General features: G+C 68.8%; 54 protein-coding genes and 1 tRNA gene (2 of these 55 running past the window's edge). 26 read left to right on the forward strand and 29 right to left on the reverse strand.

The features are described 5' to 3' along the window. Positions 1–125: the 5' portion of a cold-shock protein gene (locus tag DVR07_RS10965; protein ID WP_115797292.1), read on the reverse strand. It extends 70 nt beyond the left edge of the window; the window shows 125 of its 195 coding nt (coding positions 1–125); its start codon is at positions 123–125; its stop codon lies off the left edge, out of view. A 135-nt stretch (positions 126–260) separates the two neighbouring features. On the opposite strand from DVR07_RS10965, the gene uppS reads away from it, so the two are divergent. Then, positions 261–1,211: a polyprenyl diphosphate synthase gene (gene uppS / locus DVR07_RS10970; protein ID WP_115797294.1), complete on the forward strand. Its 951-nt coding sequence runs from the start codon at positions 261–263 to the stop codon at positions 1,209–1,211. A 94-nt stretch (positions 1,212–1,305) separates the two neighbouring features. On the opposite strand, the gene DVR07_RS10975 is transcribed toward uppS, so the two are convergent. Beyond that, a complete protein-coding gene (locus DVR07_RS10975; RefSeq protein WP_115797297.1) occupies positions 1,306–1,914 on the reverse strand; it encodes an undecaprenyl diphosphate synthase family protein in 609 nt (202 codons plus the stop codon). 251 nt (positions 1,915–2,165) lie between these two features. On the opposite strand from DVR07_RS10975, the gene DVR07_RS10980 reads away from it, so the two are divergent. After that, positions 2,166–3,470 carry a DUF92 domain-containing protein gene (locus DVR07_RS10980; protein ID WP_115797299.1) on the forward strand — a complete coding sequence of 435 codons (1,305 nt, stop codon included), beginning with the start codon at positions 2,166–2,168 and terminating at the stop codon, positions 3,468–3,470. Further along, positions 3,467–3,889: a GNAT family N-acetyltransferase gene (locus DVR07_RS10985; protein ID WP_115797302.1), complete on the forward strand. Its 423-nt coding sequence runs from the start codon at positions 3,467–3,469 to the stop codon at positions 3,887–3,889. The genes DVR07_RS10980 and DVR07_RS10985 overlap by 4 nt, the downstream gene beginning before the upstream one ends. Positions 3,890–4,004: 115 nt before the next feature. On the opposite strand, the gene dnaG is transcribed toward DVR07_RS10985, so the two are convergent. Then, positions 4,005–5,498 (reverse strand): DNA primase DnaG, encoded by a 1,494-nt coding sequence (dnaG, locus tag DVR07_RS10990; RefSeq protein WP_115797304.1) that lies wholly within the window; start codon positions 5,496–5,498, stop codon positions 4,005–4,007. Positions 5,499–5,716: 218 nt separating this feature from the next. On the opposite strand from dnaG, the gene DVR07_RS10995 reads away from it, so the two are divergent. Then, complete coding sequence (locus DVR07_RS10995) at positions 5,717–7,138, forward strand: glycosyltransferase (RefSeq protein WP_115797306.1); 1,422 nt, start codon at positions 5,717–5,719, stop codon at positions 7,136–7,138. A 6-nt stretch (positions 7,139–7,144) separates the two neighbouring features. Here DVR07_RS10995 and solA read toward each other — a convergent pair whose 3' ends face one another. Both solA and DVR07_RS11005 read right to left on the reverse strand, forming a co-directional pair. Continuing rightward, complete coding sequence (solA, locus tag DVR07_RS11000; protein ID WP_115797308.1) at positions 7,145–8,287, reverse strand: N-methyl-L-tryptophan oxidase; 1,143 nt, start codon at positions 8,285–8,287, stop codon at positions 7,145–7,147. Positions 8,288–8,354: 67 nt separating this feature from the next. Then, the gene (locus tag DVR07_RS11005; protein WP_115797310.1) at positions 8,355–9,077 is read right to left on the reverse strand and encodes a sugar phosphate isomerase/epimerase family protein; all 723 of its coding nucleotides are present in this window, start codon (positions 9,075–9,077) and stop codon (positions 8,355–8,357) included. 119 nt (positions 9,078–9,196) lie between these two features. Here DVR07_RS11005 and DVR07_RS11010 point away from each other — a divergent pair, with 119 nt between their 5' ends. Both DVR07_RS11010 and DVR07_RS11015 read left to right on the forward strand, forming a co-directional pair. Continuing rightward, positions 9,197–10,153 carry a D-2-hydroxyacid dehydrogenase gene (locus tag DVR07_RS11010; RefSeq protein WP_115797313.1) on the forward strand — a complete coding sequence of 319 codons (957 nt, stop codon included), beginning with the start codon at positions 9,197–9,199 and terminating at the stop codon, positions 10,151–10,153. Between the two features lie 126 nt (positions 10,154–10,279). After that, positions 10,280–11,704: a glycosyltransferase family 1 protein gene (locus DVR07_RS11015; protein ID WP_115797315.1), complete on the forward strand. Its 1,425-nt coding sequence runs from the start codon at positions 10,280–10,282 to the stop codon at positions 11,702–11,704. Positions 11,705–11,710: 6 nt separating this feature from the next. Here the strand turns inward: DVR07_RS11015 and DVR07_RS11020 are convergent, their stop codons facing one another. The 3 genes from DVR07_RS11020 to DVR07_RS11030 all read right to left on the reverse strand — a co-directional run bounded on the left by DVR07_RS11020 (position 11,711) and on the right by DVR07_RS11030 (position 15,188). Further along, entirely contained in the window at positions 11,711–13,024 is a 1,314-nt protein-coding gene (locus DVR07_RS11020) for an AI-2E family transporter (RefSeq protein WP_115797316.1), read from the reverse strand. Between the two features lie 58 nt (positions 13,025–13,082). Next, complete coding sequence (locus DVR07_RS11025) at positions 13,083–13,655, reverse strand: hypothetical protein (RefSeq protein WP_115797319.1); 573 nt, start codon at positions 13,653–13,655, stop codon at positions 13,083–13,085. Between the two features lie 96 nt (positions 13,656–13,751). Further along, the gene (locus tag DVR07_RS11030; RefSeq protein ID WP_115797321.1) at positions 13,752–15,188 is read right to left on the reverse strand and encodes an MFS transporter; all 1,437 of its coding nucleotides are present in this window, start codon (positions 15,186–15,188) and stop codon (positions 13,752–13,754) included. A 251-nt stretch (positions 15,189–15,439) separates the two neighbouring features. Here DVR07_RS11030 and DVR07_RS11035 point away from each other — a divergent pair, with 251 nt between their 5' ends. Then, complete coding sequence (locus tag DVR07_RS11035; protein ID WP_115797323.1) at positions 15,440–15,817, forward strand: 30S ribosomal protein S8e; 378 nt, start codon at positions 15,440–15,442, stop codon at positions 15,815–15,817. Positions 15,818–15,860: 43 nt separating this feature from the next. On the opposite strand, the gene radB is transcribed toward DVR07_RS11035, so the two are convergent. Continuing rightward, positions 15,861–16,577, reverse strand: a complete 717-nt coding sequence (radB, locus tag DVR07_RS11040; protein WP_115797325.1) for a DNA repair and recombination protein RadB — start codon at positions 16,575–16,577, stop codon at positions 15,861–15,863. A 240-nt stretch (positions 16,578–16,817) separates the two neighbouring features. Between radB and DVR07_RS11045 the strand changes: the two genes are divergently transcribed. The 3 genes from DVR07_RS11045 to DVR07_RS11050 all read left to right on the forward strand — a co-directional run bounded on the left by DVR07_RS11045 (position 16,818) and on the right by DVR07_RS11050 (position 19,467). Further along, positions 16,818–18,086 (forward strand): ABC transporter substrate-binding protein, encoded by a 1,269-nt coding sequence (locus DVR07_RS11045; RefSeq protein ID WP_240147526.1) that lies wholly within the window; start codon positions 16,818–16,820, stop codon positions 18,084–18,086. A gap of 277 nt (positions 18,087–18,363) precedes the next feature. Continuing rightward, a complete protein-coding gene (locus tag DVR07_RS21560) occupies positions 18,364–18,510 on the forward strand; it encodes a hypothetical protein (RefSeq protein ID WP_162829524.1) in 147 nt (48 codons plus the stop codon). Between the two features lie 162 nt (positions 18,511–18,672). Then, the gene (locus tag DVR07_RS11050; RefSeq protein WP_115797329.1) at positions 18,673–19,467 is read left to right on the forward strand and encodes a hypothetical protein; all 795 of its coding nucleotides are present in this window, start codon (positions 18,673–18,675) and stop codon (positions 19,465–19,467) included. A gap of 50 nt (positions 19,468–19,517) precedes the next feature. On the opposite strand, the gene larC is transcribed toward DVR07_RS11050, so the two are convergent. Beyond that, positions 19,518–20,936 (reverse strand): nickel pincer cofactor biosynthesis protein LarC, encoded by a 1,419-nt coding sequence (gene larC, locus DVR07_RS11055; RefSeq protein WP_115797331.1) that lies wholly within the window; start codon positions 20,934–20,936, stop codon positions 19,518–19,520. A gap of 346 nt (positions 20,937–21,282) precedes the next feature. Between larC and DVR07_RS11060 the strand changes: the two genes are divergently transcribed. Next, positions 21,283–23,508: a CDC48 family AAA ATPase gene (locus tag DVR07_RS11060; protein ID WP_115797332.1), complete on the forward strand. Its 2,226-nt coding sequence runs from the start codon at positions 21,283–21,285 to the stop codon at positions 23,506–23,508. A 268-nt stretch (positions 23,509–23,776) separates the two neighbouring features. Continuing rightward, positions 23,777–24,607 carry a DUF4097 family beta strand repeat-containing protein gene (locus DVR07_RS11065; RefSeq protein WP_115797335.1) on the forward strand — a complete coding sequence of 277 codons (831 nt, stop codon included), beginning with the start codon at positions 23,777–23,779 and terminating at the stop codon, positions 24,605–24,607. Between the two features lie 14 nt (positions 24,608–24,621). Here the strand turns inward: DVR07_RS11065 and DVR07_RS11070 are convergent, their stop codons facing one another. The 4 genes from DVR07_RS11070 to DVR07_RS11085 form a co-directional block, all read right to left on the reverse strand. Continuing rightward, positions 24,622–25,308: a sensor domain-containing protein gene (locus DVR07_RS11070; RefSeq protein WP_205254527.1), complete on the reverse strand. Its 687-nt coding sequence runs from the start codon at positions 25,306–25,308 to the stop codon at positions 24,622–24,624. An 89-nt stretch (positions 25,309–25,397) separates the two neighbouring features. Next, entirely contained in the window at positions 25,398–25,670 is a 273-nt protein-coding gene (locus tag DVR07_RS11075; protein ID WP_115797338.1) for a DUF7521 family protein, read from the reverse strand. After that, a complete protein-coding gene (locus DVR07_RS11080) occupies positions 25,660–26,031 on the reverse strand; it encodes a hypothetical protein (RefSeq protein WP_240147527.1) in 372 nt (123 codons plus the stop codon). The genes DVR07_RS11075 and DVR07_RS11080 overlap by 11 nt, the downstream gene beginning before the upstream one ends. Then, the gene (locus DVR07_RS11085) at positions 26,028–26,369 is read right to left on the reverse strand and encodes an ArsR/SmtB family transcription factor (protein ID WP_394338816.1); all 342 of its coding nucleotides are present in this window, start codon (positions 26,367–26,369) and stop codon (positions 26,028–26,030) included. Before DVR07_RS11085 ends, DVR07_RS11080 begins: the two co-directional genes overlap by 4 nt. Positions 26,370–26,600: 231 nt before the next feature. Here DVR07_RS11085 and DVR07_RS11090 point away from each other — a divergent pair, with 231 nt between their 5' ends. Beyond that, positions 26,601–27,380 (forward strand): sensor domain-containing protein, encoded by a 780-nt coding sequence (locus DVR07_RS11090; protein ID WP_115797340.1) that lies wholly within the window; start codon positions 26,601–26,603, stop codon positions 27,378–27,380. 140 nt (positions 27,381–27,520) lie between these two features. Continuing rightward, the gene (locus DVR07_RS11095; protein WP_115797342.1) at positions 27,521–29,938 is read left to right on the forward strand and encodes a methyl-accepting chemotaxis protein; all 2,418 of its coding nucleotides are present in this window, start codon (positions 27,521–27,523) and stop codon (positions 29,936–29,938) included. A 52-nt stretch (positions 29,939–29,990) separates the two neighbouring features. Here the strand turns inward: DVR07_RS11095 and phoU (DVR07_RS11100) are convergent, their stop codons facing one another. From phoU (DVR07_RS11100) to DVR07_RS11125, 6 genes are all read right to left on the reverse strand, one after another. Next, a complete protein-coding gene (gene phoU / locus DVR07_RS11100) occupies positions 29,991–30,668 on the reverse strand; it encodes a phosphate signaling complex protein PhoU (RefSeq protein ID WP_115797344.1) in 678 nt (225 codons plus the stop codon). 102 nt (positions 30,669–30,770) lie between these two features. Continuing rightward, entirely contained in the window at positions 30,771–31,451 is a 681-nt protein-coding gene (gene phoU, locus DVR07_RS11105) for a phosphate signaling complex protein PhoU (protein ID WP_115797346.1), read from the reverse strand. A 298-nt stretch (positions 31,452–31,749) separates the two neighbouring features. Beyond that, positions 31,750–32,673 carry a phosphate ABC transporter ATP-binding protein PstB gene (gene pstB / locus DVR07_RS11110; RefSeq protein WP_115797348.1) on the reverse strand — a complete coding sequence of 308 codons (924 nt, stop codon included), beginning with the start codon at positions 32,671–32,673 and terminating at the stop codon, positions 31,750–31,752. Continuing rightward, the gene (gene pstA / locus DVR07_RS11115; protein ID WP_115797350.1) at positions 32,670–34,292 is read right to left on the reverse strand and encodes a phosphate ABC transporter permease PstA; all 1,623 of its coding nucleotides are present in this window, start codon (positions 34,290–34,292) and stop codon (positions 32,670–32,672) included. The genes pstB and pstA overlap by 4 nt, the downstream gene beginning before the upstream one ends. Next, positions 34,289–35,362 carry a phosphate ABC transporter permease subunit PstC gene (gene pstC / locus DVR07_RS11120; RefSeq protein ID WP_115797352.1) on the reverse strand — a complete coding sequence of 358 codons (1,074 nt, stop codon included), beginning with the start codon at positions 35,360–35,362 and terminating at the stop codon, positions 34,289–34,291. Before pstC ends, pstA begins: the two co-directional genes overlap by 4 nt. Then, on the reverse strand, positions 35,359–36,450 hold the full coding sequence (locus DVR07_RS11125; RefSeq protein ID WP_115797354.1) for a PstS family phosphate ABC transporter substrate-binding protein: 1,092 nt from the start codon (positions 36,448–36,450) through the stop codon (positions 35,359–35,361). The genes pstC and DVR07_RS11125 overlap by 4 nt, the downstream gene beginning before the upstream one ends. A gap of 269 nt (positions 36,451–36,719) precedes the next feature. Between DVR07_RS11125 and DVR07_RS11130 the strand changes: the two genes are divergently transcribed. Beyond that, the gene (locus tag DVR07_RS11130) at positions 36,720–37,721 is read left to right on the forward strand and encodes a phosphate uptake regulator PhoU (RefSeq protein ID WP_115797356.1); all 1,002 of its coding nucleotides are present in this window, start codon (positions 36,720–36,722) and stop codon (positions 37,719–37,721) included. Positions 37,722–37,760: 39 nt separating this feature from the next. Here the strand turns inward: DVR07_RS11130 and DVR07_RS11135 are convergent, their stop codons facing one another. After that, positions 37,761–38,903 carry a CBS domain-containing protein gene (locus DVR07_RS11135; protein WP_115797358.1) on the reverse strand — a complete coding sequence of 381 codons (1,143 nt, stop codon included), beginning with the start codon at positions 38,901–38,903 and terminating at the stop codon, positions 37,761–37,763. Between the two features lie 140 nt (positions 38,904–39,043). Between DVR07_RS11135 and DVR07_RS11140 the strand changes: the two genes are divergently transcribed. From DVR07_RS11140 to DVR07_RS11155, 4 genes are all read left to right on the forward strand, one after another. Further along, positions 39,044–39,388: a lycopene cyclase domain-containing protein gene (locus DVR07_RS11140; RefSeq protein ID WP_115797360.1), complete on the forward strand. Its 345-nt coding sequence runs from the start codon at positions 39,044–39,046 to the stop codon at positions 39,386–39,388. A gap of 150 nt (positions 39,389–39,538) precedes the next feature. Then, positions 39,539–40,204: a DUF7344 domain-containing protein gene (locus DVR07_RS11145; protein WP_115797363.1), complete on the forward strand. Its 666-nt coding sequence runs from the start codon at positions 39,539–39,541 to the stop codon at positions 40,202–40,204. Positions 40,205–40,206: 2 nt separating this feature from the next. Next, a complete protein-coding gene (locus DVR07_RS11150; protein ID WP_115797365.1) occupies positions 40,207–40,758 on the forward strand; it encodes a DUF7504 family protein in 552 nt (183 codons plus the stop codon). Positions 40,759–41,056: 298 nt separating this feature from the next. Then, complete coding sequence (locus DVR07_RS11155; protein ID WP_115797367.1) at positions 41,057–41,911, forward strand: ubiquinol-cytochrome c reductase iron-sulfur subunit; 855 nt, start codon at positions 41,057–41,059, stop codon at positions 41,909–41,911. On the opposite strand, the gene DVR07_RS21565 is transcribed toward DVR07_RS11155, so the two are convergent. The 4 genes from DVR07_RS21565 to DVR07_RS11175 all read right to left on the reverse strand — a co-directional run bounded on the left by DVR07_RS21565 (position 41,839) and on the right by DVR07_RS11175 (position 43,949). Continuing rightward, the gene (locus DVR07_RS21565; RefSeq protein ID WP_162829525.1) at positions 41,839–42,048 is read right to left on the reverse strand and encodes a hypothetical protein; all 210 of its coding nucleotides are present in this window, start codon (positions 42,046–42,048) and stop codon (positions 41,839–41,841) included. The genes DVR07_RS11155 and DVR07_RS21565 overlap by 73 nt on opposite strands. A 455-nt stretch (positions 42,049–42,503) precedes the next feature. Further along, positions 42,504–42,788, reverse strand: coding sequence for a translation initiation factor eIF-1A (eif1A, locus tag DVR07_RS11160; RefSeq protein WP_115797369.1), 285 nt, complete (start codon positions 42,786–42,788; stop codon positions 42,504–42,506). Beyond that, positions 42,781–43,140 (reverse strand): hypothetical protein, encoded by a 360-nt coding sequence (locus tag DVR07_RS11165; protein WP_115797370.1) that lies wholly within the window; start codon positions 43,138–43,140, stop codon positions 42,781–42,783. Before DVR07_RS11165 ends, eif1A begins: the two co-directional genes overlap by 8 nt. A gap of 735 nt (positions 43,141–43,875) precedes the next feature. Next, a tRNA-Val gene (locus DVR07_RS11175) sits at positions 43,876–43,949 on the reverse strand. A gap of 280 nt (positions 43,950–44,229) precedes the next feature. On the opposite strand from DVR07_RS11175, the gene trpD reads away from it, so the two are divergent. The 4 genes from trpD to trpG are packed head-to-tail and all read left to right on the forward strand — an operon-like array spanning position 44,230 to position 48,144. Continuing rightward, positions 44,230–45,234 carry an anthranilate phosphoribosyltransferase gene (gene trpD, locus DVR07_RS11180; RefSeq protein WP_115797373.1) on the forward strand — a complete coding sequence of 335 codons (1,005 nt, stop codon included), beginning with the start codon at positions 44,230–44,232 and terminating at the stop codon, positions 45,232–45,234. Then, positions 45,231–45,896, forward strand: coding sequence for a phosphoribosylanthranilate isomerase (locus DVR07_RS11185; RefSeq protein WP_115797374.1), 666 nt, complete (start codon positions 45,231–45,233; stop codon positions 45,894–45,896). The genes trpD and DVR07_RS11185 overlap by 4 nt, the downstream gene beginning before the upstream one ends. Continuing rightward, positions 45,893–47,527: an anthranilate synthase component I gene (gene trpE / locus DVR07_RS11190; RefSeq protein ID WP_115797375.1), complete on the forward strand. Its 1,635-nt coding sequence runs from the start codon at positions 45,893–45,895 to the stop codon at positions 47,525–47,527. Before DVR07_RS11185 ends, trpE begins: the two co-directional genes overlap by 4 nt. Beyond that, positions 47,524–48,144, forward strand: coding sequence for an anthranilate synthase component II (trpG, locus tag DVR07_RS11195; RefSeq protein ID WP_115797376.1), 621 nt, complete (start codon positions 47,524–47,526; stop codon positions 48,142–48,144). Before trpE ends, trpG begins: the two co-directional genes overlap by 4 nt. Before the next feature lie 153 nt (positions 48,145–48,297). On the opposite strand, the gene DVR07_RS22110 is transcribed toward trpG, so the two are convergent. After that, positions 48,298–48,474, reverse strand: a complete 177-nt coding sequence (locus DVR07_RS22110) for a hypothetical protein (RefSeq protein ID WP_165881752.1) — start codon at positions 48,472–48,474, stop codon at positions 48,298–48,300. A gap of 390 nt (positions 48,475–48,864) precedes the next feature. Between DVR07_RS22110 and DVR07_RS11200 the strand changes: the two genes are divergently transcribed. The 3 genes from DVR07_RS11200 (at position 48,865) to DVR07_RS22700 (ending at position 53,695) form a co-directional block, all read left to right on the forward strand. Next, positions 48,865–52,077: an adenosylcobalamin-dependent ribonucleoside-diphosphate reductase gene (locus DVR07_RS11200; protein ID WP_115797377.1), complete on the forward strand. Its 3,213-nt coding sequence runs from the start codon at positions 48,865–48,867 to the stop codon at positions 52,075–52,077. A 179-nt stretch (positions 52,078–52,256) separates the two neighbouring features. Next, positions 52,257–53,513: a hypothetical protein gene (locus DVR07_RS11205; RefSeq protein ID WP_115797378.1), complete on the forward strand. Its 1,257-nt coding sequence runs from the start codon at positions 52,257–52,259 to the stop codon at positions 53,511–53,513. Positions 53,514–53,605: 92 nt separating this feature from the next. Then, positions 53,606–53,695 carry an HVO_2523 family zinc finger protein gene (locus DVR07_RS22700; RefSeq protein ID WP_303646390.1) on the forward strand — a complete coding sequence of 30 codons (90 nt, stop codon included), beginning with the start codon at positions 53,606–53,608 and terminating at the stop codon, positions 53,693–53,695. Here the strand turns inward: DVR07_RS22700 and DVR07_RS11215 are convergent, their stop codons facing one another. The 3 genes in view from DVR07_RS11215 to DVR07_RS11225 are tightly spaced (at most 37 nt apart) and all read right to left on the reverse strand, a layout consistent with a single transcriptional unit that may run on beyond the window. Next, the gene (locus tag DVR07_RS11215; protein WP_115797380.1) at positions 53,696–53,983 is read right to left on the reverse strand and encodes a hypothetical protein; all 288 of its coding nucleotides are present in this window, start codon (positions 53,981–53,983) and stop codon (positions 53,696–53,698) included. Between the two features lie 12 nt (positions 53,984–53,995). Further along, entirely contained in the window at positions 53,996–54,271 is a 276-nt protein-coding gene (locus DVR07_RS11220) for an ArsR/SmtB family transcription factor (protein ID WP_115797381.1), read from the reverse strand. A gap of 37 nt (positions 54,272–54,308) precedes the next feature. Further along, positions 54,309–55,376, reverse strand: the 3' portion of a protein-coding gene (locus DVR07_RS11225; protein WP_240318875.1) for a molybdopterin-dependent oxidoreductase. The gene runs 513 nt beyond the window's last position; only the last 1,068 of its 1,581 coding nucleotides appear in the window; its start codon lies beyond the right edge, outside the window; it ends in the stop codon at positions 54,309–54,311.

Raw genomic sequence — 55,376 nt, forward strand, 5'->3', positions numbered from 1 at the left:
CCTTCTTCGAGGTCCGGACCGCCGATGTCCTCCATGTGGAAGAACACGTCTTCCTCGGAATCCTCTGTGTCGATGAAACCGTAACCGCCGGTGTCGTTGAAGAAATCAACCGTACCTTTCGCCATTGCATTCGTGTTGAGTCGCTCCACGCTTAAAAAGGTATGCAACTAGCTGAACGTGTTCCGGCGACAGGTCGCCCGGCGGGGACGTTCCGGGGTCAAAAGGCTAATTGCGCTCGGCGGTGTTCGTGCCGGTAACGGATGTTCACGTGGGTACAGCGGCGCGCCCGGGCCGCATACGAACGACTCCTCAGACGGGAGATCTCCGGAGCGCCGACGCACGTCGCCGTCATCCAGGACGGGAACCGACGCTACGCCAGCAAGCAGGGCGGCGACGCCCCGGACGGACACCGCGCGGGCGCACAGACGACCGAGCAGGTACTGAACTGGTGTCAGGACATGGGCGTCGAAGAGCTGACGCTGTACACCTTCTCGACCGAGAACTTCGACCGGCCGGACCACGAGAATCAGGCGCTCTTCGACCTGTTAGAGGAGAAGCTCTACGAGTTCGGCGACGACGACCGCGTCCACGACGGCGAGGTGTGCATCCGGGTCATCGGCGACCGGGAGCAGCTCCCCGAGCGCGTTCAGGAGGCAACCGAGTACGCCGAGCGCCGGACCGCAGACTACGACTCGTTCACCCTCAACGTCGCGCTGGCCTACGGCGGCCGGAACGAACTCCTCGGGGCCACCCGCGAGGTCGCCCGCGCGGTCGAGGCCGGCGAGCTCGACCCCGATGACATCGACGTCTCGGAGATCGAAGACCGGCTGTACGACAGCCCGGTCCGCGACGTCGACCTCATCATCCGGACCGGCGGCGACGAGCGCACCTCGAACTTCCTCCCGTGGCACGCCAACGGCAACGAGGCGGCGGTATTCTTCTGCACACCCTACTGGCCCGAGTTCTCGAAGGTGGACTTCCTCCGGGGCATCCGGACCTACGAGTCCCGCGAGGAGTCGTGGCGCCGTGCGCGGGCCAAGCGCGCGCTGGCGCTGGTGAAGGCGGTCGGCGGCGTGGAACTGGCGGAGGCCCGCAGTATCGTCGACCGGTTCCGCGGGAACTCCCCCGAGGAGTCCAGCGTCGAGGAACTGGGCATCGACGACCTGCGGATCGAGGAGATAGAGGTCGAGAGCGAGACGTCGATGGACTAACCGACCAGCTCGCGCTGCTTTGCCCACGTACCTGGCGACAGTGTACCGACCGAATCGCCGAGAGACGAGGGAACCGAGTCTCTCGGGGTTCGGTCTACCGACCGAATCGCCGCTGGCGGTTCTTGTAGTCCAGCAGCGCGCGGAGGTAGTCGCGCTTCCGGAAGTCCCGCCAGTTCACGTCGGTGAAGTACAGCTCCGAGTACACCGACTGCCAAATCATGAAGTCCGAGAGCCGCTCGGCGCCGGTCTTGAGCACGAGGTCGGGGTTCTCCGGGAACACCAGGTGGTTCTCGACGTCGGTCTCGTCGACCTGCTCGGCGGTCAGCTCGCCGTCGCGGACGTTCTCGGCGATCTTCCGGACCGCGCCCGCGAACTCGTGCTTGCCGCCCAGGCCGATGGAGACCTGGATGGGCGCGTCGGCCCGCTGGGTGTCCTCGGGGCCGCGGACAGCCAGCTCGCGGGGCGCCGACACCTGCTCGAGCTCGCGCCGGAGCGTCGGGGCCGCGTCGGGGTCGAGGACGCTGACGTAGACGGTGATGCGCTCGACGTCGTACTCGAACGCCCACTCGAAGAACGCCTCCAGGGTCGCGTACGCCCCCTGCTCCAGGAGGTCGCGCTCGGTGATGTTGACCGCGACGTGACCCGGCGGGTCGGCCTCGTGTCTCCGGAGGCGGGCGGCGAGATACCGGTCGTACAGTCCCACGAGGGGTGATTCTGCGTCCACCGCCCTAAACGTCACGGACCGCTGTCGGCCCAAGCACGCCGGCACCTCCGCGGACGCGCGGGGTCGGCGGCGCCCGCTGGCCCGAGCGGAGCGGAACCACAGGGGTCGCACCGAGCGTCGGGAGAGCGCTCGCGTCGGCCCTTCGTCCGACGTTCGTCGGACGATTCGGCCGCGACGGTCCCCCTCGCTTCGGGAAGATTAAGTGGGCGTCGGCGGAACCCACGTCTAACGTGACGACCAGAGTTCGGCGCGCGGCGGCGTACGCCGCCGTCTCGACGCTGGCGCTCGCGGCTCCGGCGATGGAGTGGGCGGCAGCGGTGGCGTTCGGCGCGCTCGCGATGGTCGGCCTGTCGGTCACCGACGGGCCGGTGTTCGAGTGGTTCGCCCGGCCCGCGGACCGGCAGGAGGGCCGGCTCCACGGGCTGGCCGGGTTCGCCTTCGCGGCGTCCGGGCTGGCGCTGTTGACGTCGTTCGCCGGCCTGCCCGACCACGTCTTCGTCGCCAGCGTCCTGGTCGTCGGCTACGGCAACCTCGCCCAGCAGGTCGCCTGGGAGTACGACGCCGAGTCGATACTCCGGACCGGCGCGTTCGTCACCGCCGCGCTGCTGGCGGCGGTGGCCGGACAGGTGCTCGCGCTCCGCCTCCAGGGCCGCCCGGTCGCGCTCCCGGAAATCGTCTTCCTGGCTGCCAGCGGGGCGCTGCTGGCCGGGCTGCTCCGCTCGGTCCTGTTCGCCCGCGACGACCCGCTGGTGATGCTGTCGGTCGCGTTCCTGCTGTGGCTGTTCGCCGACCTCACCGTGGTGGTGACCGTCGACGGCATCGCGGTCGCGCTCGCGGTGACCGCGCTGTTCGGCTACATCTCGTGGGCGCTCGACGCCGCGTCGATTCCGGGGATGATGACCGGCGCGCTCCTGGCGATGCTCACCATCGTCCTCGGCGGCTACGGCTGGTTCGCGGTGCTCATCGCGTTCTTCGGCATCGGGAGCCTCTCGACCAAGTTCCGCTACGAGGAGAAGGCCGCCCGCGGCGTCGCCGAGGACAACGAGGGCGCGCGCGGGAGCGGCAACGTCCTCGGGAACGCCGCGGTGGCGCTGGTGGCCGTCCTCGCCTACGCGGCCCGCGATCCGCTCACGGTCCCCGGCGACGTCTTCCTGTTCGCGTTCGCCGGCTCCATCGCCACCGCGATGAGCGACACCCTCTCCTCGGAGATCGGCGGCATCTTCGACGACCCGCGGCTCATCACCACGCTGGAGCGGGTCGAACCCGGCACCGACGGCGGGGTGACCTGGCAGGGCGAACTCGCTGGCGTCGGCGGCGCGGCGGTCGTGGCGGGGATCGCGGCCCTGCTGTTCGAGAGCGTCGGAGCCCCCGGCGCGGCCGTCATCACGCTCGCGGGCGCGGGCGGGATGACGATGGACAGCCTCCTCGGCGCGACCCTCGAGGGCGACCGTCTCGGCAATCAGGCCGTCAACTTCCTCGCCACCCTGACGGGCGCGCTGGTCGGCGCGGGCCTGGCGGTGGTCGCTCTGGCGTGATTCGACCCGCCCGCTCGGCAGACCGCGAGCGCCTCCGTGAGGTTCAGACGTCCCTCCGCGAGCCGAATCCCGCGCTGCTGACCTACGCCCTCGACGGCCCGCCGGTCGCACTGGTGTCGACGACGCCCGGCGACCGGCCGGTCGGCTACCTCGTCGCGTTCCACGACGAGGTGGTCGGGTACGTCGCCGAGATCGCCGTCGAGCCGACGCACCGCCGCGAGGGCCGCGCGCGGTGCCTCCTCGCGGGCGCCTTCGAGCGTCTGCGGGACGCGGGCTGTTCCCGGGTCCGCCTGACGGTCCACCCGGCGAACGGCGCCGCCAGGAGCCTCTACGAGTCGGTCGACTTCGAGGAGATCGGTCGGGAAACCGACTACTACGCCGACGGGAGCCCGGGGATAACGATGGAGCGACCGCTCTGAGTCGGGCGGTAGTGCCGAAAATCGCGGAGTTCTGACCGCGACCGGCGACCGGTCGCTGGTCGTCGTGACGACTACAGCACCGCAGAGTTCTGGCGCGGCGACCGGAGTCGCCGCGTCAGAACTGGTCGGCGGTCCGGACCCGCACGTCCGCGGGCTGCTTGACGAACTCGTCCACGCCGGCGCCGACGACCTGCCCCACTCCGCGCTGGGCCGACACGTCAAGGAGCCGCTGGTCGACCGTGGCGTCGACGACCACGGCGTACGGCGGCTCGTCGGCGCGCTCGACCGCGTCGAAGGCGTTCTCGGCCGCCACCTCGGCGACAGTCTCGAACGCGTCGTTCAGCAGGCGGGCGGTGCCCGTCTCGGCGTCGACGACCGCCGCGACGTGCTCGCGGAGGGTCGCGGGTTGGGCGTCGTCGGCCTCGGCGTCGGGCGTCGCGGTCGACTCGTCCGCGGTACCGGCGGGCTCGTCGGGGGTCGACGAATCGTCGGTGCTCGCGTCGGGGGCGGTCGACTCCGGCTCGGCGTCCGTCGCGACGGTCTCGCTTGCCGGGCCGTCGCCGACCGATCCGGCGTCTGCCCCGCCGGCGTCTGCGGTGTCGGGCGACTCGGCGTCGGCAACCTCGGCCGCGGCGTCGGGCGTCGGCCCGACGGCCCCGTCGGTCTCGGGCGCGGGACGGGCGCTCCCGTCGGTCGCGGCCGGGCCGGCCTCGCCGGCGGGCGAGTCGGTGGCAGACGCCTGCGCGTCGTCCGCGTCGGCATCGTCGGTCTCGGCGTCGTTGTCCTCGGCCTCCGGCGCCTCTTCGACCATCGACTCCTCGAAGGGGCGCTTGCTCCGGAGCGCGGACATGACCTCGTGGCGCGCGAGGTCCTCGACCGACTTGTTCGCGGGCGCGAACGCGACGTAGTCGATGTCCCCGACCTGCGCGAGCTCCTTCCGGATGAGGTCGCCGCCCCGGTCGCCGTCGAGGAACGCGGTGACGGTCCGGTTCTGGGTGAGTTCGGCCACCGCGTCGGGGACGTTGGTCCCCTCGACCGCGATGGCGTTCTTGACGCCGTACTTCAGCAGGTTGAGCACGTCGGCCCGGCCCTCGACCACGACGATGGCGTCGCTGTCGGTCACTCGGGGGCCGGCCGGCAGACCCTCGTACTCGGCGATGTCCTCGACGCGGACGCTCTGGCGGACCTCCTCCATGATCTCGCGGGAGGACATCACGTCCTCGTCGAACGAGTCCGAGAGGAGCTGCTTGGCGCGCTCGACCACCTTGCGGCGCTTGGCGGCCCGCACGTCCTCGATGCCGGCGATGGAGACGGTGGCCCGGCAGGGGCCGACGCGACTGATGGTCTCCAGCGCCGCGGCGAGGATGGAGGTCTCTACCTTGTCGAGACTCGACGATATCGTGATGGTCCCGAACGACTGTCCGTTCTCGCTGTCGACGTCGACGTCGATGCGGCCGAGCTTGGATGACTGCTGGAGGTCACGGAGGTCCAGGTCGTCGCCGAGCAGGCCCTCGGTCTGGCCGAAGACCGCCCCGACGACGTCACTCCGTTCTACCACCCCGTCGGCGGTGATGTCGGCGTGAATGACGTATTTGGCTGTGTCGTCCATGAGTGGTGAACTGCCCCGGCGAGGGGCTGGATTGTGATGCGTCCATGAGCAGCGCGGCCATGGATGTTTTAAAATCACACGGCGTGACTGAAATACCTGTCGTCAGCGGAGCTGTTTTCGAGAACATAGGATTCGGAATATTATGTCGGCGAATCGGCGTGCTCGACGCCGGCCGGCCGCCACCGTAAAGACCGCCTCCGCCGTCACTCGGTCGACGGATGCGCGTCCTCCTCGTCCCCGAACTCTATCGACCGGACGACGCGACGGCCAACGGCACGCTCAACGACGCCGTAGCACTGGTCGAGGAGTGGCTGGACCGCGACCCGAACCTCCACGTCTACTGGCTGCTCGCGCCGCCCGCGGTCGCGGACTACGACCCGGAGTACGTCCTGGCCGACCGCGACCGGGTCACCCTCGTCGAGGCCGAACCCTTCATGCACGGCCACGAGCACGAGGACGCCTTCTCCGAAACGGGGTACACCGAGGCCCAGTTCCGAGCCATAGAGGAGGCGGTCTACGAGAGGAACGGCTACGTCGACGTCGCGGTCGACCAGCGGGTGACCGGCCGGTACGACCTCGCGAAGTGGCTCGACCGCCTCGGCGGCGGGCGAGAAGCGAGCGTGGAGCCGACTGACGTCGTCGGCTACATCCACGACCTGCGGCTCCCGTTCAAGCGCCACGGACGGGAACTCCCCGATGACAAGCCGATGAAGACCGAACTGTCGGCCGCGACCGTCGCCGACGGACTCTGGTTCAAGGCCGGGGTCGACGCCGCGCGCATGCGCGAATACGGGAGCGAGGTGCTCGACGACGACTTCCTCGACGAACTGCTCGACGACGCGCTCGAGACGGGGAGTCCGCTCGACTTCGGCGAGTTCGAGGAGTCGTACGCGGACGAACCCGAGTGGCTCCACGTCGCGGGGTCGGGGTGGGGCAAGAAGAACCTCGACGTCGTCATGGACGCGGCCGAGACCCTCTACGAGGAGTTCGGCGTCCGCACCCTGATGACGAACATGGACCCGATTCCGGACGGGCTCGCGGACTACCCCTTCGTCGACGCCTATCCCGAGTGCTCCCGCGAGCGCTACGAGGCCGCGCTCCGCGAATGCGACCTCGCTGTCGTCGCCTCGGACCACGAGACGATGCCCCGGACCCCGTTCGAGCAGGCCGCCAGCGGGCAGGTGCTCGTGGTCCGGGACGAGCCCTGGGCCTACGACTGCGTGCCCGAGGACTACCGGCTCGCCGGCGGCCTCGGCGACCTCGAATCGCTGGCGGTCCGCGCGGTCGAGAACTGGGACGAGGCGGTCGCCGAGAACCGCCGGCTGGTCGACCGCGTGCGCGAGGTTCGAGGCCCCGAGCAGTGCGGTCGGCGGACCTACCGCGACCTCGCCGCGCGCGTCGAGCGCCGGATTTCGGCGTTCGAGGCGAGCAACAACGGCGACGTCCTGACCGCCGTGGAGTCGGCCGCCGCGGCGTTCGACGGGGAGGTCCCCCTGGACGACCTCCGAGAGCGCGTGAGCGACCGGGTCGACGACCCCACCGTCACGGACCTGGTGTACGCGCTGCGGTCGCTCGGCTACGCCGACGCCGGGAATCCCGGGACGCCGGCGTTCGTTCCGGGACGCGACGGTACCGATTAGGGTACCTCACGGCGCGTCCTCGAACCGGTCGAGTCCGAACAGGTCGACGTCCCGCCCCGTCTCGCCGTCGACCGCCAGGTCGGCCAGCACCTCGCCGATCGCGCTCGCGAACTTGAACCCGTGGCCCGAGAACCCAGCGCCCACCGTGACCTGCGGGCGGTCCGGGAGGGTGTCGAGGATGAAGTGGCCGTCGGGCGTGTTCGTGAACATGCAGGTGGCGAGCCGCATCGTCGGCCCCGCGCCGTCCGGGAAGTAGCGCTCGGCGTACGCCCGGAGCAACCGCTCGTCCTCGGGGCGGGGCTCGCGGTCCATCCCGTCGGGGTCGGCAGTCTCCTCGAGGTGGTTGAACTTCCCGAACTTGAATCCGGGGACGTCGTACTTCGGGAAGCCGTAGTAGTGGCCGTCCTCGGTCGCGTGGACGAACACGGGGAAGTTCTCGGGGTCGAACCGCTCGGGGGCGGTGGGCTGGAGCCACGCCAGCACCTGGCGCTCGGGGACCGCGACATCGGCGAGTTCGGGCAGGAGCTTCCGGGCCCACGCGCCCGCCGTCACGACGAGCCGGCCGGCCTCGTAGGTGTCCTTCGCGGTGGTCACGCGCACCCCGCCGTCCGAGAGCGCGGTGAAGCCCGCGACGGGCTCGCGCGCCCGGACCTCGGCGCCCTCCTCCTGAGCGGCCTCGACGTGGGCGATGATGCACTGTTCCGGGACGAGAAAGCCGCCGTCGGGCTGGTACACCGCGCGGTGGCCCTCGGGCAGGTCGTAGCCGGGGAACCGGTCGTTCACCTCGGCCGCCGACAGCACCTCGTGGTCGATGTCGCGGGCCTCGCAGGACCGTCGCGACCCGGCGAACACCTCGCTGTCGGGCGGTCCGGCGTCGATTCCGCCGGTGACGCGCAGGAGGTCCCGGCCGGTCCGCTCCTCGAGGTCGCGCCACAGGTCGTAGGCCCGGCGGACGAGCGGGACGTACGCCGGGTCCTCGTACTGTGGCTTCCGGATGATCCGGGTGACGCCGTGCGAGGACCCCATGTCGTGGGGCACGTCGTAGCGCTCTAGCCCGAGGACGTCGAGGCCCCGCGACGCGAGGTGGTAGGTCGCCGCGCTTCCCATCCCGCCGACGCCGACGACGACGGCGTCGTACCGGTCGGTCATACGTGACGCTTCAGAGCGCGAATCAAAATAGCTGCCGCCGCTCCGGCCGACCGGTCGAGCGAACCGACTACTCGAGCAGGTCAGCCAGCGTCTCGGCGCCGTGGGCCAGCGACGCCTCGGGGTCGTCGGGCCGGTCGTGCTCGTAGATCAGCCACTCGGTTCCGGCGTCCTCGGCGGCTTCGACCGAGGCCTCGACGTCGAGGTCGCCCTCGCCGAGTTCGACCGGCGTGGTGTCCGCGACGTCCTTGAGGTGGACCAGCGGGACGCGGTCGCCGTATTCGGCGAGCAGGTCGGCCGGGTCGTGGCCGGCGGCGTCGGCCCACCCGAGGTCGAGTTCGAGGTCGAAGTCGGTCGCATCGGCTAGGTGCTCGTAGGCCGACTCGCCGCCGAGGTCGACGAACTCGTGGTCGTGGTTGTGGTAGCCGAGCGCGACGCCCCGGTCGTCGAGGCGGTCGGCGATGGCCGACAGTCGGTCGGCGGTGTCGCTCACCGCCGCCTCGCTCTCGAACGCCGACTCGTCGAGGTACGGAACGACGATGCGGTCGCAGCCCAGGGCCTCGTAGATTTCGACGACTCCCGCCAGGTCGTCTTCGAGCGCCTCGATGCCGACGTGGGCGCCCGCGGCTTCGAGGCCGGCGTCGTCGAGCGCGTCCCGAATCTCCTCGGGGTCCGAGTCGCCGAGGCCGGCGAACTCGACGCCCTCGAACGCGGTCTCGCCGACGCGGGCCAGGAGGTCGGGCAGCGGCTCGTCGAGGTCGCGGAGCGTGTACAACTGTATCGCAGGTCGCATAGCGGGGGTTCGGCCGGGCGTCGTAAATCGGTTGCTGTCGGGGAAGCGGTGGCGAATTGCCCGCTATCGGCGCGTGCGGGGGCGCCAGCTATTAGCCGCTCTCGGCCCATGCCCGAGCCATGAGCGAGCGACCCGACGTGCTGATACCGCACTACGTCTCCCACTCCGCCCGCGAGGACCTCCACGAGGGCCTCGCCGACGTCCTGCCGGACCTCGACCTCTCGGTCGCCGCGACGCCGCCGGAGACCGACGACCTGCTGTCGCGCGCCGAGGTCGTGCTGACCGACCGGTTCCCGGCCGGGAAGCTCGACGAGGCCCCGGAGCTCCGGTGGGTCCAGTCGCTCAGCGCGGGCGTCGACCACTTCCCGCGCGAGGAGTTCTCGGACGAGGGGGTCGCGCTCACCAGCGCCTCGGGCGTCCACGCCGAGCCCATCGGCGAGCAGGTGCTGGCCTACCTGCTGGCGTTCGAGCGTAACGTCCAGAAGGGGATGACACAGAAGCACCGCGGCGTCTGGGAGAACTACGGCGGCCGGGAGCTCCGGGACGAGACGGTCGGCGTCCTCGGACTGGGTGCCATCGGCGGTCGGGTCGCCGAACTCGCCTCGGCGTTCGGCTGCCGGGTCGTCGGCACCAAGCGCGACCCCCAGACCGCCCCGGATGCGGTCGACGAGGCGTACGGCCCCGACGGCCTCTACGAGGTGCTCGCGCAGTCGGACTACGTGGTCGTGGCGGTCCCGCTGACCGACGAGACCCGCGGGCTAATCGGCGCCGACGAGCTCGGCACGATGCGGTCGTCGGCCGTCCTCGTGAATGTCGCCCGTGGCGAGGTCGTCGACGAGGCGGCCCTGACCGAGGCGCTCCAGGAGGGCCACCTCCGCGGCGCCGCCCTCGACGTGTTCGAGGAGGAGCCGCTGCCGGCGGACTCGCCGCTCTGGGACCTCTCGAACGCCATCCTGACGCCCCACATGGCGGGGTCGACGCCCCACTACTACGACCGCTGCGCCGACCTGTTCGCCGAGAACTACGAGGCGTTCGTCGCGGGCGACCCCGACGCGATGGAGAACCGGATCGTCTGATCTGCTGGCGTCCCTGTCGCCTGCGCGGTTGCACCGCAGCCTCCGGGAACGTGTCCCCCGTCCGGCCCTGTCGGCGCATGATTCAAGGTGGCGTCGGCCGTCTTCGGAGCTACTCGGGGGACCTAGATGCGCGTACTCATCGTTCCTGAACTCTATCGACCGGACGACGCGACGGCCAACGGCACGCTCAACGACGCGGTGGTGTGGGTCGAGGAGTGGCTGGACGTCGACCCGGACCTCCACGTCTACTGGCTGCTCGCGCCGCCCGCGGTCGCGGACTACGACCCGGAGTACGTCCTGGCCGACCGCGACCGGGTCACCCTCGTCGAGGCCGAACCCTTCATGCACGGCCACCGCCACCAGAACGCGTTCACCGAGTCGGGCTACAGCGAGGCGCAACTGGAGGCGCTCGCCGAGGCGACCTACGACCGGCTGGGCTACGTCGACGTGGTGGTCGACCAGCTCCGGCGCGGGCGGGCGGACCTCGCCAAGTGGCTGTTCGCGCTCGACGGCCACCGGGTCGGCGAGCCCTGGCCCGTCGACATCGTCACCAACGTCCACGACCTCCAGCTCCCGTTCAAGTACGCCCACACGGGATGGCGCGACGAGTTCCAGCGTCGGACCGAGATCACCGACGCGGTGCTCTCCGACGGGATGTGGTTCAAGGCCGCGGTCGATCTGGAGGGAATGAGAGAGTTCGGCCACGAGTTCCTCCGGGAGTCGGTGGTCGACGCGGCGCTCGACGACGCGGTCCGGACCGGCAGCCCCATCGACTTCTCGCGGTTCGAGGCCGAGTACGCCGACGAACCCCAGTACCTCCACGTCGCCGGCTCGATCTGGGACAAGAAGCAGGTCGGCACCGTGATGGGCATCGCGGAGCTGCTCCACGAGCGGTTCGACATCGGGACCGTGATGACGAGCATGTCCAAGATTCCGGCGGAGTACGCCGACCTGCCGTGGGTCGAGGCGTACCCGCAGGCCTCCCGCGAGGAGTTCGAGGCCGCCCTCCGGAAGGGCGACCTCTGCGTCTCGGCGACCGAGTACGAGACGCTGGCCCGGACGTGGTTCGAGCAGGCCGGCAGCGGGCAGGTGCTCATCGCCCGGAACCAGCCGTGGATATACGACGCCGTGCCGCGGGATTACGAGCTCGCCGCCACCATCGAGGAGCTGCCCGGCCTCGCGGTCTGGGCGGTCGAACACTGGGACGAGGCGGTCGCGGAGAGCAAACGAATGTTGGAGTACGTCAAGGAGATTCGGGACCCGGTGCGGTCGGGCCGGCACACCTACGACGACATGGCCGACCGCGTCGCAGCGAAGGTCGACGCCTACGAGCCCGACGAGAACGATGACATCGTCGGGAAGGCGCTGGAGGACGTCGGCGACTCCGTCGCGCTCGACGATCTGAACCGCACCACCGCCGAGTACACCGACGACGGCCAGCCGATTCTCGACGGGAAGTGCGCGCTGAGCGAGGTGGTGTTCGCGCTCCGCCGCCGGGGGTACGCCGACACCGGAAACCCGGGGACGCCGGTCTTCGAGCGGCGCGGGTAGCGACGGTCACTCTCTCGGCTCCCCGTCCGAGTCCTCGGCGTCGGCGCGGCGCTCCGGTTCCGGAGTCGCAGAGCCGCCGTGCGCGCCACCACCGTCCGGAGTGCGCTCGCGCAGCGAGAGCGCCGCGACGGGCGGGCGGACGTCGACCCGTCGGTAGGTCGCCGACTCGCGGAACGTTCCGGAGTCGGGCGTGTCGCGGTCGACGTCGAACTCGCCGCGCTCGACCAGCTCGGGCACGATGACCCGGACGAAGTGGACGACCAGCACGAGCAGCAGCGGGCCGAGGAACAGGCCGTACCAGCCGAACAGCACCGGCCCGAGGACGTACGCAAGCATCACGAGCCCGGTGTGGAGGTCCCGGCCCGAGACGTACGGTCGGAGGAGCAGTTCCGGAATCGTGTCGAACACGACGAACGCGACCAGCAGGAAGACGACCGGGAACCACAGCAGGCCGGGGTCGGTCGCGACCGCGACCGCGGCAAGCACGATGCCGAGCGGGACGTACACCAGCTTCATCCCGACCACCGGAACGAGGCTACCGAGTCCGGTGAGCAGCCCCAGCAGCGTCGGCGAGGGAACCGAGACCGCGGCCGGGGCGATCAGGTCGAGCAGGTTGTAGCCGACCGCCGCGACGATGCCGATGACGAACGCGGTCAGGATGTTGCCGAAGTACACCGTCTCGAGGTCGCCGTCGACCGCCCGGGCGAACGCGACCGTGGGGCTGTTCTGGCCCGCGACTTCGTCGCGGAACCACGACGCGAGCCGGTGGTCGTCCCGGAGGAGGTAGAACGCGACCACCAGCACGATGACGATGCCGAGCGTGACGCTCGCCAGGACGCCGAGCACCGCCACGACCGACGCCAGGATCTCGCGGACCGCGTCGGCGCCGCGCTCGGCGGCGAACTGCTGGACCTGCTGTTGGAGGCGCTGAGGGGTCGTCTGCAGGAGCCCGGAGAGCTGCTGGAGGTCGAACAGCCGGGTCAGTTCGAGTTCGCTCCCGACCACGCCCTCGAGCTCGTCGGCGCCGACGCCCGCCAGCGAACCAAGCTCGCGGACGCTGACGGCCACGGTGTAGCCGAGCAGGACGAGACCCGGCAGCGCCAGCCCGAACAGCGCCGTCACCGCGGTCAGCGTCGGCTGGCGGAGCCGGTCGAGCAGCCGCCGGTACATCGGCCGGGTCGCGTAGTAGACGAACAGCCCGAGCAGGAAGGTGCCGAGGAACGACGCGACGACGTAGCCGACCGCGAGGACGAGCGCGACCGCGACCAGCCACCACGCGATGCGCTCGCGGTCGAACGAGAACTCACGTACCCACCCCATGGTAGAACCTTCGGCTCGCGGACAATAAGTCGTCGGGCGGCTCGGCGGACCGAGCCGACTACGCGGTGGTCGTCCCCGCCCAACACCGAAGCAGCGCGCCCGCCGCGGTCCGGGGGTCCGCGAACTCCCACTCGTCGGGGTCGACCCGCTTCAGGACGTCCTCGCCGACGAGGTAGCTCACCTTGCTCCCGTCGTCGGCGTGGAGCACGGTCGTCGTCCCGTCACTGCCACCGCCACCTTCCCCCCAGCCGAACTCGACGACGACGCGGACCACGAACCCCTCGTCAGTCTCCTCCGCGCCCGAGACGCCGACGTTGCCGACGTGGACGTAGGTCAGATTCCGTTCGCGGGCGAGTATCTCGTTGTGCTTGTAGGCCCGCTCGTAGGCCGTCACGAACTCGGTCGCCGTCGACCGCGAGAGTTCGGCCGGGAAGTCGGGGTACGGCTCCGGGTCGATTTCGTCGGTCCCCGCCGGGCTCGGCGGGGACTGCACTCCGTCGCAGTCGTACCCATCGAAGGTCGTGGTCGAGGGCTGTCCGTCGCCTCCCGAGGAAACGCAGCCCGCGAAGAGGCCGAGCGAGCCGAGCGCGCCGGTCCGGAGGACGGACCGGCGAGAGAGGGGGACGGTCATGTCAGGGAGTATAGTACCGCCCGGGAAATCCTTTCCGGACGTCACGACATCGGTCGTCGACCGAGACGCGGTCCGACCGCGACGGGGCGAGCGACCTCAGAACAGCGGTTCGCCCTTCGTCTCGCGGCCGAACGCGAGGACGACCAGGCCGCCGAGGACGAAGGCGACCGCCAGCGGCGCGAGCGCCGCGAGGTAGCCGACGTCGACCAGCGCGCCCGCCAGGATGGGGCCGACGACCGCGCCGATCTTGCCGACGCCGCCCGCGAACCCGTTGCCGGTGCCCCTGACCTCGGTGGGGAACAGCTCGGGCGTGTAGGCGTAGATGGCGCCCCACGCGCCGAGGGTGAAGAAGCTGGCCGCGAGCAGGCCGCCGAAGAACGGCCAGAAGCCCGACAGCCCCGCCCCGAACAGCGAGACGTCGGGCATCGAGGCCGCGAAGACGAAGGTGAACAGCCCCGACAGGAGGAGGTAGCTCCCGAGCGTGGGCTTGCGGCCGACCTTCTCGACCAGGTAGGCCGCGCTGAAGTAGCCCGGGAACTGGACCAGCCCGATGAGCAGGAAGTAGACGTACAGGCCCTCGACCGTCAGGCCTCCCAGCGAGAAGTCCCCGACCACGCCGGCAGCGCCGACCGTGTCCGGCAGCCAGATGAACACGCCGTAGTAGCCGAAGTTGACCGCGAACCACGCCGCCGCGATCATGGCCGTGCGCTTGCGGAGGTCGGACTCGAACAGCCGGCCGTAGCCCGCGGAGGAGCCGGTGTCGACCGACTCGGCCGAGATGGGCGTGAACTCCTCGCCGTTCTCCTCGGCGATGGCCCGGATGCGGTCGTTGGCGCCCTCGATGTCGCCCTTCTGCGCGAGGTAGTACGGGGTCTCCCGGAGCTGGCTCCGGATGACGAACACGAGCAGCGCCGGGAACGCCGCGCTGGCGAACAGGAGCCGCCAGCCCGCGACGTCGCCGAGGACGGGGACCGCGACGGTGCCGGCGGGACCGGCGAGCGCCGAGAGGAACAGCCAGGCCAGCACGACCGCGAACACGTTGCCCAGCGGCCAGAACGCGTCGAGGTAGACCAGGTAGCGCCCGCGCCGGTCGGTCGGCAGGTGCTCGGAGAGGTAGGAGGTGTCGACCGCGAGCGCGCCGCCCAGCCCCACGCCCGTCAGGAATCGGAGCGCGAACCCGGAGTAGAAGCCGGTGGCGAACGCGGTCAGGCCGGCGAACACCGAGTAGGTCAGCACGGTCCACTGGAAGGCGTCGATGCGGCCGCGCTCGTCGGCGTACCGGCCCCACGCCCAGTTGCCGATGATCATGCCCATCAGGCTCGCACTCCCCAGGAGGCCGGCGCTCAGCCCCGACAGGCCCCAGGCCGAGATGAGGACCGGGAGGGTGAAGCTGATGATGATGACCTCCATCCCGTCGAACGCCCACGCGCTCCCGCAGATGGCGAGCAGGCGGCGGTGGAACCGACCGACAGGAATCCGGTCCATCACCTGCGAGACGGTCACCCGCTCTTCTGTTCCGACTGCGTCTGCCATGATTTATAACACCCGTCGGAGAATGTCCGTATCGAACGTACTTAAGAGTGAGGAATTTAGGCAACAGTGACCGGTATTGGAGAATAATTTTCTTCAATTCCTGCGGTCGATATCCGTCGCCGTTCTCTCACCCGGTCTGTGTCCACGTCGCCGAACTGGGGTCGCCGACCGATTCCGGGGGCCAGCGACGACCCGTCTCCGGCGAGCGCGAAAGGCTGGATATAAGTACGCCCGTAGCCGAATTCAGGGGTATGAAGGACCAAGGCGGTTCCACGCGCAAGCGCACCGGCGGCCGACTCCGACCCTCCCACAAGAAGAAGAAGCACGAACTGGGCCGCGAGCCCACCGAGACCACGGTCGGCGAGACCCGACTCCGGACCACCGATGCCCGGGGCAACACCCAGAAGGTCCGCGCGCTCTCGACGAACGTGGCCAGCGTCGCCGTCGACGGCGAGACCGTCGAGGCCGAGATCGAGGACGTCGCCGAGAACGACGCCAACCCCAACTACGTCCGGCGGAACATCGTCACCAAGGGCGCCATCATCGAGACCAGCGAGGGTCGCGCCCGCGTCACCTCCCGCCCCGGCCAGACCGGCAACGTGAACGCGGTCCTCGTCGACGAGGAGTAGACGTCCGGCTGTTTTCCGCGAAGGAGTACCCAGAACTGCCCGCTCAGGGCATCCCGTCGTCCGCGCCTTCGAGCCCCGAGTCCGTGATCCGGAACTGGACCTTCTCGCCCGCGGGCTTGGCGCGGTGCTTCTCGAGGGTCGCCCGGCGGTTGCCGCCGCGGAACCGGTCGACGCGGACCACCGTTCCGGTCCAGTGTTCGAGGGTGTGGCCCCCGAGCGGGCGGGCGCGGTCGCTGTCGGGGTCGGTGTACACCTGGTTCGTGAGCACGACCGCGAGGTCGTGCCTGCGCGCCAGCGACAGCAGGTGGGTGACCTGGCTGGCGACCTCCCGGAGCGCCTCGCCGCCCTCCTCGTCCTCGGCGCGCTCGAGCCGGTAGAAGCCGGTCGCGCTGTCGAGCACCACGAGGTCTGCCCGCTCGGCGAGCTCGGAACTGTCCCGGACCGCCTCCTCCTGCTCGTCGAAGTCGTAGGCCTCCTTGACGATGATGCGGGAGGTCAGGTCCTCGACGTCGTCCGCGCCGCTCGCGGCGTCCGCGCGGGCCTCGGCGACCTGCTGGAACCGCGACAGCGACAGCCCCTCGGTGTCGATGTACACCGCGGTGCCGCCCCCGGCCGCGACCTCGACCGCCGCCCCGAGCGCGACGTTGGTCTTGCCGGCGGCCGGCGGGCCGTACACCTGCGTGACGGTCCCGGCCTCGAATCCGCCGCCCAGCAGGTCGTCGAGCGGCCCGCACCCGGTCGGAATGGCCTCTTCGTTCACGACCGCCGGTTGGAGCTACCCCGCCAAAAGCCTCCGGATTCGCGCCAGCGTCCCCGCGACCGGCGCGCGGTTCCGGCCGCGGGTCGGTCGGAGCGCGTCGCTGCGAGCCCGGTTTCCTCGGAATTGACGGGACGTAAAACTATTCGTTCGCGAGGTATTGATAACCGGTAACAATAACCATGGCGGCGGAGAGATTTGGTTCGCATGTCGGGGGAAACCAGACGAACGCGGAGAACGTACTTGAAAACGCTCGGCGTCGCGGGGGCCGCCGGGCTCGGGGGCCTGGCGAGCGCCGGGTCGGCCGTCGGTCGGCAGGGCGGCCCGATTCCGATGGGGTCGCTCGTGCCCGTGACCGGGTCGGCGAGCCCGTACGGCGAGGGGATGCAGCGGGCGGTCAACATCGCCGTCAGCGACGTGAACGACGCCGGCGGGCCGCTCGACCGACAGATAAGCATGTCGAACCGGGACAGCGAGACCCAGCCGAGTCGCGCGGTCGTGAAGCTCCGGAGCCTCATCAGCGAGAGCGGCATCGTCGGGTTCGTCGGCGCGTTCTCGAGCGGGGTCTCGACCACGCTCGCGCCGGTCGCGGCCGACAGCAGGGTGATGGAGGTGAGCCACGGCAGCACCAGCCCGGTGCTCGCCGAGGCGGGCTACCGCGACGGGGTGAAGTACTTCGCGCGCACCTCGCCCAACGACGCCCAGCAGGGCATCGTGATGGCGCGCGCGATGGAGAACCAGGTCGGCGCGAGCACGGTGGCGTTCCTCCACGTCGACAACCCGTACGGCGCGGGTCTCGCCGAGAAGGCCAGCCAGGCGTTCGGCGGCGAGACGACCGCGATGGTCGGGTACGGCCAGGACACGACCGACTTCACCTCGACGCTGGACAGCGTGTTCGCCGACGACCCGGACGCGGTCGGGTTCATCGGCTACCCGGGCAACGCCCGGACCATCTTCCGGCAGTGGTCGAACGGCGGCTACGGCGGCCAGTGGGTGCTCAGCGAGGCCGTCAACTCTCCGGAGTTCATCAGCAGCATGAGCGACGTCCTGGAGGGGATGTACCTCGCGTCGCCGAGCCCGGAGTCGACCGAGGGCCGGTCGCGCTACCTGGAGAAGATCGGCGACGCCAACACCCTGTTCGCGCCCCACGCCTACGACGCGCTGTTCCTGCAGGCGCTCGCCATCGAGAAGGCGGGCGAGGCGTCCGGAACGGCCATCGCGCGGAACATCCGGTCGGTGTCGCGGCCGCCGGGGACGAACGTCACGGTCGGTGAGTTCCAGCGTGCGAAGGAGCTACTGGGGAACGGCGAGCAGATCAACTATCAGGGCGCGTCGAGCCCGGTCGACCTGAACGAGCGGCTCGAACCCCTCAACCGGTTCGCGCTGCTCCGCATCTCGGGCGGGGAGACCGAGACGGTCGAGACCATCCCGCGGTCGTTCTTCGAGGGGAGGCTGTACGAGGACGGCGGGACGACGACCACCGCAGGGACGTCGACTACGACGAGTTCCTGAGCGACGGCCTCGCTTCGCGGGCGTCGAACGCGTCGAGTGCGTCGGGGACGTCGGTCGCGCAGGGCGACGACCGGACATCTCGCGAACGGACCGAGGCGGCGTCACTGGAGTCTGTCGCGGGTGACGACCGGATTTCAGCGTCCGGGCCGCTCGCCGGATCTCTCCGTTCGCTTTGGTGTCGCGATGCCGGTACTGCGGCCCCAGTCGGCGAGAATGGTAATCGAATCAACTACTATCGTATTATTTTATATTATATAACCTTGTTACTCTGTCTAGCATGATAGTCGCGACCGTGCTCGAATGCCCCCAGTGTTCCGAGGAGCATCAGGCGGAGTTCACGGGGCGGCTCGTCGACGGCGACGGGGTGTGGCGGATGCGGTGCTGCGGCGCGCTCGCCGACGGGCCGCACCCGGAAGCAGGGTGACCGGCGCGACGTCGGCGAGTCGCAGGACGGGGGGCGGTCCACGCCCCGCCGGAACCGACGGACCGGCCGGAAGCGGTCAGTCGACGCGAGAACCCCGTTCGAGGCGGACGCCCGCGGGCCGAGGCAGATGCACTTTTCATCCCCGGCGGCCAAGCGCGAGCCGTGACAGTCGTCGTCGCCACAGCCGACTTCGAGGTGTACCACGGGGTGGTCAACGAACTGCGCGAGCGGGGCGTGACCTTCACCACGGTCGAGCCCGGCGACCCCCTGCCGGACGGCGCGACGGTGCTGATTCGCGCCGAGAGCGACGAGGACACTCCGGAAACGGACCACGACGATGACACCTCCGAGATCGAGCGCGACGACGACGCCAACGCCGCCGACGTGGAGACGGTCGTCGCCGACCCCGACGACCCGCGCTTCGCGGTCGACGAGGCGCTGGCCCGCCTCCGGGGCGGCGAGGGCCGGACCGTCGTCGGCGTCGACCCCGGCACGCGACCCGGCATCGCGGTGCTCTCGGGCGACGTGGTGGTCGCGGCGTTCCACGTTCCGCTGGCCGACGTGGCCGAGACGGTCCGGCGGGAAGTGGCCGACGCAGTCGACCCCGTGGTCCGCATCGGCGACGGCGCCCGGCTCCAGGGCGCCCAGCTGGTGCGGGAACTCGAGGACGTACCCGTCGAACTCGTCGACGAGACCGGGACAACCCCGTACCTCGGGACCGGAGCTCGGGGCATGGGCGACGTGCTGGCCGCGGTGAACATCGCCCGGCTGGAGGGCGAGCGGGTCGAGGGCCGGGACGTGGAACCGACCGCCGGCGAGCTGCAGGTCATCAAGAACCGGTCTCGCGAGCGGGCCGACGACAACCGCGAGATAGACGAGGAGCTGGCCCGGCGCGTGGCGGCCGGCGACCTGACGCTGGAGGAGGCGATGGACGAGCACCGGAACGGGGAGACGTGATCAGGCTGTCGCGACTGTGGTAGAGAGATAGTAGGTTTTCGTACTGGCGCCTACTCGTCTCTAGCCGCGCGCTCGGCCCGCCGCATGACCTCGCGGACCGGCACGCCCGCCTCCGACGCGACCGCGGCGCAGTCGTCGTACTCCGCGCTCACGTCGTACACCTCGCCCGCGTCGTCGCTGGCGAGCTTCGCGTCGACCTCGTAGCGCCCGCCGTCGATGTCGACGACGACCGTCTCGATCGTTCTGTCGGCGATCCAGCGGTGGGTCGCGCCGGTCTGGCGGACCCCGAGCGTGCCGGTCTCCTCGGCGAGTCGGCGCGCGACCCGCCGGGCGTCGTCGGGCTTGCAGACGACCCTGACGAGGTGGCCAGGCCGGGACTTCTTCATCGTGAGCGGGACGACCGAGACGTCCCGGGCGCCGACCGCCGCCAGCGAGTCGTGGAGGCCGCCGAGCAACTCCGGCGACGCGTCGTCGAGGTTGGTCTCGAGGACCGCCACGTCGTCGTGGACCAGGTCCCCGGACGGCCCGGTCGCGGTCGCCGTTTCGCCCTCCTCGTCGCCGGGCGCCTCGCTCTCGCCGACCATCGCCCGGAGGACGTTCGGGTGGTCGGGGAAGTCGTACCCGCCGGCGCCGTAGCCCGAGGCGTCGACCCGGAGCGCCGGCAGCGAGTCGACGCCATCGGCGAAGTGCGCGAGGATCGCCGCGCCGGTCGGGGTGAGCAGTTCGGCCTTCACGGGGCCGCCCCGGAGCGACCAGTCGGCGCGCTCGGCGATCTCGACCACCGCGGGCGTCGGGACCGGGTAGGTGCCGTGGCTCATCTCGACCGACCCGCCGCCGGTCGCGAGCGGCGTCGTGACGACGCGCTCGGGGTCGAGGTCGTCGACGAGCAACGCGGCGCCCACCACGTCCGCGACGGCGTCGTCCGCGCCGACCTCGTGGAAGTGGGTCGATTCGAGGTCGGTGCCGTGGACGCCCGCCTCGGCCTCGCCCAGCACCTCGAAGACCGCCAGCGCGTCGGCCTCGACGGCGGCGGGGAGGGCCATCGACTCGACGAGGTCGACCACCTCGGGGTAGGTCCGGAGCGGTCCCGACCCCTCGGCGTGGGTGTGGTCGTGGTCCGAATCGTCGTGATGATGGCTGCCGTCGGCGTGGTCGTGACCGTGTTCGTGGCCCTCGTGAGAGTGGTCGTGGGAGTGCTCGTGACTGGCGTCGTGGGAGCCCTCGTGCGAATGGTCGTCGTCGCGCGAACGGTCGGCTGTCTCCTCGCTTCCCTCGCTCTCGTCCGCCAGCAGCACCGAGACGGTCGTCGACGAGATGCCGTTCTTCAGGGTCTCGCCGACCTCGTAGCGCACCGGCAGGGTGTCCTCGACCGGGGTCAGCGCGTCGCGGTCGGCGCCGGCCGCGAGCAGGGCGGCGAGTAGCATGTCGCCGCTGGCGCCCATCCGACCGTCGAATGCGAGCGTCTTCATGGAGGGAAGTGGGTCGTACGCGGCGAAAAAGGCGGTGATTGTCGGCGTGGCCGGGCCGCCGGCGTTCGTGCCCGCGACTGCACTGGCGCGTCGGAGGCCGAACGCAGGCCGCCGGAAGACCCATGACCGTCCGGTCCCACCTGACGAGACGCATTCGGAACTCGACCGACGCGACCGGAAAGTACCCCCGAAGGCCAAACGGCTTTGTAGCGCGAACACGTATGCAAGGCCATAGCATGCGCCCCGCCGCGACGACTCCGTCGGCCGGTTCGCGACGTATCCCCGGTAGCAAAGGACTTATCCTTCGCGGGCGCGGACCGACAAACAATCCCCGTACTATCGAATCATGAATGAAGTTCAACTAGAGGTGGCAAAGGCGTACCCGAACGATTCGGGTCGCGGAATCGCCCGTCTCGACCCGGACACGCTGTTGCATCTGAAGCTGAGCCCGGGCGACATCATCGAGATCGAAGGCGGCGACACGACCGCCGCGAAGGTGTGGCGGGCCGACCGGCAGGACTGGAACACCGACACGGTGCGCATCGACGGCTTCACGCGTCAGAACGCCGACGTCGGCATCGGCGAGCGCGTCGAGATCCGGAAGGCCGAGGCCGAGAAGGCCGACAAGCTGGTGCTCGCGCCCCCGGAGGAGGCGAGCGTCCAGTTCGGCTCCGACGCGGCCGGCATGGTCAAGCGCCAGATCCTCAAGCGCCCGGTGGTCGAGCGCGACATCGTCCCCGTGATGTCCTCGACCAACCACCCGTTCATGCGGTCGCCGGGCCAGGCGATCCCGCTCATCGCGGTCGAGACCGACCCCGACGGCGTCTGTCTCATCACCGAGGACACCGAGGTCGAGCTCCGCGAGGAGCCCATCTCGGGCTTCGAGAAGACCGGCGGCGGCATCACCTACGAGGACATCGGCGGGCTGGAGAACGAGATCCAGCGCGTCCGGGAGATGGTCGAGCTCCCGATGAAGCACCCCCAGATCTTCAAGAAGTTGGGCATCGAGCCGCCCCAGGGCGTGCTGCTCCACGGCCCGCCCGGCACGGGCAAGACGCTGCTCGCCAAGGCGGTCGCCAACGAGACCTCCGCTAGCTTCTTCTCTATCGCCGGACCCGAGATCATCTCGAAGTACTACGGGGAGTCCGAGCAACAGCTCCGGGAGATATTCGAGGACGCCACCGAGGAGTCGCCCTCCATCATCTTCATCGACGAACTCGACTCCATCGCGCCCAAGCGCGAGGACGTGACCGGCGAGGTCGAGCGCCGGGTCGTGGCCCAGCTGCTGACGATGATGGACGGCCTCGAGTCGCGGGGCCAGGTCATCGTCATCGCGGCGACCAACCGGGTCGACTCGGTCGACCCCGCGCTCCGCCGGCCCGGCCGGTTCGACCGCGAGATCGAGATCGGCGTGCCCGACGAGACCGGCCGCGAGGAGATCCTCCAGATCCACACCCGGGGGATGCCGCTGTCCGACGACGTGGCGCTGGACTCGCTGGCCAACGACACCCACGGCTTCGTCGGCGCCGACATCGAGAGCCTGACGAAGGAGGCCGCGATGAAGGCGCTCCGGCGCTACCTCCCGGAGATCGACCTCGACGAGGAGGACATCCCGCCGAGCCTCATCGACCGGATGATCGTCAAGCGCGAGGACTTCAACGGCGCGCTCAACGAGGTCGAACCCTCGGCGATGCGCGAAGTTCTAGTGGAACTGCCCAAGATCTCGTGGGACGACGTGGGCGGGCTCGAACAGGCCCAACAGGAGGTCGAGGAGAGCGTCGAGTGGCCCCTCTCCTCGCCCGAGAAGTTCCAGCGCCTGGGCATCAACCCGCCGAGCGGCGTCCTGCTCTACGGCCCGCCCGGCACGGGCAAGACGCTGATGGCGAAGGCGGTCGCCAACGAGACCAACGCCAACTTCATCTCGGTCCGCGGGCCGCAGCTGCTGTCGAAGTGGGTCGGTGAGTCCGAGAAGGCCATCCGCCAGACGTTCCGGAAGGCCCGGCAGGTCTCCCCGACCGTCATCTTCTTCGACGAGCTCGACAGCCTCGCGCCCTCGCGCAGCCAGGAGATGGGCTCTAACGTCTCCGAGCGCGTGGTCAACCAGCTGCTGACCGAGCTCGACGGGCTCGAGGAGAAGGGCGACGTGATGGTCATCGGCGCGACCAACCGCCCGGACATGATCGACCCGGCGCTCATCCGGTCGGGCCGGTTCGACCGGCTCGTCATGATCGGCCAGCCCGACGAGGAGGGCCGCGAGCAGATCCTGAAGATCCACACCGACGACACGCCGCTCTCGGCCGACGTGAGCCTGCGCGAGCTCGCGGAAATCACCGACGGTTACGTTGGCAGCGACCTCGAGTCCATCGCGCGGGAGGCCGCCATCGAGGCGCTGCGCGAGGACGACGACGCCACGGAGGTCGGCATGAGTCACTTCCGGCAGGCGATGGAGAACGTCCGGCCCACCATCACCGAGGACCTGCTCGACTACTACGAGCAGATGGAAGACGAGTTCAAGGGCGGCTCGTCGAGCCCGACCCAGGGTCGGCGCGGCGGCCGCATCGGCTTCCAATGAAACTTTTCCAGCGGTCGGGCGCATGAACGCGCCCTTCCTTGGAAAACTTTCATGAAAAACACGGCGTCACCCCCTCAGTCACGCGCCTCCGGCGCGTGACTTCGAGGGTTCCTTGGTCCGCTCTCTCACGTTCGTTCGCTCGCGGTGGATTGCAGTGAACTAATCGGATGGCGGGGATTCGTAATCGGCCTTAAATCTTCGGGACGACCGCTGGTCCTGCGAACCTGTTCCATTCTTTATGGTGGGTTGACCAGTACGTCCACACGTGATGAACGTAGACACGCAGCGCCGACGCCTGCTCGGACTGAGCGCGGCCGCGGGGCTGACCGCCCTCTCGGGATGTAGCGGCGTGACGCCCTTCGTCGGGAAGCGACTGGAGAACGCGCAGTCGTTCGACGCCTCCTCGGTCGACGCAGTGAGCGTTGCCGGCCGCAACGGCAACGTTCGAGTCCGACCGCGGGACGACGAGCGGATCCGCGTCGAGACCGTCAAGAAGGCGGGGTCGGTGTTCGCCGACCTCGACGACGTGCGCGTCGAGACGACCACCGAGAACGGCGAACTCCGCGTCGCAGCGCGGAAGGTCGGCGACGGGTCGTGGCTCGCCGGCGTCCCCTCGGTCGACGTCACCGTCGGTCTCCCGGCGAGCGTGGACCTCGGCGAGCTCCGGACCGAGAACGGTCGGGTCGACGTGCGGAACGTCGCGACCGACGCGACGCTCGGCTCCGAGAACGGGCAACTGGAGGCGCGAAACGTGGACGGGTTCGTCTCGGCCGAGACCGAGAACGGGCGCGTGGTCGCTCGCGACGTGACGGGCATCGACGGGGCGCGGTCCGAGAACGGGAGCGTCGAGATCGACGTGAAGTCGGTCCGGGGCGACACCGACGTGGCGACCGAGAACGGGCGAGTGACCGCGGCGGTGTCGCCCGACCTGAACGCCGAGGTAGTTGCGACCACCGGGAACGGGAGAGTCGAGTTCGACGTGGCGAGCGCCGAGGTGTCCACCCGGCGGTCCGGCCGGGTCGAGGCCACGCTGGGCGGGGGCGGGCCGGAGCTCCGGCTCTCCTGCGAGAACGGACGCGTCAGCGTCTCGCAGCTCTGAAGACTGTTTTCGAGTCAGTTCGCGGTCGATTCGCTTCGGGGAGCGTCGTCGGGGACGTCCAGCACCGCCTCGGTGACGACCGCGGCGATGCGAGCCAGGGCGTTCAGCAGGTGGAGCGAGACCAGCGCGACGACCAGTCCGACGAGCGCGACGCCGACTGCCTCGCCGAACGTGTCGACGACGAGCCGGCCGGACTCGAACGGTCCGAGCGAGAGGGCGCCGAAGCGAGGGCCGACGTAGAGGGCCGAAGAGTAGGTCAGTGGGGCGACCAGCAGCGACGCCGACAGCGACAGCAGGCTCGCCAGGGCGACGAACGCGACCGTCCCGAAACCGAACTTGCCGGCGAGGTACGCCACGTCGAGCCAGGTCCCGGCGTCGGTCACGAGCCGCTTCGCGGCCGCGAGGACGCCGCCTGCGGTGTCGGGCGACCTGACGCGGACGTCGGTCCCCAGCAGGCGATTGGCCAGCCCGGCCTCGAAGCTCGCCAGCAGGGTCGCGCCGGCCAGCGTCGCCAGCAGGATGGGGATTCCGAACCACGTGACGGCGAGGCCGAGTCCGAGCGAGAACCCGACGGTGAGCGTCACGAAGTACAGCAGACCGAGCGGGAACGCCAGCGCCAGGTACAGCAGATTTCGGTACGTCTGTGCGCGTGCGGGGACGCCGACGAGCGTCGTCGCGGCGTCTCGGATCGTTGTCGTCACGGGAGTCACCCGCTTCGAGGTAGCGCCGGACGCACCGTAAACCGGGTCGGCGAGTCGCCGGCCCGGCGAGTCGGAGAAAGACCTTTGTATCAGTTTCCGCGGAGCGACCAGAGGATGGCCACCAGACCGACGTTGTACGCCGCGACGATGGCCAGCAGCGCGAGCGCGTCCGACCACGCCAGCGCGGGCGCGAGGACCGACGAGACCGCGAACGGGACGGCGGTGAAGCACGCGATGCCGACCGCGAGCAGGGCCATGGTCGCGCTGCCGTGCCGGCGGTACCCGCGGTACGCCTGGTACGAGACGAACAGGCCGAGCGCGGCCGGGAGCGCCGCCGCGATGGTGACGATGTCAGGGATCATAGATGGCGTACAGGATGGCCGCGAGGCCGAGCAGTTCGGACGCGGTCGTGGCGACCGACCGCGCCGCGGGCGAGACGTCGACGAGGCTGCCGAACGCGATCCGGAGGAAGATGGGCCCGGTCACGAGCAGCGCGAGCCCCGCGCCGAGCGCCAGCATCGGCCGGGTGCCGTTCCGGCGGTAGCCCTCGACGAGTTCGTACACCACCGCCAGCGAGAGGACCGCCGCGAGCAGCAGTCCCCCGAGCGCGAGCAGCACGACCGTCCGGGAACCGCCGACGGTCGTCTGGAGCGCGACGGTCTGGAGCGGCGGCGTCAGGGTCGGGAACGCGGCGGTCGCGGGCAGCGGGACGCCGGCGGTCATTTGAACCCCTCGTAGAGCCTGGTGAACCGGTCGGCCGGGTCCTCGGCCCGGTCGACGTCGAGTTCGATGCCGTCCTCGGTCAGTTCCACGGTGACGCGCTGCAGTCTGGCGGAGAACACCTCGTAGTGGTGGCCGTCCGGGTCGAGGCGCTGCTCGGCCTCGACCAGCCGCTGGTCCTGGAGTCGCTCGACCCGCCGGTAGATGGTCGACGGCGAGGCGTCGCACTCCTCGGCGAGCGCCTCGGCCGACAGGGGCTCCCGGTAGGTCGCGACGAGGATGGCGCGGGCGTACTCGTCGTCGAGCAGGTCGAACATCGCGGCGGCGTCCGCGTCGCTCACCGCCACGACCTCCCGTCGTCCCGGAACCGGCCGGGGCCGGCTCCGGTTCGGACACGGTGCGCTCCGGGCGGGGCGGCCGACCGCGGGCGTGCGTCCGATGAATCGGGCCACCGTCTCATCGCCGTCCAGAGGCCGGTTCGCACCGCCTCGTGTAAAGTACTGCGGACGCTCGCCGGTCGCGCGAACGTCCGAAACCTTATTGGTAACGGCGGAGAACATCGGCCTGTTCGGATGTCGACCGACCAACACGCGAGGCGCCGGACCGGCCCGACCGGGGCGCTCCGCGCCGTGTTCGGCGTGCCGTTCCGGCTCCAGACCTACCGGAACCTGCTGTACCTGGCGCTGGCGTTCCCGCTCGGCCTGCTGTACTTCGTGTTCCTGTCGGTCGGCCTGTCGCTGGGGGTGGCGCTCGCCGTGGTCGTGGTCGGGATTCCCATCCTGCTCGCCGTGCTCGCGATAGCGACCGGCATCGCCAGCGTCGAGCGCGAGCTGGCGACCCTGCTGCTCGGCGTCGACATCGAGACGCCGCCGGACGACGAGCCGTGGTCGGTCCCGACGTCGGCCGGGTCGGTGCTCGAGCGCGCCAGGAGCCTCGTGACCGACCTCGAGACGTGGAAGGCGCTGGTCTACCTCGGGACGAAGCTGTTCCTCGGGATCGCCTCGTTCGTGGTCGTGACGACCATGCTCGTGACGGCCGTGAGCCTGCTCGCCGTGCCGCTCGTGTACGACCAGCCGGGCGTCTACGTCGGCGTCGTGACCGACGCGCCGCTCCGGCTCCACCCCTCGCTGTACGTGGTCTGGCACGACCTGCTGGTCGGCGTCGAGACGGTCGTCCACGTCGGGTCGTGGCAGGTGCGCACCCTCCCGGCCGCGCTCGCCGTGGCGGCGTTCGGCGCCGCGCTCGGGGTCGCCTCGCTCCACCTGCTCAACGGGCTGGCCCGATTCTCGGCGTGGTACGCGAAGGCGATGCTCGGGACCGGCGTCGACCTGCCGACGCCGCGTCGGTGGTGAGCCGGCGCCCGTCCCCGTTACGTCTCGGTAGTCGTCAGTTGACGGTCCGATGTCCGCGATAACTGCATCCGCCTTTGTTAGCTAATCTCACGAGTGATAATCTCGAACAACGTTATGTATAGACGGAGATAGGTCCGGATATGAAACTAGGCAACCTCGTCCCCGACTGGATCCGAAGCAGCTACCTCAGGAAGTTCGCGGCGGTCCTCCTGGTAACGCTCGTCGTCGTCGGCGGGTACGGGATGTGGACCCAGAACCAGGCGTCGGCGACCCTCGAGCGACAGACGCACAACGAACTGCGGACGTTCGCCTCCCTCCAGGCGAGTCAGCTCGACGAGTGGGTCGAGGAGCGCAAGCGACTGGTCGGAATCATCGCCGAGCAGAGCGAAATGCAGAGCGGGGACGCCACGACGATCAAGATCGAGTTCCACGAACAGTTACAGAACGCTCCCGACGAGACGGAGGCCATCCACTACGTCGACAGCGACTCCATGGAGGTCCTATCGAGCACCGACTCGAACGTCAGGGGGAAGTCGCTCGACCGGATCGGCATCGAGTGGATGAACGGTTCGTTCGACCTCCAGAACGAGCAGGACCGGGCGGTGTCCCAGACCTACTCGCGCGACGGCACGAAGCTGGTCGCGTTCGCCGCGCCCGTGTGGGGACAGGGCGCGGCGGTCGTCGTGACCGTCAACGCCTCCTCGCGCGCGGCCAGCTTCCGAAAGCCGGTAGCCGGAACCGCCACGCGGGTCGTCAACGCGAACGGGACGGTCGTCCTCTCGGACAGCGAGGCGGACATCCTCGATACGTACGGGGACGGGAGTATGATGGCGGTCGAACGCGCCCTGAAGGGCAACACCGCGGTGATGGAGATGGGCAGTCCGATGGAGGGGGTCATCGATTCGAAGCACCTCATGGCGTACGCCCCAGTCGGCGGCACCGACTGGGTCGTCCTGATGCACGTCCCCCAGTCGAACGCCTACGCAGCGATGTCGGGAATCCAAGATAATCTCCTTATTCTGATCGGCCTCGTCGCGTTCGGGTTCGTCTTCGTGGGCGCGACGCTGGGACGGACGACCGCGAACGCGCTGGACGACCTCTCGGAGAAGGCAGGGGCTATCGCCAGCGGCGACCTCGACGTGGAACTCGAGGAGAGCGACCGCATCGACGAGGTCGGCGAGGTCCAGGACGCGTTCGCCTCGATGAAGACGTACCTCAACACCGCCGCCGAGCAGGCCACGGCCATCGCGAACCGGGAGTTCGACGCGCCCGTCATGGACGAGGAGGTGCCGGGCGAGTTCGGCGAGACCCTCGACACGATGGGCGCCGACCTCGAGGAACTCATCGGCGATATCGAGCGGACGCGGAAAGAAGCCCAACAGGCCCGGGCGGAGGCCGAGGACCTCAACGCCGCGCTCGAACGGAAGGCCGCGGAGTTCGGCGACGTCATGGCCGAGGCCGCGACCGGCGATCTCACCCGGCGGATGGACGCCGAGGGTCCGAGCGACGCGATGAGACAGATAGCAGAACAGTTCAACGAGATGATGGACGACCTCGAACACGCGACCGCCCGCATCAAGGGGTTCTCGACCGAGGTCGCCGATGCGAGCGCGGAGGCCGGGACCGGCGTCCGGGAGGTCGAACGCACCAGCGAACGGGTCGCCGACTCGGTCGAGGAGATCTCCGCCGGCGCTGTCGAACAGGCCGAGAATCTCGACGAGGTGACGGGGGAGATGAGCACGCTCTCGGCCACCATCGAGGAGGTCGCTGCGTCCGCCGACCAGGTCGCCGCCCTCTCCACGAAGGCCGCCGAGGAGGGCAGGTCGGGCCGCGAGATAGCCGGCGAGGCCGTCGACGAGATGGACCGCATCGAGAAGACCACCGTCGAGACCGTCGACACGGTCGAACGGCTCGACGACGAGATGACGCAAATCGGCGACATCGTCGAACTCATCGACGGCATCGCCGAGCAGACCAACGTGCTGGCGCTCAACGCCTCCATCGAGGCCGCCCGCGCCGGGGAAGCCGGCGAGGGCTTCGCGGTGGTCGCGGGCGAGGTGAAGGACCTGGCCGAGGACACCCGCGACGCCACCCAGGAGATCGGCGACCTCATCGAGCGAGTGCAGGATTCGACGTCGGCGACGGTCGAGGAGATGCGGGAGATGCGCGAACGGGTCGAGGCGGGCATGGAGACCATCGACGAGGGGCTGGGTGCGCTCGACGAGGTGGTGGAGTACGTCGAGGAGGCCAACACGGGCATCCAAGAGATCCACGAGGCCACCGAGGACCAGGCCACGACCACGGAGGAGGTCGTCGCGATGACCAACGAGGTCGCCGATATCAGCGAGGAGACGTCCTCGGAGGCAGAAACGGTCTCGGTGGCGGCCGAAGAGCAGACCGCCTCGCTCGGTCAGGTCAGTACCGAAGTCGGCGCGCTCTCGGAGAAGTCCGACGAGCTCGACGAACTGCTCGACGAATTCGAGGTGTCCGACGAACCCGGCCGCGACGGCGCGACCGAGTCCGAGCGCGTCGTGGCGGACGGTCGGGGCGACGACTGACGGGCGTCGGGCGAGGCGGCGAGGAAGGGACTCGCGGCAAACGACCGGCGACTCAGTAGATGAGTTCGTCGTCGTTCTCGACCATGTAGAGGGTCCGGGCCGCGATGTTGACCGCGTGGTCGCCCACCCGTTCGAGGTCCCGGACCGTCAGCAGCAGGCGCGAGACGTCCTGAAGGAGCTGTTCGACCTCCTCCTCGGTGTTGTTCTCCAGTTCGGTCTCGATGAGGTCCCGGACCACGAGCTCGCTGGCGCGCTCGCACAGTCCGTCGAGGTCGTCGTCGCGCTCGGCGATGCCGTAGCAGCCGTCGGCGTCCTCGTCGGCGTAGGCCGCCATCGCGTCGTCTATCATGTCGAGGGTGATGGTGCCCAGTTCCTGGATGTCGACCTCCGGGAACACGTCGTGGTTGGCGTCGAGGGTGTAGTCGCCGAGGTTGGTGGCGAGGTCGCCGATGCGCTCGAGGTCGGTGATGATCTTGAACGACGCCGCGACGAACCGGAGGTCGCCCGCGACCGGCTGCTGGAGCGCGAGCAGGTCGATGCAGTCCCGTTCGAGGTCGAGGTAGAGCTGGTTGACCTCCTCGTCGCCGTCGATGACCTCCCACGCGAGGTCGTCGTCCTTCTGTTCGAGGGCGTCGAGTCCCATTCGGAGCCGCTCCATCACGACCTCGCTCATGTAGAGGACGTTCTCGCGGAGATCGATGAGCTTCTGCTGGTAGTCCTCTCGGGGCATACCTACGCATGCGCGTGTCCTCCTGTTGTACCTTTCGCCCGCTCGACCGGACGCCGGCCCGCGGTACCGAACCCGGCCGAACTTCCGGGCCCGGTCGCGGGGTCACTCGATGAGCCGGTCGTCGCTCTCGACCATGTAGAGGGTCCGGGCCGCGACGTTGACCGCGTGGTCACCCACCCGTTCGAGGTCCCGGATCGTGAGCAGCACGCGCGAGACTTCCTGGAGGAGCAGTTCGACCTCCTCGGTGTCGGCGTCGTCGGGGAGTTCGGTCTCGATGAGGTCCCGGACCACGCGCTCGCTGGCGCGCTCGCACGCCGCGTCGAGGTCGGCGTCCCGGTCGGCCAGCGCCTCGCAGGCCGCGGGGTCGGCTGTCTCGTAGGCCGCCAGCGCGTCCTCGACCATGCCCGTGGCGTGACGACCGAGCGCCCGCAGGTCGACGTCCGCGAACACGTCCCGGTCTGCGTACAGCGCGTACTCGCCGAGGTTGGCGGCCAGATCCCCGATGCGCTCGAGGTCGGTGATGACCTTGAACGACGCCGCGACCAGCCGGAGGTCGCCCGCGACCGGCTGCTGGAGCGCGAGCAGGTCGATGCAGTCCCGTTCGAGATCGAGGTAGAGCCGGTTTATCTCGTCGTCGCCGTCGATGACCTCCCACGCGAGCTCGTGGTCCTGTCGGTCGAGGGCGTTGAGTCCCATGCGCAGCCGGAGGACGACCAGGTCGCCGAGCCGGACGACGTCCTCCCGCAGGGTTTCGAGCTGATCCTGAAAGCCGGTTCGAGGCATGCGTTTACTCGCTAACTCCTTGACTCGCTGTCGTGATGGTCTGTCGTGCGTGGCGATTGGTCGGCGGTCGGCGCTGGCTGTCAGGTAAGCCTCGTCGTTTCTCGAACTTCGACTTCCACCCCACCTCCGAAATCCGCCGCGAGCGAACACAGTGAGCGAGCGGTCCAAGGAACCCTCGACGGAGTGACGGCAAGGCGGCAACGCCGTCTTGGCCGGAGCGACGGAGGGGTGACGCAGCGTTTTTCATGAAAGTTTTCCAAGGGCGGGCGCGTTCATGCGCCCGACCGCTGGAAAAGTTTCATCCGAACTTCCCGGTGATGTAGTCCTCGACGCGCTGGCTGTTGGGGTTCTCGAAGATCTGGTCGGTCTCGCCGTACTCCACGAGGTCGCCGCCCGTGAGGAAGACGGCGGTCTGGTCGGAGATGCGGGCGGCCTGCTGCATGTTGTGCGTGACGACGACCACCGTGTAGTCGTGGGAGAGCTCCTCGATGAGGTCCTCGATCTTGGCGGTGGCGATGGGGTCCAGGGCGGACGCCGGTTCGTCCATCAGGATGACCTCGGGGTCCACGGCGAGGCAGCGTCCGATGCAGAGCCGCTGCTGTTGGCCCCCGGAGAGGCCGAGCGCGTTGTCGTCGAGGCGGTCGCTGACCTCGTCCCAGAGCGCGGCCTGCCGGAGCGAGCGCTCGACCAGTTCGTCCTCCTTCTCGGAGTCGGCCCGGCCGAGGAGCTTGTCGAGCAGCCCGTCGTTGATGTCGCCGTGCTTGCGCGGGCCGTAGGCGATGTTGTCGCGAATCGACTTCGGGAACGGGTTGGGCGACTGGAACACCATGCCCACGCGCTTGCGGAGCTCGACCAGGTTCACGCCGTCCTGGTAGATCTCCTCGCCGTCGAGTTCGACCGACCCGTCGATGCTGGCCGAGCCGATGCGGTCGTTCATCCGGTTGAGGCATCGCAGGAACGTCGACTTCCCGCACCCGGAGGGCCCGATCAGCGCCGTCACGCTCTTCTCGGGGATGTCCATCGACACCGACTTGATGGCGTGGTCGTCGCCGTAGTAGACGTCGAGGTCCTCGACGGAGATCTTGGGCGCACCGTCGAACTCGTACTGGGTCCACTCCTCGCGGAGCTCCTCCTGGCTCTCGCCGCTGACGGTCGTCGACTGGGGCTGGCTGTCGGGCTGTTCGTCGGTCTGCTCGGTCTGCTTGAACTCTGCGTTGCTCATTGTTCGAGTTTCCTCCGGAAGTAGATCCGCGACGCGATGCCGACCGCGTAGAACGACAGCACGACCACGAGCAGCACCAGCGCGGTCGCCCAGCCGAACGCGGGGTCGGAGCTGACGACGCCGGCCGTGATGGTCGCGTACAGCTTGTAGGGCAGCGCGGTGATGCTGTTCAGCAGCGCGGGGTTCGCCACGAACGGCGGGCTCGCCGTGAACTGGAACGACGACAGCACCTGCGGGCCCCCGCTGGCGCGCAGGTTCCCGGTGGCGACCAGCAGGATGGGCGCGGTCTCGCCCGCGATGCGACCGACGCCCAGGATGACGCCGGTGATGACGCCGGGCATCGCCGCGGGCACGACCACGCTCTTGATTGTCTCCCACTGGCTGACCCCGAGCGCGGCGCTGGCGTCGCGGTACTCGTCGGGCACCGTCATGATGGCCTCGCGACTGGTGATGAGCACCAGCGGGAGCAGCATGAATCCGAGCACGAGCTGGCCCGCCAGCAGCGAGGTGGTGTTGCCGAGCCGCGGCACGAGGAAGGCGTAGCCGAACAGCCCGTAGACGATGCTCGGCGTGCTCCAGAGTCCGTTGGTCGCGATCTCGACCACGCGGGTGAAGCCGCCCTGCTCGGCGTACTCGGTGAGGAAGACGGCGGCGCCGACGCCCAGCGGGACCGCGAACAGCACCGCGCCGACGACCAGCCAGACCGTGCCGACGATCGACGGCAGGACGCCGTTCATCACGTCCTGGGACAGCGAGTAGCCGTTCATCGTGAACGGCCAGTAGAACCAGACGCCGGGAATCTCGAAGATGACCCACTCGTCGAGGACGGGCGCGTGGAACCAGAAGGCGGGTTCGGTGAACAGCCCGAACTTGACGCCCTCGACCATCCGGGACCATCCCTTCCCGGCGACGAAGAGGATGAGCAGCAGCAGGACCCCGAGCATGGCGAAGGCGTTCATGCCGACGAGCAGGTACGCCCCGGCCTGGCGCCCGCGGGTGCCGAAGCCCTCGTAGGCCTTCGCGGCCGCCCACGCGCAGACGAGTCCCGCGAAGATGGTCAGCACCGGGCCGGTCACGGGGCCGGTGAAGGTGGCTGAGAAGCCCTGGGGCGCCCACTCCCACCCGGGCGTGATCACGTCGAGCAGGAGCAGTCCGCCGACGAGGACCGACAGCGCGCCCGCCGGTAGCGTCGACCCGACGTCCTCCCGGGGCACGACCGTCGCCGCGGCCACGCCCACGCCGACCAGCAGCGCCGCGGGCACCCAGCCGACCGCACCGAGCCCCAGCGTCTGGGAGGCGAACAGGCCGCCGGCGACGACACCGACGAGCCCGAACAGCCCGCCCGTGAGCAGGCCGGCGCTCCGGTCGGGGGTCGTGTCGAAGAGGTCGGCGCGCGAGGCCAACCCCAGCGCCACGACGCCGGCGCCGGCCAGCACCAGGCTCGCGCCGTAGAGGTCGAACAGCGTCACGCCGAGGAACTCGCTGCCGACCTCGGTCCACTGGAAGATGGCCGCGACGCCCAGGATCACCGACAGCACGTTCAGGCCGACGACGCCGGAGGCGACCCGCTCGGCCAGCGTCGACTCGTCGGCGACGAGGGTGCCGGTCTCGTAGCTCATCGGCTCCCACCCAGCTTGCGCTCCATGTGGGCCTCCACGAGCTGCGAGGCGATGCTGAGCCCGAGCACGGTCACGAACAGCACCACGCCGGCCGCGAACAGCGCCGACATCTGGTTGCCCGAGGCGATGCCGTACTGGCCGGCGATGAGACTGGTGAGCGTCTCGGTCCCCTGGAACACGTCGTAGATGGGGTCGGGCAGCACCTGCTGGTGGGGCAACATGACGGTCACGGCCATGGTCTCGCCGACCGCCCGGCCGACCCCGAGCAGGACCGCGGCCGAGACGCCCGAGAACGACGCCGGGACGGTGACGCTCTTGACGGTCTGCCAGTCGGTCGCGCCGAGCGCCAGCGAGCCGCTCTTCATCGACTCGGGCACGCTCCCGATGGCGTCCTCGGCAATCGAGACGACCGTCGGCAGCGCCATCACGCCGATGACCAGTGCGGCCGCGAACAGGCTCCCGAAGTTCGCGAGCTCGAACTCCTCCATCATGTACGTGTTGATGATGACGTAGCCGATGAAGCCGTAGACGATGGAGGGGACCCCGGCCAGAATCTCGATGCCGGGCTTGATCACCTCGCGGGCCCACCGGGGCGCGATCTCGCTGATGAACAGCGCGCCCGCGACGCCGAGCGGGCCGGCGATGGCCATCGCGAGCACGGTCGTCACGAGCGTCCCCCACATCATCGGCACCAGCGAGTAGATCTCCTCGCTGGTGCTCCACAGGGGCTGCTCGGTCCGGAAGATCATGTCCAGCCCCATCGCCCGGAACACCGGAATCGACCGGAGCACCAGGTATATCGTGATGAGCCCGAGGATGACGACGGTCGAGGCCGTCATCAGGAACATCAGCAGCTTCGCGGTCTCGGCCTGGTGGGCCGCCCACCCGTAGGCGGCCGCGACCAGGAACGCCAGCACCGGGAACACCGTGTACGCCGGCGCGACGAGGAACGCCACCAGCGCCGCGAACACCGAGACGACGGCCGCGGCGTCGACGAACTGCGCGCCGCGGTCCATCTCCGCCACCGACGTGCGGGCCGACCGGACGCGGGCGTCGATTCCCCCGATCATTGGGCGTCGGGGAGTTTCTGGAGCTGGTTCTCCCGGCGTCGCTTCGTCAGTTTCGAGTAGCCCGACGTCTTGACGAAGTTCTCCTGACCGAACTCGTTGATGAGCATCCGGAGGTAGGCCGCCTCCTTGGGCGAGGTCCCGTCGTAGGTGTAGCAGTGGAGGTCTCGAGAGAGCGGGTACCCCTTCTCGGCCAGGTTCTTGCCGGGCTCGTACAGCTTGCCGTCGAACGAGAGCGCGACGGTCGGCGTCCCGCTGGTGACGAACGCCAGCGCCATGTACGCGAGGGCGTTGGTCGACTGGGAGACGATGGTCTCGACCTGCTGGTTCTGGCCCTTCCGGACGTCGACGCCCGACATCGAGGCGTCAGGGTCGCCCAGCATGTTCGCCCGGAACGCGGTGTCGGTGCCCGACCCCTCGGCCCGACCGACAGCCTGGATCTGCTTGTCCTCGCCGTCGTACGACGGGATCTCCGACCAGTTTTCGATCTCGCCCTGGTAGATCTTCCGGACCTGCTCGGCGGTCAGCTTCTCGACGCCCGCCTCGTACACCTCCCGGCTGACGACGATTGGCTGGGCGTCGACGCCGACCACGTGGTTCGTGTACTTGTCGAGTTCCTCCTGGCTCAGGTCGGGCAGTTCGGCGTCGACCGGCGCGCTCGCGTTGCCGATGTCGATGAGGCCGTTCTTGAGCTTCTCGAGGCCGGTACCGGAGTGACTCAGCCCCACCGTCACCTTGAACGGCGGGTTCGTGCCGTCGGCCTCGAACTCCTCGTACATGCTGGCCCAGTAGTTGGCCAGCCGCTCGTCGGTGTCGATGCCGTAGTTGCTCGGTCCCCAGTACTCCTCGTCGCTCGCCGGCGGGTTCGAGTTCCACACCGACGCCGCCTTGCTCGTTATCGGGTACACCGTCGAGGACCCGCCCGCCTTCAACTGGTCGACGGACGACTCGCCGCCCCCGGACGTCGTCCCCGTCGCACCCCGGCCCCCCGGAGGCGTCGGACTCGTGCTGATGCACCCCGCCAGCGACGCGATGGCGCTACCCCCTCCGAGGAGAACGGCTCGACGGTCGACTGAGGGTCTGTCCCGCATTACGCTTGAGTTGCCCGAGACCAAGTAAATACCCTACTATTATATCTATATAGTCGTACGTACCCACGCATATTCAGGTTCGCTGACGGTCGTCAGACGTCTCCAAGCTCCGCGATTTGGGGTTTCGGGCTACAACTCGGCAGTAGGGCGTAATTACTACTCAGGTCGTGATAGAATCTTCTCAGGATTATTCGTCGGACACCGCCGAATTTCCAGCCCTGTATATAGATTTGAATAGATTTATTGTGCATCGTCACCCGGAGTCACACATGGAAACCCGGAAGGTCCAGGTCACGGGCGGTTCCACGTTCACGGTCTCCATCCCCAAGGACTGGGCGACCGAGAGCGGCATCGAGGCGGGCGACCGGGTGGAGTTCCACCCGGAGGGCGACTCGCTGCTGCTCTCGCCGCGGTCGACCGAGGACACCGTCGAGGGCACGGTCGAGATAACCGACCTCGAGGGGCCGGAGCTGATGCGGACCGTGTTCACGATGTACGTCAGCGGCTTCGACATCATCAACCTCGAGGCGACCAGGGTGACCCCCGACCAGCGCCGGACGGTCCGGGACGCGACCCAGGGACTCGTCGGCCTCGAGGTCATCGAGGAGACCAGCGACCGGGTGGTGCTCCAGGACCTGCTCGACTCATCGGAGCTGTCGATACTCAACGCCATCACCCGGATGCGGCTGGTCTCGGCCACGATGCTCGAGGACGCGGTGACCGCGCTGGTCGAGGACGACGACGACCTCGCGACCGACGTCATCGAGCGCGACGACGACGTCGACCGCCTCTGGTTCATGATCTCGCGGGTGTTCCGGTCGGCGCTGCGCAACCCCAGCACCGCAGCCGACATCGGCCTGCCCCGCGAAACGTGTTTCGACTACCACTCGAGCGCCCGCCAGCTCGAGCGCATCGCGGACCACGCCGCCAAGATCGGCAACCTCGCGCTCGAACTCGGAGAGATTCCCGAAGAGGTCGCCGAGGGGCTCGAGGCCCTCCACGCGGAGTCGGCCGACATCGTCGAGATGGCGATGGACGCGCTGCTCGAGGACGACGGCGACGAGGCGACTCGACTCGGCAACGACGCCCGCGAGCGCGTGCGCGGCGTCGACGAGCACACCCGCGCGGTCGACGACATCATCCGGGAGATGGACGCCCAGCGGGCCCAGCACCTGAGCCTCGTCGTCGACTCGCTGTCCCGGAGCGCCGACTACGGCGGTAACATCGCCGAGACCGCGCTCCAGAAGGCGGCGCCGCGGCCGGAGATCTAAGTCGAAATTCGCGAGAGAAGACGGAGAACCGACCCGGGTTCAGAGCTCGCCGAGCTTCCGGAGGAGCTGGCCCTGGTACTCCCGGTCGCTCTCGACGCCCTTCAGTTCGAGGACGTTGCGCTCCAGTTTGTCGCGCGCGACGCTGAACGCCTGCTCGGCGCCGTAGCCCTCGCCCGAACCGGCGACCTGTCCGCGGTTGGTGCGGAGCCGGATCTTGCACTGGATCAGCGGCGTCCCGCGGAGCTTCTCCTTGTGCTCGTGGAACCGGACGTGGGCGTGGCGGACCCGCATCTTGCCGTACTTCTCGGAGATCTCCTCGATGGACGACCGGATCGAGTCCCGGCTGAGCGTGTCGAGCAGGCTGACGTTGGTGATCTGGACGTCCATCACGTCCTCCTCGGTGTACGACAGCGCCCGGAGCACGTCGGTCTTGGTGATGACGCCGCCGACGACCCGGTCGTCGTCCTCCGGAGTGACGACCAGCCCCGAGAAGTCGTGCTCGAACATGCGCTCGACCGCCGCCCGGACGGTCTCGTCGAGGTCCGTGGTGGCGGCGGGACTGGACATCACGTCGTACACCGGCAGGTCGAGCAGCCGGTCGCCCTCGCCCGACCGATCGCCCCGGGTGGTCTTCTCGACGTTCCGCGTCGCGAACTCGACCACGTCGTGGGTGGTGACGACCCCCGTCAGGAATCCGTCCTCGTCGACGACCGGGAGCCGGGAGACGCCGTGCTCGCGCAGGCGGTTGATGGCCTGGCCGAGCGTGGCGTCCTCCGCGATGGTGATGACGTTCTCGGTGTAGATCTGCTCGACGGTCAGCGTGTCGAGGTGTTCGAGGACCGCCTCGAGGATGAGGTCCTGGCTGATGACGCCCCACAGCGACCCCGACTCGAAGACGGGCGCGACCTTGGTGCCGCCCTCGACGAGCGTGCGGGCGACGTCCCGGACGTCGTCGGTCCGGTCGACCTTCGGCGCGGACTTGGTCAGCGTCTCGATCTTGGTGTGGTCCTCGATGTGAGAGCGGAGCAGTTGCTTCTGGGTGATGACACCCTCGTACTTACCGGCCTTCGTCACGATGATACCCTTCGGATTCTCCTCTTCGAAGACGGACCGGGCCTTCCCGACGTTCGACTCGGCGTCCAGCTCGGTGTAGTCCGTCGTTGCAATTTCAGCGATGTCCATCGTCAGGTGGAGATAGGCCGGCGGCGGTAATGAAACTTGGCAGAATTCCGGGATTGTGAGAACTGTGCGGCGGACCGAACGACGGGCCCCGGGCGAACGCCGGCAGGAGATTTTTGCGGCGTCCGCCCGTACTGGACCGAGTGATACCCGACATCGGCGCCGCATTCGGTCAGTACACGTACCTCGTAACCGAGGTCGTCTGGGGGGTCGTCGCGGTAGGGCTGCTCTATCGGGCCGACGCGCTGGCTCAGGCCGCTCGCACCGTCGTCGTACTCTACCCCATCGCGTACGCGTGGGACTGGTACACGCTGCATATCGGCGTGTTCGACATCCGCCTCCGAACCGGTATCGACTTTCTCGGCATCCCAATCGAGGAACATCTCTTCATGGTGGTAGTTCCGTGGCTCGTACTCGGAATCCACGAGAATCTCCGCGATGAGGCCGAATCTGGCCTACCGGCTCAAACCCCCGAAAACGGGGGGTAAGCGCCAATTACCGCGGGACGGGCGGGGGTTGGAACAGACGTGCAACTGTTCGTAAGCAACGGTTTCTGGCGGGTAAATGGTGAATAACAAAGACTAATCCGAGCGATGTGTTCTATCCATGCTGGGTTACGAGCAAGGGGTGGCAGAGTAATGAGCACCATTGGTGACTCTTCCGGAACCGAAAGCGCCGATCCGGAGGAGACTCCGGACCAGCAGGACTCGGCCGTCGCGGACTCGCAGGTCTCCGACATCGTCGACGACGACGAGGAGGAGGCCGAGGAGGATCTCTCGCGAGATCTCGTCTTCGACGTTCTCAAGAACCGGCGGCGACGGTACGCCCTCCACTACCTCCGACGCGCGGACGGGTCGGTCCAGCTCTCGGAGCTGGCCGAGCAGGTGGCCGCCTGGGAGAACGACATCACGGTCGACGCGATCTCGGCGGCCGAGCGCAAACGGGTGTACACCGCGCTCTACCAGTCCCACCTCCCCAAGTTAGACGACGCAGGCATCGTGGAGTACAACCAGAACCGCGGCATCGTGGAGCTGTCGACCGCCGCCGAGCAGCTCGACGTCTACCTGGACCTCGAATCCCAGCCGGACGTGCCCTGGGCCAACTGGTACCTCGGACTCGCGGTCGGCGGGCTCGGCCTCCTGTCGGGGGCGTGGCTCGGACTGCCGCCGCTCTCGGCGGTGGCGGACGTCCTGCTCGCGACCGTCATCGTCGCGGCCTTCGGGTCGGTGGCGCTGGCGCACACGTACTTCACGCGCCACGCGGGCGCCGCGAGCGAGACGCCGCCGGAGATCCAGGAGTCGTAGCCATGGAGGAGGCGGTGCGGCCCGGAGCGCCCGCGGAAGGCCCGGGTGCGTTCGGCGAGGCCGGCACCCAGACGCTGGTCCGAACGCCGGCCGACGCCGACCCGGTCGCCGCCCTGCCCGAGCGCGCGTTCGAGAACCTCCTGGTGGTCTCGGCACGCGACCACCCGAACCGGCTCCAGACGCGAATCGAAGGCGCAGGACACGACCCGGCCGCGGTCGGCGCCGTGCCGGTGCTCCCGGCGGCCGAGGAGTACGACGGCGCCCTCTGGACGACCGACCCCGTCGATCCCGACGACCTGACGGGGCTCGCGATGCGGCTCTCCGACGCGATGCGCCACGTCGAGCCGGGCACCGGCTGGGTGCTGGCCGACGCGCTCGGCGTCCTCCTCGTGTACGCCGACGACTCGCGGGTGTGTCGCTTCTTCCAGACGCTCACGACCCGGGGTCGGGCGCGGGACGTCCGCGGCGTCTACTGCGTGAATCCCGACGCGGTCGCGGACGAGACGTACGAGCGACTCCGGGCGATGTGCGACGCGGAGTACTCGCTGGAGTAACGGTCCGCTCTTCTTCGGGTTCGCGGTGCCTACCGCAGTTCAGGTGCTCCCTACGGAGCGTCTCGGCCGTCCCGATCGAGTGTCGACCGTCCCCACGGGCGGCGAACGGTCGCTCAGAGGACCGACCACGGCCTCGAAGCGATTCGAAACTCGACTCATCGGTTCGAACATCGACTCGATTACTGCAGAAACAGTCAACTACTACTGTATTTATATTTGAAACTTGGGGTGGTTCCGAAGTATTGAGAACCAATCATATTAAATACATCACGTGAGGAGGAACCACCACCTACCTCCCATGGACGCAGACAAGTATCCGCCCGAGAACGGTCGGCGTCGATTCGTGAAAGGTGTCGTCGGGTCGGCGGGGCTGACCGGCGTCGGGACCGCCGCGGCCACTGCCCTGAACTCCGCCACCTCCGTCAGCGGCGGGACCGGCGGCCCGACCGATTACGTCGGCATCGAGAACACGGACGGGCCGGCCCCTCGCGGCATGCCGCTCGTCCCGCTCACCATCGACGACGAAGGCTACCTGAAGGGAATCTGGCCAGAGATACAGGAACGAGAGCTGGAGAACGGCGACACCGTCACCATCACCGAGCAGGAGATCGGCGGCGTTACCTACACCGGGCGGTGGTTCCAGTACTGCGGAGTCCAGACCGCCCAGGGGCTGCGCCCCGACGCCGATCAGGACAACTACCTGCGCTCGAAGCCCGGCCTCTACGAGTGGCAGGCCGACCACGAGCCGGGCCAGAAGCTCCACGTGGACGACTTCGACGACTACGAGGAGTGGACCAACGGCATCGGGTCGGCCGGCTCTGGCAAGCCGGCCCAGACGACCTGGCGCTCGCAGTCCGAGGGCGACCAGGACGTCCAGGAGCTTCCGATCCAGGTGCTGCGGTCGTCGAAGGTGTCGGAGCTGCCCGCCGAGAGCGACAACCCCGAGTTCCTGCGGGCGGCCACCGAGTCGGACTTCATCGCGTGGCTCGACAAGTGCACTCACTTCTGTTGCACGCCGGGGTTCAACTCCTCGACCGACGCCTCGAAGTTCGACGCGACCGACGCGGTGTACTGCCAGTGTCACCAGTCGGTGTACGACCCGTTCTCGCCGGTCGAACTGTCGTTCAACGCCTTCCCGCGGCCCGACTCGTAGGAGACCGAGATGGCGAACCCGACCGGTACGAGGATGACCGTGAACGGGATGCGAACTCGCCTCGCCAGCGTACCAACGACCGCGGCGATGCCCAACACCAGCACGAGCTCGGCCAACAGAACGACGATTTTGCTCACGTTCTCGGGGGCGATCGCGGGCGGTCGACGGGACAGTTCGACGGAATCTCGTGACCGTTCGGCGAACGCTGTTCGGAGATACGGCCACGGGCGCGGATTACCGAGTCAGATCCTCGTTTCTGGCCCGCAGAGTACGGCCGTCGGAGGAGAGGGACGGTCGGCGAGACGACTGGATCCATTGAACCGTCGTACGGCCTTGGGGCGGAAAGGCCTGTTAGCCGTCCCTCCCCGGTGAAAGATAGCCGCCTCGAAGAAGGACTTACAGTTCGGTGAAAATAGAGTTGAAAATCTAAGTACCTTTGATGCCCGAGCAACCGCGAAGGACGACAACCTCGACGTCCTCATGCCGGTCCGCCAGAGCCTCGGCGCGGACATCTCCGGCGCGCTCAATGACTCCACCAAGAACGTCCTCGTCGAGGGCTACGGCAAGGCCGACGTCGAGCTCGAAAGAGAAATTAGTCGATGTGGCCTTCGGCGCGGAGCTGGTCGGCGTCCTGCTGGGTGTAGCGCCATTCGACGTTGGCCTTCTCGTCCTGCCAGTCCCACGGTTCGACGACGACGACGTCGCCCGTCTCGATCCAGACGCGGTACTTCATCCGACCGGGGATGCGGCCCATGCGATTCTCGCCGTCCTCGCACTGGACGCGGACGTGGTTGCCGCCGTTGTGTTCGGTCACGACGCCGAACAGTTCGTCGTCGTTCGGCATGCGGAGATTTCGACGACCCGAATTTTCACTCATACTTTATAGAGGAGCCCACCACGTAAAAGTAATCTGGAACATTTGGTGACACGGACCTCGGACCGGGTACGAGGTTACCAACTTCGACTACCAGACCAGTCTCGTCGACGGCTCGAAGACCGAGTACCTGGTCCGGTACCTCGACGCCGAGGGCTACGACTACGTCGTTCTCCTCACTGACGACGACGCCGAGGACGCAACCACCCGCAAAGAGCGACTCATCGACAAGGACGTCGAGGAGAATCGAATTGTCTCGGTGAGCGACGTCCTGGACGACGCCGACGACGATGCTGACGTCGAGATAGAGGGCCTGACGGCGTCGTCGCGCTAAACCTCCCGAAGAGAGACCCATGTTTTCGCTTCCCAGTCTTCGAGGTTTATCGGTCCACCTCCTGGCGGAGGTGAGCACAACTGACGCGTTCTCGCCGGTTCTCGGGACACCAGGTCGTGTCGGTCTTCGTAATCCAGCCACCGTCGGTGGCGGGGTGAACTGGTCCTCGCTCGGGTGCTTCGGCTGGCACTCGAGACAGAGGTCCAAGTACTCGATCTCGCCGCGGTCGCGAATCAGAATCTTGTGAGTCGCGGGGTCGATCTGGCCGCCACAGTCGCCGCAGGCCAGAGAACCACCGTCAGCGAGGACCGCAGGCTCGGCGTCCGTGTCCTCTTCGTGGAGTTGGATAGCGGCGCGGACGTGCTCGGGGTCGGGGCCACTGTCTTGGAGCGCGCCGATCTCGGCGTAGAGGTGGCGGGCAGGACAGTGAGGGGTGGTCCGCTATGCCCTGCCGCGGCCGGAGCGAGGTGCCGCAGAGTCCGCAGGCGGTCGTGACGACGAGATGTCTCCCGTTGGGCTTCTTGCGGTACTCCAGCGTCACGGCGAACACCTCCCGTCTTCGAGGGCCGGACAGCGTTTGCTCGGCTCGTCGATGTAGCCGCCGCGAAACCGAAGATTTCGAGATGTTCGTCAGCCTCGAGGGTAGCCCGGCGGTCCGAGCTCGCGCGGACCACCTCGTAGTCAGGAGTACGACAGTCGCGGCTGTTCCCGAGTAGCTGAAACTGGCAAAAACAGCCGGGCTGCTTTCATAAGAAGTGGGTTTGGGCAGATTTGAACTGCCGGCCTCCTCCATGTCAAGGAGGTGTCATAACCAACTAGACCACAAACCCATTTCGGTGCGGTCTTCGTCGGACGCATTTACGAGTTTGTCCGGGGGATAATTGAACCTTTCGGATTCCGGCGCAGTCCGGCGATTTTTCGCGAGACCGAGAGGCGGTGGACAGGCGGAGCACCCCGCTCGGTCGCCGTAGCGGAATCAGCGCCGTCGTTCGGCGGTTCGCAGGATGGGCTATCAGGGGTCAGAGTCGAGAGCGACCGTGGCCCCGACAGCTTTAAGCCGATGTACGATTGTGTTCATTGTAAGACGAAGAAGTACATTGGTGATTCAGGATGCAGGACTACATCGAACGCGTTACCGAGGGCGAGGACCTCGCGCAGGACGAGGCGCGCGAGGCCGCCGCGGCCGTCTTCGAGGACGCGACCGAGGCACAGATCGGCGCACTGCTCGCCGCCCTCCGCGCGAAGGGCGAGACCGAGAGCGAGATCGCGGGGTTCGCCCAGGGGATGCGCGACGCCGCCCGGACCATCGACCCCGACCGGTCGCCGCTGGTCGACACCTGCGGCACCGGCGGCGACGACTACGACACGATCAACGTCTCGACGACCAGCGCCATCGTCGCCAGCGGCGCGGGCGTGCCGGTCGCCAAGCACGGCAACTACTCGGTCTCCTCCTCGTCGGGGAGCGCCGACGTCCTGGAGGAGGTCGGCGTCGAGGTCGACGCAGAACCGCCGGCCGTCGAGCGCGCCATCGAGGACGACGGCATCGGCTTCATGCTCGCGACGGTCTTCCACCCGGCGATGAAGGCCGTCATCGGTCCCCGGCAGGAACTGGGCATGCGGACCGTGTTCAACGTGCTCGGTCCGCTGACCAACCCCGCGGGCGCCGACGCCCAGATCGTCGGCGTCTACGACCCCCACCTCGTCCCCGTGCTCGCCCGCTCGCTCGCCCGGATGGACGTCGAGCGCGCGCTGGTCGTCCACGGCTCGGGCATGGACGAGATCGGAATCCACGGCGAGACCACCGCGGCCGAGGTCCGAGGTAGCGACGTCGAGGAGTACACCCTCGCGCCGCCAGACCTGGGCCTCGACCGCCACGACGTGGCCGACGTCGCGGGCGGGACGCCCGAGGAGAACGCCGCCGACCTGCGGGGCATCGTGGAGGGCGACGTCACCGGCGCGAAGCGCGACATCATCCTCGCCAACGCCGGGGCGGCCCTCTACGTCGCCGGGGCGGCCGACTCGCTGGAGGACGGCGCGGAGCTCGCCGCCAAGGCCATCGACGACGGCGCGGCGGCCGACCGACTCGAACAGCTCAGGTCAGCCGTGAGAGCATGACGCGGGTGAAGATCTGCGGGCTCACATGCCGCGCGGACCTCCGGGCGGCGGTCGAGGCCGGCGCGGACGCGGTCGGCCTGCTCGTCGACGTGCCGGTCGACTCCCCCCGCGAGATCGACCCCCAGCGCGCGGTCGAACTCGCCGACGCGGCGCCGCCGTTCGTCACCACGGTGCTGGTGACGATGCCCGGGACGCCCGAGCGCGCGGTCGAACTCGTCGAGGCGGTCGAACCCGACGCGGTCCAGGTCCACGGCGACATCGGCGCCGGCGACCTGGCCTACTTGACGGCGTCCGTTAGCGCCCGAGTTCTCAAAGTCGTGGACGCGGCCGACCCCGAGACCGCCCGGCGCTACGACGACCTGGCCGACGGGCTGGTGGTCGACTCGGTCGACGACAACGGGGCCGGCGGCACCGGCCGGACCCACGACTGGGAGCGCACCGCCGAAGTCGCCGCGACCCTCGACTCGCCGGTCGTCCTCGCCGGCGGGCTTACCCCGGCGAACGTGGCCGACGCGGTGGACGCCGTCGACCCGTTCGCGGTCGATGTGGCGAGCGGAGTAGAGGCCGCCGACGCGGACGACGTCGACGGCCGGAAGGACCCGGACGCGGTCGCCGACCTCGTGGCGGCCGCGAAGCGCGCCCGCACGACGCCAACGCCATGAAGCCGGACCGCGAGCAGTTCGTCGAGTTCGCCGGCGACGCCGACCCGGCCGTGATTCGGGTCGAGGTCGAACTCGACGCCGAGACGACGCCGCTGTCGGCCTACGCGGCGCTGACCGGGCGGTCGACCGCGACCACCCCTTCCGAGTACGCCTTCCTGCTCGAGAGCGCCGAGAAGACCGCCTCCAGCGACCCCGACGGGGCGTTCTCGCCGGGCGCGTCGGGTGACCGCCACGCCCGCTACTCCTACGTGGGCTACGACCCCGAGGCGGTCGTGACGGTCGACCCCGGGGAGGTCTCGGTCGAGTCCCTCGGCGGCCGGGCCGCGCGGTACGTCTCTGCCGACCGGGAGGGGGACACGCTCGACACCCTCCGGTCGGCCATGCCCGACGCCGCCCAGCGCGGCTTCCCCGATGGAGACCGCCAGCACTTCGAGGGCGGACTGGTCGGCTTCCTGGCCTACGACGCGGTGTACGACCTCTGGCTCGACGAGGTAGGGGTCGACCGACCCGACTCGCGGTTCCCCGACGCCCAGTTCGTGCTGAACACGAAGACCGTCGCCTTCGACCACCGAGAAGAGACGGTCTCGCTGGTGTTCACGCCGCTGGTCGGGCCGGACGACGACCCTGAGGCGGTGTACGACGACCTCCGGACCGAGGCCGACCGCGTGGCCGACTTACTCGATTCGGCCGCCGACCTCGAAACGGGCGGGTTCGTCCGCGAGTCGGCGACCGCCGGGCCGCGCGACGAGTACGAGGCGGCGGTCCGGACCGCGAAGGAGCACGTCCTCGACGGCGACATCTATCAGGGCGTCATCTCCCGGAAGCGCGAGCTCCGGGGCGAGGTCGACCCGCTGGGGTTCTACGCGGCGCTCCGGGACGTGAACCCCTCGCCGTACATGTACCTGCTCGGCTACGACGACCTGACTGTCGTCGGCGCCAGCCCGGAGACGCTGGTCTCAGTGCGGGGCCGCGAGGTGATGGCCAACCCCATCGCGGGCACCTGCCCCCGGGGCTCGAGCCCCGTCGAGGACCGCCGCCTCGCGGGCGAGATGCTCGCCGACGGCAAGGAGCGGGCCGAGCACACCATGCTCGTGGACCTCGCGCGCAACGACGTGCGCCGGGTCAGCGAGCCCGGCAGCGTCCAGGTCGAGGAGTTCATGAACGTCCTCAAGTACAGCCACGTCCAGCACATCGAGAGCACCGTGACGGGGCGACTGGCCGACGACGCGGACCCGTTCGACGCCACCCGGGCGTCGTTCCCCGCCGGGACGCTCTCGGGCGCGCCGAAGATCCGGGCGATGGAGATCATCGACGACCTCGAACTGACGGCCCGCGGCCTCTACGGCGGCGGCGTCGGCTACTACTCGTGGTCGGGCGACGCCGACTTCGCCATCGTCATCCGGACCGCGACGGTCGAGTCCGGGTCGGCGGTCGACGGCGACGCCTCGGACCGCATCACGGTGCAGGCGGGCGCTGGCATCGTCGCCGACAGTGACCCGGCCGCCGAGTACGAGGAGACCGAGCAGAAGATGGACGGAGTGCTGACCGCGCTCGAACGGATCGATGAGTCGGACAAGTCGGCGGCCGCGGACACCCCCGAGGCTACCGACGCGCCGGAGGCGGGACGATGACTGCGAGCGCCGGCGCGGGGGCGGCAACGACTGCCGACCTGCAGGTCCTGTTCGTGGACAACTTCGACTCGTTCACCTACAATCTGGTGGAGTACACCAGCGAGCACGCCGACACCGAGGTCGTGCGGAACACGGCCTCGCTCGGCGAGGTGCGGGCGGCCGACCCCGACGCCGTCGTCGTCTCGCCGGGGCCGGGCCACCCGGAGAACGAGCGGGACGTCGGCGTCACGCTCGACGTGCTCCGGGAGGTGAGCCCGGACGTCCCGACGCTCGGGGTCTGTCTCGGGTTGGAAGCGGCGGTGTACGCCTACGGCGGGTCGGTCGGCCGCGCGCCCGAACCGATACACGGCAAGGCGTTCCCGGTCTCCCACGACGGCGAGGGCGTGTACGCGGGGCTCGACCAGGGGTTCCGCGCCGGGCGCTACCACTCGCTGGTGGCGACCGAGGTGCCCGACTGCTTCGAGGTGACGGCGACCACCGACCACGGGGAGGAGGAACTGGTGATGGGCGTGCGCCACCGCGAGCACCCCATCGAGTGCGTCCAGTTCCACCCCGAGAGCGTGCTGACCGCGGTCGGCCACGACGTCATCCGGAACTTCCTCGCCGACGTCGACTGACGGGGTTCCGTGGCGGAGCGACGGCTGTTCACTTGGCTCAGTCCTCTCGGAGTAGTCGGACTGGCGGTCCCGCAGCGCGCGCACACCATGACTGCCCTCGTTCGGAACCGCGCGAGGCGTCCGGTCGGGGTTCGTTCCGCCTTCGCACTTGAATCACAGGAGGACGCCGGCCGTGTAGACGCCGCCCACGACGACGATGGCGACGAGCAGCAGCTTCCACGCGAGGTTCAGCAGGATCCGACCGACGAGCACCACCGCGGCCAGCGCGACGAGTCCGACGAGGAGCTGTCCGAGCGGGGTGGCCAGCAGGCCGGCGAGGGCGATATTCATAGTAAAATCAACTGGTCTCCGGCCTCGTAAACGTATCGGCTAGTGGACACCGAAGTGGCCGAGGAAAACCGCATGCAGAGGCGGAGTTACGTCGTTCCTACTAAAATACCCGTCCGGTTACCTGACTACTTTCGCTCCGGTCTGCATACTCTTATTAGGGACCGGATACTACCTATGAGCGACTACGAACAGCCCCGAATCCGGCCCGTGGGAGTCCGGGGTACGGCAAGACTCATTTCCGACAGAGGCATCGCAATGCAAATTGATTTGAAGTAGTGAAAGAAATGCTTATTTAGGAGGCTTCAGAATGCAATCGCCGTCACGAATGAATCAGACGACGCCACCAGTAGGAGCGGAAATCGACGGACAGACCGCCGAGGTGACCCGACCATGAGCGGTGCGGGCGAACTCACGGCCGACGAGATCACGCTGCCGATCAAGCGAACCGAAGGGGAGACGCTCGAGGAGCGACTCACCGGCAACGCCTACCACAACATCCTGCCGGCGCGCTACCTCCGGAAGAACGCCGACGGCAATCTCATCGAGGAGCAGGAGGACCTCTTCCCCCGCGTCGCCGAGAACATCGCGCTGGCCGAGGCCGTCTACGAGGCCGAGAAGCGCGACGAGGAGGTCGCGGTCACGCCCGGCCAGCTCAAGCCCGACCACCCCCGGCGCGACGAGCTCGCCGAGGAGGTGTTCGGCGCCGGCACCGCCGCCGACGACGACGCCGAGACGACACTCTCGGTCTACAACGTCAACAAGTTCGCGTACGAGACGGTCGTGCCGGAGCTCCCCGACGACATCCGCGAGCACGTCGAGGAGGTGCGCGAGGAGTTCCAGACGCTGATGGAGGACCTCTCGTTCATGCCGAACTCACCCACGCTGATGAACGCGGGCGACGAGCTCCAGCAGCTGTCGGCCTGCTTCGTCGACTCCCCCGACGACGACATCGACGACATCCACCAGACCGCCAAGGAGGCCGCCCAGGTCTTCCAGAGCGGCGGCGGGATGGGCTACGCCTTCTGGCGGCTCCGCCCCTACGGCGACGCCGTCGGGAGCACGGGCGGCATCGCTTCGGGCCCCATCACGTTCATGCGGACGTACGACCAGATGTGCGAGACCATCGCGCAGGGCGGCGCGCGCCGAGGCGCCCAGATGGGCGTGATGCGGGTCTCCCACCCGGACGTCATCCAGTTCATCCACGCCAAGAACAAGGACGTGAGCCTCGCGCGGACCCTCCGGCTCAACGACCCCGACGACTACACCCACAACTCCTTCGTCGAGGCCTTGGAGGAGGCCCGCGAGCTCATCGACGAGGACGGCCGGGTGCCCAAGCACCTCCGGAACGCCGCCGAGGGCCACCTCTCGAACTTCAACATCTCGGTCGGCGTCACCGACGACTTCATGGAGGCGGTCAAGAACGGCGAGGAGTTCACCTTCACGAACCCGCGGACCGGCGAGCCCCACGTCGCCACCGAACACACGAAGGAGCTCTACGAGATGTTCGGCCTCGGCGAGCACGTCGAGGTCGGCGAGGAGCTGTCGGTCCCGGCCGAACTCGTCTGGGACCGCATCGTCGACGGCGCCCACGAGAACGGCGAACCCGGCGTCATCTACCTCGAGCGAGTCAACAAGGAGCACTCGTTCGACGTCGAGGAGCATCCCGACCACCGCATCCTCGCGACCAACCCGTGCGGCGAGCAGCCCCTCGAGGAGTACGAGGCCTGCAACCTCGGCCACATCAACCTCTCGACGCTGGCCGACACCGAGACCCCCGACTGGCGGGTCTGGTACGACGAGCACGGCGACGAGTACGACGACTTCGAGGAGGCGGTCGACGCCTTCCTCTCCGACGCGATGGCGTGGGACGAGTTCGACCACCGCATCGAGTACGGCACCCGGTTCCTCGAGAACGTCGTCACGATGTCGGACTTCCCGGTCGACAAGATCGAGCAGAAGGTCCGGGAGATGCGCAAGATCGGGCTCGGCGTCATGGGGCTGGCCCAGCTCTACGTCCAGCTCGGCGTCGAGTACGGCAGCGAGGCCGGCAACGAGATCGCCCGCCAGCTGATGCGGTACATCAACCACGAGAGCAAGTGGACCTCCCACGAGCTCGCCGAGGAGCGCGACTCGTTCGCCGAGTGGGACAACTCGAAGTACGCGAACCCCACCGAGTACCGCGAGTGGTTCGAGAAGCAGACCGGCCTCGACGCCGACGAGTGGGCCGACGGCTTCCCGATCCGCAACCACAACACCACCACCATCGCGCCGACCGGCACCACCTCGATGGTCGGCAACACCACGGGCGGCTGCGAGCCCATCTACAACGTCGCCTACTACAAGAACGTCTCCGACGACGTCCAGGGCGACGAGATGCTCGTGGAGTTCGACGACTACTTCCTCCGCGTGCTGGAGGACAACGACATCGACGTCGAGGCGGTCAAGCAGGAGGCCCAGGAGCAGATGGCCAACAACGAGTTCGACGGCGTCGAGGGACTCGACACCGTCCCGGACGCCATCGGCGAGCTGTTCGTCGTCACCGCCGACCTCACGGGCAAGGAGCACGCCGCGGTCCAGTGCGCCTGCCAGGAGGGCGTCGACTCGGCCATCTCGAAGACCTGCAACTTCCCGAACGACGCCAGCAAGGAGGACATGCGCGAGGTCTACGAGTACATCTACGACAACGGCGGCAAGGGCGTGACCGTCTACCGCGACGGCACCCGCAGCAAGCAGGTGCTCACCACCCGCGCCGAGAACAAGGAGTTCGCCGACGAGTCCGAGGCCGCGGCCGCGCTGGTCGAGCAGATCGAGGAGGTCTTCGGCGGCATCGAGGGCTTCCTCGACAACGAGGACGTGCGGGCCGCGCTCGACCGCGAGGTCGAGTCGCTGCTCGGGTCGGTCGACGCCGCGTCCGGTGAGGGCGGCGGCACGGGCGGGGCGTACGCCCGCGAGCGCCCCCGTCCCGACGTGCTCCACGGCGTGACCCAGCGCATCGACACCGGCTACGGCAAGATGTACGTCAACATCAACGAGGACGAGGACGGCGAGCCGTTCGAGCTGTTCATCACCATCGGCAACTCCGGCGGCTTCACCAACTCCTTCACCGACGCGCTGGCGAAGGTCATCAGCTACGCGCTGCGGTCGGGCGTCGACCCGCGCGAGATCGCCGAGGACCTCCAGGGCATCCGGAGCCCGAAGGTCGCCTGGGACAAGGGCGAGCAGATAAACTCCATCCCGGACGCCGTCGGCGTGGCGATGCGGCGCTACCTCGACGACGAGATCGACAAGCCCTACCCCGAGCAGAAGAACCTCACCGAGGTCGAGGAGGAGATCGAGGACGACCCGAACCGCGAGACCGACGGCGGCGCACGAGCCGACAGTTCGCAGGCGCCGGCCGACTCGGCGGGAACGCCGGCCGACTCGGCGGGAACGCCGGCCGACGCCGGACCCGACATGAGCGGGACCGCGGACAGCAGAGCGGCCGACCAGCAGGACATCATCGAGTCGGGCGAGAGCCCCGAGTGTCCCAGCTGCGGGTCGCTGTCGTTGTACTACTCCGAGGGCTGCAAGACCTGCGAGTCCTGCGGCTGGTCGGAGTGCTGAACCGGGCGTAAGGTCGGTCTAACGCCGTCTCTTTCTGCAGCTTTTCGTTCGACGGCCGGAGGGATTACGTGAACCGATGCCATAGCCTCTCCGGCTATGGGTCCGAATGGAGGGGCCGGGACGTTCGAGGGGACCGTCCGGCGGGTGACGACCGAATCACCGGCAGGGGAGCCGCGCCGATGCGGGGGCTGAGGAGCCCCGGCGTCCGGGGCGTCGCGTTCGTGGCGGCCGGGCTGGTCGTCCTTGTCGCGGCGTTCGGCGCGAGCTGGGCGTTCGCGCCCGACACCGACACCGTCTCGGACGCCGTCGACCCGGAGGACGCGCTGCTGGTCGGGGTCCAGGGGCCGGGTCCGAACGGCAACGTGACCGCGCTCGGGGGCCACGGAGACCTGCGGTGGGCAATCGGCAACATCATCAGCTACCAGAGCGTCCAGCGGCTCGACAACGGGTCGGTGCTGGCGTCGTTCGCCGCGGGCGACTACCGGAACTGCGGCCCCTACGAGCCGCCCTGCAAGCGGACCGGCGTCCGCATCATCGAGCACGACCCGTTCGTCCACGTCGCCTGGGAGTGGAGCTACCCGGTCCGGACCCGCGAGGACAGCGAGGTCCACGACGCCGAGATGCTGCCGTCGGGCAACGTCCTGATCGCCGACATGGAGTACGAGAGCATCTTCGTGCTGGACCCCGAGACCCGCGAGCGCGTCTGGACGTGGAACGCCAGCGACTACTACGAGGGCCCGGCCGACCCCACGACCGCCGACTGGCTCCACCTCAACGACGTCGACCGCATCGGGGAGGGCCGCTACCTCGTCTCCATCCGGAACAGGAACCAGCTCCTCGTCGTCGAGCGCGGAGCGGGCGTCGTCGAGGTGGTCAACGAGGACGGCGACCCGTCCGTGCTGAACAGGCAGCACAACCCCCACTGGCTCGGCGACGGCGCGGTCCTGGTCGCCGACTCCGAGAACCACCGCGCGGTCGAGCTCCACCGCGACGACGCCACCGGCGAGTGGGCGGTGGCGTGGTCGATCGGCGAGGTCGGGGGGATTCCGCTCGACTGGCCGCGGGACGCCGACCGGCTGCCCAACGGCAACACCCTCATCACGGACAGCCGGAACAACCGGGTGGTCGAGGTGGACCGGAACGGGAGCCTGATTGCGAGCTACACCGTCCCGTCGCTGCCCTACGAGGCCGACCGCGAGCCCTACGGCGAACCGTCGGCCGGGTCGGTGTCGGCCTACGGGAACGGGAGCCTGGCCGAGGTCGGTGCGTCCGACGAGGAGGTTCCGGTGCTCTCGACGCTGCTCGCGGGCGCCCGGCACGTCGTCGCGCTCCCGTACTGGGTGTCGGAGCTCCACCTCGTGGTGGTGGTCGTCGCCGCCGCGCTCTGGCTCCGGGGCGGCTACCTGCTGGCCCGCGCCGGATTAGGGAAACAGTGATGGCCTTCGCCGAGCGACTGTGCCCCATGAGCGAGGACGCGCGGTCCGACGTCCGACCGGACGAGACCGAGCCGGGCGGCCGCCCGTGTCCGATGTGCGAGGAGCCGATGTACCACCGCCACTGCAAGTACGTCTGTCCGAACCACGGCGTGATCATGGACTGCGCCGACACCTTCTACTGACTACTTCATCGTGACCCAGGTCAGGAACCCGACCGCGACCAGCTGGAGCGTCCGGAGCACGAGCACGGCCTGCTGGACGGTCGGATCGCCCGAGTAGAGCATCTTCATGCTGAAGAAGAAGTAGAGCGCGACCACGTTCTCGACGAGCATGACGCCGCCGAAGGCGACGAGGCCGAGCAGCAGCGACGAGCGGAACTTCCGGTAGTTGCGGACCCACACGGTCGTGAGCAGACCGAGCAGGAGGATGTTCACGACCGCGATTCCGCTTGCGAGTTGTATCGTGCTCATGCTATGTCCCTCTCATTCGATGTGCTCCGTGATCTCCTCGAACGCCTCGCGGTGCTGCTCGAATCGGTCGGTGAGGAAGTAGAGCTTCCCGTACTCGTTGTCGCCGGGCTCGACCACGCCGTGGTCCTCCAGCACGTCGAGGTGGTGGCGGACCGTCTTGTACCGGACGTCGAGCTCGTCGGCGAGCTGGTTGGCGTTGCGTGGGCGCTCGGAAAGCGCGCGGATGAGCCGCGCGCGGTTCTCCCCGCCGCGGGTCGCCGTGAGCAGGTACCAGAGCGCCTTGTCCATCGCGCTGCCCCTCGATTCTCAACCACGGACCTTATAGCTACGGCTCGATTCGCCGCGATACCCAGCCGGTCGGCCCGCTCGGGAAGGCGTCGCGCTGTTTCTTGGGCTGGAGGTTCCCCTCGCCGTCGGTCGCCCGGACGACGACCTGATGGGGGTCGGAAGCTTCGTAGGTGTACTCCCACTGGCGCCACGCGTCCTCGGCGGACTGCAGTCGGGGACCGGACTCGGTCCCTGACGCGCCGCCTGCCGAGTCCTTCCGTCCGGCGCCGGCCGGGAGCGGGTCCGAGAGGGTCGCCTCGTCCCACGAGTCGCCGCCGTCGGTCGAAATCTCGACTGTCCGTATCCCTCGGGTGCCGGCGTAGGCGTGGCCGCCCACCTGTATCGACCCGTCGTCGCGGTGGTTGACGGCGTGGAGCTTCGCGACGGTGTTGACCGGGCCGATGCCGTGCCAGCCGCGCCGTTCCCAGTAGCCATCCATCTCCTCCTCGAGCACCTCGATCTCGGTGAGCCACTTGACGTTGATCTCGCCCCAGTGGCCCGGAATCAGCGCGCGCACCGGGTAGCCGTGACCGCGGGGGAGTGGCCGGCCGTTCATCTCGAAGGCCAGGAAGCCGTTCCGGAGGGCCGACAGCGGGAACTCCTCGAAGTAGTCGTCCGCGGCCCGCAGCATCACGCAGCAGTTGCCAGAGGCGTCGATACCAGCCGACTCGAGCAGGTCCATCACGGGCACGCCGGTCCAGAGCGCAGTGTCCATCTTCTTGCCGTTCAGCCCCTCGCCGACGCACCGGAGGGTGACGAACCGGTGCTCGACCGAGTCGGACATACCGGCGATCTGCTCGAAGTCGAACTCGGTCTCCTCCTCGACCGCGCCGGTCACGCCGAGCGTCCACTCCTCGCGGTCGACCGTCGGGTCGACGCTGTTGATGTCGACCTGGTAGAACTGCTCGCTCACGAGCGGTTCGATGCCCTCGACGTCGAGCGAGCGCGACGCCGCCTCGCCGAGCAGCGAGTCGACGTCGGCCGCGACCTCGCCGTCGTCGGCCGGGGCGGGCACCTCGCCTCCCTTGCCGGAGCCGAGGACCGCGCCGACGCCGCCGACCGCGAA

The sequence above is a fragment of the Halorussus rarus genome, assembly GCF_003369835.1.
GTDB lineage: Archaea > Halobacteriota > Halobacteria > Halobacteriales > Haladaptataceae > Halorussus > Halorussus rarus.

Excerpts from the sequence above, each read along its gene's own strand:
- uppS (WP_115797294.1), top strand. The coding sequence starts at position 261 with ATGTTCACGTGGGTACAGCGGCGCGCCCGGGCCGCATACGAACGACTC.
- dnaG (WP_115797304.1), bottom strand. The coding sequence starts at position 5,498 with ATGGACGACACAGCCAAATACGTCATTCACGCCGACATCACCGCCGAC.
- DVR07_RS10995 (WP_115797306.1), top strand. The coding sequence starts at position 5,717 with ATGCGCGTCCTCCTCGTCCCCGAACTCTATCGACCGGACGACGCGACG.
- solA (WP_115797308.1), bottom strand. The coding sequence starts at position 8,287 with ATGACCGACCGGTACGACGCCGTCGTCGTCGGCGTCGGCGGGATGGGA.
- DVR07_RS11005 (WP_115797310.1), bottom strand. The coding sequence starts at position 9,077 with ATGCGACCTGCGATACAGTTGTACACGCTCCGCGACCTCGACGAGCCG.
- DVR07_RS11010 (WP_115797313.1), top strand. The coding sequence starts at position 9,197 with ATGAGCGAGCGACCCGACGTGCTGATACCGCACTACGTCTCCCACTCC.
- DVR07_RS11015 (WP_115797315.1), top strand. The coding sequence starts at position 10,280 with ATGCGCGTACTCATCGTTCCTGAACTCTATCGACCGGACGACGCGACG.
- DVR07_RS11020 (WP_115797316.1), bottom strand. The coding sequence starts at position 13,024 with ATGGGGTGGGTACGTGAGTTCTCGTTCGACCGCGAGCGCATCGCGTGG.
- DVR07_RS11025 (WP_115797319.1), bottom strand. The coding sequence starts at position 13,655 with ATGACCGTCCCCCTCTCTCGCCGGTCCGTCCTCCGGACCGGCGCGCTC.
- DVR07_RS11030 (WP_115797321.1), bottom strand. The coding sequence starts at position 15,188 with ATGGCAGACGCAGTCGGAACAGAAGAGCGGGTGACCGTCTCGCAGGTG.
- DVR07_RS11035 (WP_115797323.1), top strand. The coding sequence starts at position 15,440 with ATGAAGGACCAAGGCGGTTCCACGCGCAAGCGCACCGGCGGCCGACTC.
- DVR07_RS21560 (WP_162829524.1), top strand. The coding sequence starts at position 18,364 with ATGATAGTCGCGACCGTGCTCGAATGCCCCCAGTGTTCCGAGGAGCAT.
- larC (WP_115797331.1), bottom strand. The coding sequence starts at position 20,936 with ATGAAGACGCTCGCATTCGACGGTCGGATGGGCGCCAGCGGCGACATG.
- DVR07_RS11060 (WP_115797332.1), top strand. The coding sequence starts at position 21,283 with ATGAATGAAGTTCAACTAGAGGTGGCAAAGGCGTACCCGAACGATTCG.
- DVR07_RS11065 (WP_115797335.1), top strand. The coding sequence starts at position 23,777 with ATGAACGTAGACACGCAGCGCCGACGCCTGCTCGGACTGAGCGCGGCC.
- DVR07_RS11075 (WP_115797338.1), bottom strand. The coding sequence starts at position 25,670 with ATGATCCCTGACATCGTCACCATCGCGGCGGCGCTCCCGGCCGCGCTC.
- DVR07_RS11080 (WP_240147527.1), bottom strand. The coding sequence starts at position 26,031 with ATGACCGCCGGCGTCCCGCTGCCCGCGACCGCCGCGTTCCCGACCCTG.
- DVR07_RS11090 (WP_115797340.1), top strand. The coding sequence starts at position 26,601 with ATGTCGACCGACCAACACGCGAGGCGCCGGACCGGCCCGACCGGGGCG.
- DVR07_RS11095 (WP_115797342.1), top strand. The coding sequence starts at position 27,521 with ATGAAACTAGGCAACCTCGTCCCCGACTGGATCCGAAGCAGCTACCTC.
- phoU (WP_115797344.1), bottom strand. The coding sequence starts at position 30,668 with ATGCCCCGAGAGGACTACCAGCAGAAGCTCATCGATCTCCGCGAGAAC.
- phoU (WP_115797346.1), bottom strand. The coding sequence starts at position 31,451 with ATGCCTCGAACCGGCTTTCAGGATCAGCTCGAAACCCTGCGGGAGGAC.
- pstB (WP_115797348.1), bottom strand. The coding sequence starts at position 32,673 with ATGAGCAACGCAGAGTTCAAGCAGACCGAGCAGACCGACGAACAGCCC.
- pstA (WP_115797350.1), bottom strand. The coding sequence starts at position 34,292 with ATGAGCTACGAGACCGGCACCCTCGTCGCCGACGAGTCGACGCTGGCC.
- pstC (WP_115797352.1), bottom strand. The coding sequence starts at position 35,362 with ATGATCGGGGGAATCGACGCCCGCGTCCGGTCGGCCCGCACGTCGGTG.
- DVR07_RS11125 (WP_115797354.1), bottom strand. The coding sequence starts at position 36,450 with ATGCGGGACAGACCCTCAGTCGACCGTCGAGCCGTTCTCCTCGGAGGG.
- DVR07_RS11130 (WP_115797356.1), top strand. The coding sequence starts at position 36,720 with ATGGAAACCCGGAAGGTCCAGGTCACGGGCGGTTCCACGTTCACGGTC.
- DVR07_RS11135 (WP_115797358.1), bottom strand. The coding sequence starts at position 38,903 with ATGGACATCGCTGAAATTGCAACGACGGACTACACCGAGCTGGACGCC.
- DVR07_RS11145 (WP_115797363.1), top strand. The coding sequence starts at position 39,539 with ATGAGCACCATTGGTGACTCTTCCGGAACCGAAAGCGCCGATCCGGAG.
- DVR07_RS11150 (WP_115797365.1), top strand. The coding sequence starts at position 40,207 with ATGGAGGAGGCGGTGCGGCCCGGAGCGCCCGCGGAAGGCCCGGGTGCG.
- DVR07_RS11155 (WP_115797367.1), top strand. The coding sequence starts at position 41,057 with ATGGACGCAGACAAGTATCCGCCCGAGAACGGTCGGCGTCGATTCGTG.
- eif1A (WP_115797369.1), bottom strand. The coding sequence starts at position 42,788 with ATGAGTGAAAATTCGGGTCGTCGAAATCTCCGCATGCCGAACGACGAC.
- DVR07_RS11165 (WP_115797370.1), bottom strand. The coding sequence starts at position 43,140 with ATGGGTCTCTCTTCGGGAGGTTTAGCGCGACGACGCCGTCAGGCCCTC.
- trpD (WP_115797373.1), top strand. The coding sequence starts at position 44,230 with ATGCAGGACTACATCGAACGCGTTACCGAGGGCGAGGACCTCGCGCAG.
- DVR07_RS11185 (WP_115797374.1), top strand. The coding sequence starts at position 45,231 with ATGACGCGGGTGAAGATCTGCGGGCTCACATGCCGCGCGGACCTCCGG.
- trpE (WP_115797375.1), top strand. The coding sequence starts at position 45,893 with ATGAAGCCGGACCGCGAGCAGTTCGTCGAGTTCGCCGGCGACGCCGAC.
- trpG (WP_115797376.1), top strand. The coding sequence starts at position 47,524 with ATGACTGCGAGCGCCGGCGCGGGGGCGGCAACGACTGCCGACCTGCAG.
- DVR07_RS22110 (WP_165881752.1), bottom strand. The coding sequence starts at position 48,474 with ATGAATATCGCCCTCGCCGGCCTGCTGGCCACCCCGCTCGGACAGCTC.
- DVR07_RS11200 (WP_115797377.1), top strand. The coding sequence starts at position 48,865 with ATGAGCGGTGCGGGCGAACTCACGGCCGACGAGATCACGCTGCCGATC.
- DVR07_RS11205 (WP_115797378.1), top strand. The coding sequence starts at position 52,257 with ATGCGGGGGCTGAGGAGCCCCGGCGTCCGGGGCGTCGCGTTCGTGGCG.
- DVR07_RS22700 (WP_303646390.1), top strand. The coding sequence starts at position 53,606 with ATGTGCGAGGAGCCGATGTACCACCGCCACTGCAAGTACGTCTGTCCG.
- DVR07_RS11215 (WP_115797380.1), bottom strand. The coding sequence starts at position 53,983 with ATGAGCACGATACAACTCGCAAGCGGAATCGCGGTCGTGAACATCCTC.
- DVR07_RS11220 (WP_115797381.1), bottom strand. The coding sequence starts at position 54,271 with ATGGACAAGGCGCTCTGGTACCTGCTCACGGCGACCCGCGGCGGGGAG.